66 protein-coding genes and 1 riboswitch (2 of these 67 only partly in view) are annotated in these 54,543 nt (G+C 47.6%); of the genes, 25 read left to right on the forward strand and 41 right to left on the reverse strand.

What is annotated here, in order from left to right:
- A protein-coding gene (locus CWM47_RS15655; RefSeq protein ID WP_100989085.1) for a hypothetical protein crosses the window boundary here: on the forward strand, positions 1-408 show its end. It extends 510 nt beyond the left edge of the window; only the last 408 of its 918 coding nucleotides appear in the window; its start codon lies off the left edge, out of view; the stop codon is at positions 406-408.
- An 11-nt stretch (positions 409-419) separates the two neighbouring features.
- Complete coding sequence (locus CWM47_RS15660; RefSeq protein WP_100989087.1) at positions 420-761, forward strand: hypothetical protein; 342 nt, start codon at positions 420-422, stop codon at positions 759-761.
- Positions 762-839: 78 nt separating this feature from the next.
- Here the strand turns inward: CWM47_RS15660 and carA are convergent, their stop codons facing one another.
- The 32 genes from carA to tnpA all read right to left on the reverse strand — a co-directional run bounded on the left by carA (position 840) and on the right by tnpA (position 19,996).
- Complete coding sequence (gene carA, locus CWM47_RS15665; protein ID WP_100989090.1) at positions 840-1,943, reverse strand: glutamine-hydrolyzing carbamoyl-phosphate synthase small subunit; 1,104 nt, start codon at positions 1,941-1,943, stop codon at positions 840-842.
- A gap of 164 nt (positions 1,944-2,107) precedes the next feature.
- Positions 2,108-2,719 carry a 50S ribosomal protein L17 gene (rplQ, locus tag CWM47_RS15670; protein ID WP_100989092.1) on the reverse strand — a complete coding sequence of 204 codons (612 nt, stop codon included), beginning with the start codon at positions 2,717-2,719 and terminating at the stop codon, positions 2,108-2,110.
- Positions 2,720-2,797: 78 nt separating this feature from the next.
- On the reverse strand, positions 2,798-3,787 hold the full coding sequence (locus tag CWM47_RS15675) for a DNA-directed RNA polymerase subunit alpha (protein WP_012930217.1): 990 nt from the start codon (positions 3,785-3,787) through the stop codon (positions 2,798-2,800).
- A gap of 190 nt (positions 3,788-3,977) precedes the next feature.
- Positions 3,978-4,583, reverse strand: coding sequence for a 30S ribosomal protein S4 (gene rpsD, locus CWM47_RS15680; protein ID WP_100989094.1), 606 nt, complete (start codon positions 4,581-4,583; stop codon positions 3,978-3,980).
- A gap of 78 nt (positions 4,584-4,661) precedes the next feature.
- Positions 4,662-5,057 carry a 30S ribosomal protein S11 gene (rpsK, locus tag CWM47_RS15685; protein WP_012930219.1) on the reverse strand — a complete coding sequence of 132 codons (396 nt, stop codon included), beginning with the start codon at positions 5,055-5,057 and terminating at the stop codon, positions 4,662-4,664.
- A gap of 105 nt (positions 5,058-5,162) precedes the next feature.
- On the reverse strand, positions 5,163-5,540 hold the full coding sequence (gene rpsM, locus CWM47_RS15690; protein ID WP_100989096.1) for a 30S ribosomal protein S13: 378 nt from the start codon (positions 5,538-5,540) through the stop codon (positions 5,163-5,165).
- Between the two features lie 2 nt (positions 5,541-5,542).
- Positions 5,543-5,659 carry a 50S ribosomal protein L36 gene (rpmJ, locus tag CWM47_RS15695; protein WP_046577847.1) on the reverse strand — a complete coding sequence of 39 codons (117 nt, stop codon included), beginning with the start codon at positions 5,657-5,659 and terminating at the stop codon, positions 5,543-5,545.
- Positions 5,660-5,743: 84 nt separating this feature from the next.
- Positions 5,744-5,962 carry a translation initiation factor IF-1 gene (infA, locus tag CWM47_RS15700; RefSeq protein ID WP_009284801.1) on the reverse strand — a complete coding sequence of 73 codons (219 nt, stop codon included), beginning with the start codon at positions 5,960-5,962 and terminating at the stop codon, positions 5,744-5,746.
- A 7-nt stretch (positions 5,963-5,969) separates the two neighbouring features.
- Positions 5,970-6,782, reverse strand: a complete 813-nt coding sequence (gene map / locus CWM47_RS15705) for a type I methionyl aminopeptidase (protein ID WP_100993898.1) — start codon at positions 6,780-6,782, stop codon at positions 5,970-5,972.
- A gap of 32 nt (positions 6,783-6,814) precedes the next feature.
- Complete coding sequence (gene secY / locus CWM47_RS15710; RefSeq protein WP_100989098.1) at positions 6,815-8,134, reverse strand: preprotein translocase subunit SecY; 1,320 nt, start codon at positions 8,132-8,134, stop codon at positions 6,815-6,817.
- A gap of 31 nt (positions 8,135-8,165) precedes the next feature.
- On the reverse strand, positions 8,166-8,642 hold the full coding sequence (gene rplO / locus CWM47_RS15715) for a 50S ribosomal protein L15 (protein ID WP_100989100.1): 477 nt from the start codon (positions 8,640-8,642) through the stop codon (positions 8,166-8,168).
- A 175-nt stretch (positions 8,643-8,817) separates the two neighbouring features.
- Positions 8,818-8,997: a 50S ribosomal protein L30 gene (gene rpmD, locus CWM47_RS15720; RefSeq protein ID WP_100989102.1), complete on the reverse strand. Its 180-nt coding sequence runs from the start codon at positions 8,995-8,997 to the stop codon at positions 8,818-8,820.
- An 18-nt stretch (positions 8,998-9,015) separates the two neighbouring features.
- The gene (rpsE, locus tag CWM47_RS15725) at positions 9,016-9,534 is read right to left on the reverse strand and encodes a 30S ribosomal protein S5 (protein WP_100989104.1); all 519 of its coding nucleotides are present in this window, start codon (positions 9,532-9,534) and stop codon (positions 9,016-9,018) included.
- Positions 9,535-9,537: 3 nt separating this feature from the next.
- Positions 9,538-9,891: a 50S ribosomal protein L18 gene (rplR, locus tag CWM47_RS15730; protein WP_100989106.1), complete on the reverse strand. Its 354-nt coding sequence runs from the start codon at positions 9,889-9,891 to the stop codon at positions 9,538-9,540.
- A gap of 108 nt (positions 9,892-9,999) precedes the next feature.
- A complete protein-coding gene (gene rplF, locus CWM47_RS15735; protein ID WP_100989108.1) occupies positions 10,000-10,557 on the reverse strand; it encodes a 50S ribosomal protein L6 in 558 nt (185 codons plus the stop codon).
- A gap of 13 nt (positions 10,558-10,570) precedes the next feature.
- Complete coding sequence (gene rpsH / locus CWM47_RS15740; protein ID WP_100989110.1) at positions 10,571-10,969, reverse strand: 30S ribosomal protein S8; 399 nt, start codon at positions 10,967-10,969, stop codon at positions 10,571-10,573.
- Positions 10,970-11,059: 90 nt separating this feature from the next.
- Entirely contained in the window at positions 11,060-11,329 is a 270-nt protein-coding gene (gene rpsN, locus CWM47_RS15745; RefSeq protein WP_100989112.1) for a 30S ribosomal protein S14, read from the reverse strand.
- A gap of 23 nt (positions 11,330-11,352) precedes the next feature.
- Positions 11,353-11,907, reverse strand: coding sequence for a 50S ribosomal protein L5 (gene rplE / locus CWM47_RS15750; protein ID WP_100989114.1), 555 nt, complete (start codon positions 11,905-11,907; stop codon positions 11,353-11,355).
- Between the two features lie 20 nt (positions 11,908-11,927).
- Positions 11,928-12,299, reverse strand: coding sequence for a 50S ribosomal protein L24 (gene rplX / locus CWM47_RS15755; RefSeq protein WP_100989116.1), 372 nt, complete (start codon positions 12,297-12,299; stop codon positions 11,928-11,930).
- Between the two features lie 3 nt (positions 12,300-12,302).
- Positions 12,303-12,671 (reverse strand): 50S ribosomal protein L14, encoded by a 369-nt coding sequence (gene rplN, locus CWM47_RS15760; RefSeq protein ID WP_100989118.1) that lies wholly within the window; start codon positions 12,669-12,671, stop codon positions 12,303-12,305.
- A gap of 3 nt (positions 12,672-12,674) precedes the next feature.
- Complete coding sequence (gene rpsQ, locus CWM47_RS15765; RefSeq protein ID WP_100989120.1) at positions 12,675-13,040, reverse strand: 30S ribosomal protein S17; 366 nt, start codon at positions 13,038-13,040, stop codon at positions 12,675-12,677.
- 12 nt (positions 13,041-13,052) lie between these two features.
- A complete protein-coding gene (rpmC, locus tag CWM47_RS15770; RefSeq protein WP_100989122.1) occupies positions 13,053-13,247 on the reverse strand; it encodes a 50S ribosomal protein L29 in 195 nt (64 codons plus the stop codon).
- A 21-nt stretch (positions 13,248-13,268) separates the two neighbouring features.
- On the reverse strand, positions 13,269-13,700 hold the full coding sequence (rplP, locus tag CWM47_RS15775) for a 50S ribosomal protein L16 (protein WP_012930235.1): 432 nt from the start codon (positions 13,698-13,700) through the stop codon (positions 13,269-13,271).
- An 88-nt stretch (positions 13,701-13,788) separates the two neighbouring features.
- Positions 13,789-14,700, reverse strand: a complete 912-nt coding sequence (rpsC, locus tag CWM47_RS15780) for a 30S ribosomal protein S3 (protein ID WP_100989125.1) — start codon at positions 14,698-14,700, stop codon at positions 13,789-13,791.
- 6 nt (positions 14,701-14,706) lie between these two features.
- The gene (rplV, locus tag CWM47_RS15785; RefSeq protein ID WP_100989127.1) at positions 14,707-15,099 is read right to left on the reverse strand and encodes a 50S ribosomal protein L22; all 393 of its coding nucleotides are present in this window, start codon (positions 15,097-15,099) and stop codon (positions 14,707-14,709) included.
- A 71-nt stretch (positions 15,100-15,170) separates the two neighbouring features.
- Entirely contained in the window at positions 15,171-15,449 is a 279-nt protein-coding gene (gene rpsS / locus CWM47_RS15790; RefSeq protein WP_012930238.1) for a 30S ribosomal protein S19, read from the reverse strand.
- Between the two features lie 9 nt (positions 15,450-15,458).
- Positions 15,459-16,283, reverse strand: a complete 825-nt coding sequence (gene rplB, locus CWM47_RS15795) for a 50S ribosomal protein L2 (RefSeq protein ID WP_100989128.1) — start codon at positions 16,281-16,283, stop codon at positions 15,459-15,461.
- Positions 16,284-16,313: 30 nt separating this feature from the next.
- Positions 16,314-16,601, reverse strand: a complete 288-nt coding sequence (gene rplW / locus CWM47_RS15800) for a 50S ribosomal protein L23 (protein WP_100989130.1) — start codon at positions 16,599-16,601, stop codon at positions 16,314-16,316.
- Between the two features lie 2 nt (positions 16,602-16,603).
- Entirely contained in the window at positions 16,604-17,233 is a 630-nt protein-coding gene (rplD, locus tag CWM47_RS15805) for a 50S ribosomal protein L4 (RefSeq protein ID WP_100989131.1), read from the reverse strand.
- Positions 17,234-17,236: 3 nt separating this feature from the next.
- Complete coding sequence (rplC, locus tag CWM47_RS15810) at positions 17,237-17,857, reverse strand: 50S ribosomal protein L3 (RefSeq protein ID WP_100993899.1); 621 nt, start codon at positions 17,855-17,857, stop codon at positions 17,237-17,239.
- Between the two features lie 337 nt (positions 17,858-18,194).
- Positions 18,195-19,238, reverse strand: a complete 1,044-nt coding sequence (locus CWM47_RS15815) for a dienelactone hydrolase family protein (RefSeq protein WP_100989133.1) — start codon at positions 19,236-19,238, stop codon at positions 18,195-18,197.
- Between the two features lie 296 nt (positions 19,239-19,534).
- Positions 19,535-19,996, reverse strand: coding sequence for an IS200/IS605 family transposase (gene tnpA, locus CWM47_RS15820; RefSeq protein WP_100989135.1), 462 nt, complete (start codon positions 19,994-19,996; stop codon positions 19,535-19,537).
- Positions 19,997-20,211: 215 nt separating this feature from the next.
- On the opposite strand from tnpA, the gene CWM47_RS15825 reads away from it, so the two are divergent.
- A complete protein-coding gene (locus CWM47_RS15825; RefSeq protein WP_100993900.1) occupies positions 20,212-21,156 on the forward strand; it encodes a sugar phosphate isomerase/epimerase family protein in 945 nt (314 codons plus the stop codon).
- Here the strand turns inward: CWM47_RS15825 and CWM47_RS15830 are convergent.
- The gene (locus tag CWM47_RS15830; protein WP_100989137.1) at positions 21,153-21,923 is read right to left on the reverse strand and encodes an SDR family oxidoreductase; all 771 of its coding nucleotides are present in this window, start codon (positions 21,921-21,923) and stop codon (positions 21,153-21,155) included. The genes CWM47_RS15825 and CWM47_RS15830 overlap by 4 nt on opposite strands.
- A 49-nt stretch (positions 21,924-21,972) precedes the next feature.
- Here CWM47_RS15830 and CWM47_RS15835 point away from each other — a divergent pair, with 49 nt between their 5' ends.
- The 8 genes from CWM47_RS15835 (at position 21,973) to CWM47_RS15870 (ending at position 32,139) form a co-directional block, all read left to right on the forward strand.
- Entirely contained in the window at positions 21,973-23,316 is a 1,344-nt protein-coding gene (locus tag CWM47_RS15835) for a M16 family metallopeptidase (RefSeq protein WP_100989139.1), read from the forward strand.
- A 63-nt stretch (positions 23,317-23,379) separates the two neighbouring features.
- A complete protein-coding gene (locus CWM47_RS15840) occupies positions 23,380-24,756 on the forward strand; it encodes a M16 family metallopeptidase (protein WP_100989141.1) in 1,377 nt (458 codons plus the stop codon).
- 92 nt (positions 24,757-24,848) lie between these two features.
- Positions 24,849-25,127: riboswitch (cobalamin riboswitch) on the forward strand.
- 90 nt (positions 25,128-25,217) lie between these two features.
- Positions 25,218-27,161, forward strand: a complete 1,944-nt coding sequence (locus CWM47_RS15845) for a TonB-dependent receptor plug domain-containing protein (RefSeq protein WP_240625918.1) — start codon at positions 25,218-25,220, stop codon at positions 27,159-27,161.
- 3 nt (positions 27,162-27,164) lie between these two features.
- The gene (locus CWM47_RS15850) at positions 27,165-28,214 is read left to right on the forward strand and encodes a YncE family protein (RefSeq protein WP_100989143.1); all 1,050 of its coding nucleotides are present in this window, start codon (positions 27,165-27,167) and stop codon (positions 28,212-28,214) included.
- The gene (locus CWM47_RS15855) at positions 28,211-28,939 is read left to right on the forward strand and encodes a Dph6-related ATP pyrophosphatase (RefSeq protein WP_100989145.1); all 729 of its coding nucleotides are present in this window, start codon (positions 28,211-28,213) and stop codon (positions 28,937-28,939) included. The genes CWM47_RS15850 and CWM47_RS15855 overlap by 4 nt, the downstream gene beginning before the upstream one ends.
- Positions 28,940-29,185: 246 nt before the next feature.
- A complete protein-coding gene (locus tag CWM47_RS15860) occupies positions 29,186-29,716 on the forward strand; it encodes a gluconate 2-dehydrogenase subunit 3 family protein (RefSeq protein WP_100989147.1) in 531 nt (176 codons plus the stop codon).
- Positions 29,717-29,809: 93 nt separating this feature from the next.
- On the forward strand, positions 29,810-31,522 hold the full coding sequence (locus CWM47_RS15865) for a GMC oxidoreductase (protein WP_100989149.1): 1,713 nt from the start codon (positions 29,810-29,812) through the stop codon (positions 31,520-31,522).
- A gap of 170 nt (positions 31,523-31,692) precedes the next feature.
- Positions 31,693-32,139 carry a hypothetical protein gene (locus CWM47_RS15870; protein WP_100989151.1) on the forward strand — a complete coding sequence of 149 codons (447 nt, stop codon included), beginning with the start codon at positions 31,693-31,695 and terminating at the stop codon, positions 32,137-32,139.
- Positions 32,140-32,424: 285 nt separating this feature from the next.
- On the opposite strand, the gene CWM47_RS15875 is transcribed toward CWM47_RS15870, so the two are convergent.
- Entirely contained in the window at positions 32,425-33,264 is an 840-nt protein-coding gene (locus tag CWM47_RS15875; protein ID WP_157815975.1) for a S41 family peptidase, read from the reverse strand.
- Positions 33,265-33,705: 441 nt separating this feature from the next.
- Positions 33,706-33,942 carry a GlsB/YeaQ/YmgE family stress response membrane protein gene (locus tag CWM47_RS15880; RefSeq protein WP_100989155.1) on the reverse strand — a complete coding sequence of 79 codons (237 nt, stop codon included), beginning with the start codon at positions 33,940-33,942 and terminating at the stop codon, positions 33,706-33,708.
- Between the two features lie 195 nt (positions 33,943-34,137).
- On the opposite strand from CWM47_RS15880, the gene CWM47_RS15885 reads away from it, so the two are divergent.
- A complete protein-coding gene (locus CWM47_RS15885; RefSeq protein WP_100989157.1) occupies positions 34,138-37,245 on the forward strand; it encodes a PVC-type heme-binding CxxCH protein in 3,108 nt (1,035 codons plus the stop codon).
- 172 nt (positions 37,246-37,417) lie between these two features.
- Positions 37,418-38,383: a hydroxypyruvate isomerase family protein gene (locus CWM47_RS15890; RefSeq protein WP_100989159.1), complete on the forward strand. Its 966-nt coding sequence runs from the start codon at positions 37,418-37,420 to the stop codon at positions 38,381-38,383.
- Positions 38,384-38,513: 130 nt separating this feature from the next.
- Here CWM47_RS15890 and CWM47_RS15895 read toward each other — a convergent pair whose 3' ends face one another.
- Both CWM47_RS15895 and pnuC read right to left on the reverse strand, forming a co-directional pair.
- Positions 38,514-38,816 carry an isoamylase early set domain-containing protein gene (locus CWM47_RS15895; protein WP_100989160.1) on the reverse strand — a complete coding sequence of 101 codons (303 nt, stop codon included), beginning with the start codon at positions 38,814-38,816 and terminating at the stop codon, positions 38,514-38,516.
- 273 nt (positions 38,817-39,089) lie between these two features.
- Entirely contained in the window at positions 39,090-39,758 is a 669-nt protein-coding gene (gene pnuC, locus CWM47_RS15900) for a nicotinamide riboside transporter PnuC (protein WP_100989162.1), read from the reverse strand.
- A 74-nt stretch (positions 39,759-39,832) separates the two neighbouring features.
- Between pnuC and CWM47_RS15905 the strand changes: the two genes are divergently transcribed.
- The 6 genes from CWM47_RS15905 to CWM47_RS15930 all read left to right on the forward strand — a co-directional run bounded on the left by CWM47_RS15905 (position 39,833) and on the right by CWM47_RS15930 (position 45,312).
- Positions 39,833-41,026 (forward strand): Gfo/Idh/MocA family protein, encoded by a 1,194-nt coding sequence (locus tag CWM47_RS15905; protein WP_100989164.1) that lies wholly within the window; start codon positions 39,833-39,835, stop codon positions 41,024-41,026.
- 67 nt (positions 41,027-41,093) lie between these two features.
- Positions 41,094-41,876 carry an SDR family NAD(P)-dependent oxidoreductase gene (locus tag CWM47_RS15910; RefSeq protein ID WP_100989166.1) on the forward strand — a complete coding sequence of 261 codons (783 nt, stop codon included), beginning with the start codon at positions 41,094-41,096 and terminating at the stop codon, positions 41,874-41,876.
- Positions 41,873-42,754 (forward strand): ROK family protein, encoded by an 882-nt coding sequence (locus tag CWM47_RS15915; RefSeq protein ID WP_100989168.1) that lies wholly within the window; start codon positions 41,873-41,875, stop codon positions 42,752-42,754. The genes CWM47_RS15910 and CWM47_RS15915 overlap by 4 nt, the downstream gene beginning before the upstream one ends.
- A 178-nt stretch (positions 42,755-42,932) precedes the next feature.
- Positions 42,933-43,733, forward strand: coding sequence for a sugar isomerase domain-containing protein (locus CWM47_RS15920; protein WP_100993902.1), 801 nt, complete (start codon positions 42,933-42,935; stop codon positions 43,731-43,733).
- A gap of 6 nt (positions 43,734-43,739) precedes the next feature.
- On the forward strand, positions 43,740-44,243 hold the full coding sequence (locus CWM47_RS15925; protein WP_100989170.1) for a GNAT family N-acetyltransferase: 504 nt from the start codon (positions 43,740-43,742) through the stop codon (positions 44,241-44,243).
- 40 nt (positions 44,244-44,283) lie between these two features.
- Positions 44,284-45,312 (forward strand): methionine synthase, encoded by a 1,029-nt coding sequence (locus CWM47_RS15930; protein ID WP_100989171.1) that lies wholly within the window; start codon positions 44,284-44,286, stop codon positions 45,310-45,312.
- Positions 45,313-45,427: 115 nt separating this feature from the next.
- Here CWM47_RS15930 and CWM47_RS15935 read toward each other — a convergent pair whose 3' ends face one another.
- The gene (locus tag CWM47_RS15935; protein ID WP_100989173.1) at positions 45,428-46,009 is read right to left on the reverse strand and encodes an acyl-CoA thioesterase; all 582 of its coding nucleotides are present in this window, start codon (positions 46,007-46,009) and stop codon (positions 45,428-45,430) included.
- Between the two features lie 239 nt (positions 46,010-46,248).
- Positions 46,249-46,575, reverse strand: a complete 327-nt coding sequence (locus tag CWM47_RS15940) for a HesB/IscA family protein (RefSeq protein ID WP_100993903.1) — start codon at positions 46,573-46,575, stop codon at positions 46,249-46,251.
- Positions 46,576-46,733: 158 nt separating this feature from the next.
- Here CWM47_RS15940 and mce point away from each other — a divergent pair, with 158 nt between their 5' ends.
- From mce to CWM47_RS15965, 5 genes are all read left to right on the forward strand, one after another.
- Complete coding sequence (mce, locus tag CWM47_RS15945; RefSeq protein ID WP_100989175.1) at positions 46,734-47,141, forward strand: methylmalonyl-CoA epimerase; 408 nt, start codon at positions 46,734-46,736, stop codon at positions 47,139-47,141.
- Between the two features lie 13 nt (positions 47,142-47,154).
- Complete coding sequence (locus CWM47_RS15950) at positions 47,155-48,804, forward strand: M1 family metallopeptidase (RefSeq protein ID WP_100989176.1); 1,650 nt, start codon at positions 47,155-47,157, stop codon at positions 48,802-48,804.
- A 99-nt stretch (positions 48,805-48,903) separates the two neighbouring features.
- Positions 48,904-50,013, forward strand: a complete 1,110-nt coding sequence (locus tag CWM47_RS15955) for an AAA family ATPase (protein ID WP_100989178.1) — start codon at positions 48,904-48,906, stop codon at positions 50,011-50,013.
- On the forward strand, positions 50,010-50,594 hold the full coding sequence (locus CWM47_RS15960; protein WP_100989180.1) for a hypothetical protein: 585 nt from the start codon (positions 50,010-50,012) through the stop codon (positions 50,592-50,594). Before CWM47_RS15955 ends, CWM47_RS15960 begins: the two co-directional genes overlap by 4 nt.
- 172 nt (positions 50,595-50,766) lie before the next feature.
- The gene (locus CWM47_RS15965) at positions 50,767-52,143 is read left to right on the forward strand and encodes a cystathionine beta-synthase (RefSeq protein ID WP_100989182.1); all 1,377 of its coding nucleotides are present in this window, start codon (positions 50,767-50,769) and stop codon (positions 52,141-52,143) included.
- 33 nt (positions 52,144-52,176) lie between these two features.
- Here the strand turns inward: CWM47_RS15965 and rsgA are convergent, their stop codons facing one another.
- A complete protein-coding gene (rsgA, locus tag CWM47_RS15970; RefSeq protein ID WP_100989184.1) occupies positions 52,177-53,106 on the reverse strand; it encodes a ribosome small subunit-dependent GTPase A in 930 nt (309 codons plus the stop codon).
- A gap of 60 nt (positions 53,107-53,166) precedes the next feature.
- Positions 53,167-54,417, reverse strand: a complete 1,251-nt coding sequence (locus tag CWM47_RS15975; RefSeq protein WP_100989186.1) for a 3-deoxy-D-manno-octulosonic acid transferase — start codon at positions 54,415-54,417, stop codon at positions 53,167-53,169.
- A gap of 62 nt (positions 54,418-54,479) precedes the next feature.
- Here CWM47_RS15975 and CWM47_RS15980 point away from each other — a divergent pair, with 62 nt between their 5' ends.
- A protein-coding gene (locus tag CWM47_RS15980) for a phosphoribosylpyrophosphate synthetase (protein ID WP_100989188.1) crosses the window boundary here: on the forward strand, positions 54,480-54,543 show its beginning. 245 nt of this gene lie beyond the right edge of the window; only the first 64 of its 309 coding nucleotides appear in the window; it begins with the start codon at positions 54,480-54,482; the stop codon falls past the right edge of the window.

Genomic DNA, 54,543 nt, shown 5'->3' on the forward strand with positions numbered 1-54,543 from the left:
CAAACGAAAGCCATCAAGCAATTTGTTCAACAGGGCGACTCCCTGGTGGGAGCGCTCCTTGGTAGCGCAGAATCCCTGTTGCAAAATCAAGCGACTATATTTATCCAGAACGCTCGCCAAGACGACAGTGTCAACGTGGACAACTTATTCCGCTCAATTAGGTCAGATGCCCCTTATGAGCGTTATCAGCTAGCAGTAAGCAGCTTCGAGCGAATCAACAAAATCAACCAACTTATAGAATTAAATCAGCAGGCTATTCAGGCATTACAACAAATTCGGCTAGCGCATAAGGAATTGAAAGACAAGCTACTGGTCAAGCAAAAGCTACTTGACATTGGGAAAGAACTGGGCAGTCTTTATGAATCAGTAAATGATTTGCAAGCTACTTACAGGGAAATAGACAAATAAACCGCGTCCTTATGAAAACTGCTCTTATTTCGCTGTTTCAGACCATTAACGATGCAAAGCGCCAGCTCATCGACGAACGAAATAAAACCCATAGCGATGCTGAATTAGCAAGAATTAGTCAGGCAATAACGCTCCTGGATCAATTGGCCAGCGATATACTGATTTTAGATCTGGTAGCACAGGCAGACGAGATAGACGTTCAGGCTCAAGCTATAAGAGACCTGACTGTAAAAATTAATGAGACAACCGCTAACCTTGTTCATATTGCCGCCATTCTCGATAACATAACCAACAAACTTGACGGGCTTTTGAAAGCAGCTTCCATTCTAAGCGGAGTTGGTCTTATTGGGTAGTCCTCATTTCCCCTAACGTAAATAAGCCGCGTTCGTCTTGGGACGAACGCGGCTTATTTACGTTAGGGGAAATGAGGACTACTCTTTCATCATCCCAACAAACTGATCGAATAAGTAATGGGAATCGTGCGGCCCCGGTGATGATTCCGGGTGATACTGCACCGAGAAGGCTGGTTTATCCGTCCGACGGATACCCTCAATGGTTTTATCATTAAGGTTGATATGTGTTAGTTCAACGTTGGCGTGGTCCATTATCTCGTCCGCACTCACCGCGAAACCGTGGTTTTGCGAGGTAACTTCACAATGGCCCGTAATCAGGTTTTTAACCGGATGGTTCAAGCCACGGTGGCCATTGTGCATTTTATACGTTGAGATACCACTAGCCAGCGATAAGATTTGGTGACCAAGGCAAATACCAAATAAGGGTTTGTCTGTATCTAATGCCTGCTTGACCGTTTCAACTGCGTAGGGCATCGCTGCCGGGTCGCCGGGACCATTGGCAATAAAATAGCCATTTGGTTTCCAGGCCGCTAGTTCAGCATGAGCCGTCCGTGCCGGGAAGACCTTGCAGAATACACCCCGTTCGTTAAAGTTGCTCAGAATGCTTCGTTTAACGCCTAAATCAAGCACAGCTACACGTAGAGCAGACTCAGGATCACCTTGTTCATAAGCCTCTTTTGTGCATACTTCCGACGATAGCTCCAGACCGTCCATATCGGGTACTTTATTCAACTCAGCAAGCAATACGGCCGGGTCTAGGATCTCGGACGAAATAATGCAGTTCATCACGCCTTTTGAGCGGATATACCGCACGAGTTGGCGGGTATCTACTCCATGAATACCAACAATACCAGCTTTCTCGAAATAATCCTGTAAGGAACCATCGGCTGTATAGCGGGAGTGAATATTGGAGAAGAAATTGCAGACCATCGCCCGAATTTTTACCCCACCCGATTCCTGTTCGGCATTATTCAGGATGCCATAGTTGCCAATGTGCGACGTGGTATTGATAATTACCTGGCCATAATAAGAGGGGTCGGTGTATATCTCCTGATAGCCAGTCATTCCCGTGTTGAAGCAAATTTCACCACCGGCTGTACCAATTTTACCGAGCGCTAGTCCTCGATATACAGTCCCATCTTGTAAAACCAGCAGGGCTTCAGGCTGTTGCGTATGTTTCATGTATGCGTTTTGGCTTGAAAGACTAAAAAAAAGGGCTAACCGTTGAACGGTTAACCCATTTCTATATGATGTGTGTGTGCGTCACTCAGTTTTTCTTCTTTACCACTTCCGTTTGTTCTACAAAAGTAGCAAGCAAACGTTGTTCAACAATAAAAAACTTGGACTTACGCTTTTGGCGTATCAGAATCTTCATCAGCAACTGGTGCATCAGCGGCAGGTGTTTCTTCAGTTGACGTAACTTCAGCTACAGGAGCAGCAGGAGCTTCATCTTCAACAACTTCAGCAGATGGCTCTTCAACTGATGCAACGGCAACAGGAGCCGTTTCGGTCGTTGCTTTTGCGCCTGCTCCACGACGGCTACGACGAGTTTTCGTAGTGTTGGCAGCCGCTTTTTCAGAGGCAGCCGCCAGAAGAAGTTCGTTGAAATCAACTAGTTCGATTAGGCAGGTATCCGCGTTATCGCCTAACCGGTTACCCAATTTAATAATCCGTGTGTAACCGCCCGGACGGCTGGCAATTTTGTCTGCCACGACGCCGAACAATTCTTTCATCGTATCCTTGTCATTCAAGGCCCGGAATACTTCACGACGATTTACGAACGTGTCATCTTTAGCCCGTGTCAGGATTGGCTCCACAAATTTGCGAAGTTCTTTTGCTTTAGCAACCGTAGTTTCAATACGCTTGTGCAGGATGAGCGACGACGCCATGTTCTGCAACATCGCTTCGCGGTGCGAATGTGTCCGACTTAGGTGGTTATTCTTTTTACCGTGTCTCATTATCTTGTGAGGTTTACAGTTTATGGTTTACAGTCTACGGTTAGCCTTCGAACCATACACCACAAACCGTAAACCGACTTAATCTTCGTCTAGTCTGTATTTGGCAACGTCCATACCGAACGTCAGGTTCTTCTCAGCAACGAGTTGCTCAAGCTCCGTCAATGACTTCTTACCAAAGTTGCGGAACTTCATCATATCGGAAATTTCCAATCGAACCAGATCGCCCAACGTCCGAACGTCAGCCGACTTGAGGCAGTTGTAGGCACGTACCGACAGATCAAGATCCGCCAGTGATGTTTTCAGAAGTTTCCGCATGTGCAGTACTTCTTCATCAACTACATTTTCCTCTTCTGGTTTCGCCGTTTCGAACGTCATCGTCTGATCTGAGAACAGCATAAAGTGCTGAATCAGAATATAAGCAGCGCCTTTCAACGCTTCTTCAGGATGAATCGATCCATCTGTTTCGATGTCTAACAGTAACCGCTCATAGTCAGTTTTCTGCTCAACCCGAGTATTCTCAACACTATATTTCACATTCTTGATAGGTGTGTAAATAGCATCGATAGGGATGTGACCGAAAGGCAATTCGTTAACCCGTGGTTCATCGGAAGGAACGTAGCCCCTACCTTTTTCCACAAAAATTTCCATTTCCAAATCCCGTGTATCATCGATGTGGCAGATTTCCAACTCTGGATTCAGCACTTCGAACGATGGAGAGAATTTGGATATATCACCGGCCTTAAGAACCGATTGTTTCTTGATATTGACGGTGATCTTGTTGTCGACCATGTCATTGATCTTCTTGAAGCGAACCATTTTCAGGTTCAGAATGATCTCTGTCACGTCTTCAACGACGCCCTCGATAGATGAAAACTCGTGCAACACGCCCGGAAATTTCACGCTTGTGATAGCGTATCCTTCCAGAGATGACAGCAAAATACGCCGTAGCGCATTGCCGATTGTTACACCGTATCCTTTTTCAAGGGGTTTGAATTCAAACACCCCGTGAAAGTCGTCAGCTTTCTCCACTACGACTTTGTCGGGCATTTGGAACGCTAAAATTGACATACGTTTCGTATTTTAAAGCAGTTCTCTGCCTTGGCGTGAAGACTGAAATAGTGTTTACGGTTTTCAAGCCTTCGATTTGTGGTACTTCTGCGGGTTAATGACCAGCCTCTTACCGAGAACCAATCGCCCTTTAACCGTAAACTATAGAAAGGCGGCAGAAGCCAGTGAAGGTATCTGCCGACCCAATGAATTATTTCGAATATAATTCGACGATTGCCTGCTCTTTGAAGTTTTCAGGAATCTGATCGCGTTCTGGGTAGCTAATAAACTTACCTACCAGTTCCTGACCATCCCACTCAACCCAGTTATACCGTTTGGTATTACGGGCCGATAAACTTGAAGCGACAGCTTCCAGCGATTTTGATTTTTCACGAACACCGATCAATTGACCTGGCTTCAGCGAGTACGAAGGGATGTTTACTACTTCGCCATCAACGATGATGTGTTTGTGAGATACCAACTGACGGGCAGCCCGGCGAGAAGAAGCAATACCCAGACGATAAACAGTGTTATCTAAACGGGCTTCGCATAATTTGAGCAGATTTTCGCCGGTGATTCCTTCCCGAACTTGTGCCCGGTGGAACAAGGCGCGGAACTGACGTTCCAGAATACCGTAAGTATATTTTACTTTCTGCTTTTCCAGCAATTGGAGTGCATATTCGGACTGTTTCCGTTTGCGACCCCGACCGTGCATACCCGGTCCGTAATTTTTTTTCTGAAGCGCTTTGCTCGGGCCCATAATGGGTTCACCGAACTTGCGCGAAATCTTGGCTTTAGGCCCTATGTAACGTGCCATTCTTCAATGAATGAATAATTGTGAAACATTGAACAGACACAACCAAATGTCGCCTGTCCCTATTCATGCCATCCGTAATTATACGCGACGACGTTTTGGCGGCCGACAACCATTGTGCGGCAACGGGGTAATATCACGAATCGTAGTAACTTCGATACCTGAGTTCTGAATGGTACGGATAGCCGATTCACGACCTGATCCTGGACCTTTCACAAATACCTCTGCTTTCCGCATACCCAGATCGTGGGCAACGGCTGCACAGTTAGAAGCGGCTGTCTGAGCAGCATATGGCGTGTTTTTCTTTGAGCCACGAAAGCCCATTTTACCTGCCGATGCCCAGGAAATAACCTGGCCGTTCATGTTGGTGATCGAAATGATGATGTTGTTGAACGTAGCCCGGATGTGTACCTGACCAACTGGTTCAACAATTACCACCCGCTTTTTCGCTTTGTCTTTGCGTTTTGCTTGAGCCATTGTTTGTAGGTAATCGTCAATGTGTCACAGGTTTCATTACTTGCCAGTCAAAAACTAGTTTCGAACAGCTACAAATGGTCCTTATGACGATGAGCGACCGATTAATTATTTCGTTACTTTCTTCTTGTTAGCAACAGTCTTCCGCTTACCTTTTCGGGTACGGGAGTTGTTTTTCGTATGCTGACCACGAACCGGCAGACCTTTCCGGTGACGAAGACCCCGGTAGCAACCGATGTCCATTAACCGTTTGATGCTCAACTGCACCTCTGAGCGCAACTGACCTTCAACTTTGTATTCGTTCGTGATCGCGTTACGAACAGCACTCGCTTCTTCATCAGACCATTCACTGGCTTTCTTATCAACACTGATACCAGCATCGGTAAGGATTTTCTTAGCCCGGCTACGACCGATGCCGAAAATGTATGTCAGCGCAATTTCGCCACGCTTTTTGTCTGGAATGTCAACACCTGCAATACGTGCCATACTTAGCCTTGTCTTTGTTTATAACGGGGATTCTTTTTGTTGATCACGTACAGTTTTCCCTTCCGACGGATCACGACGCAGTCTTCACTACGCTTCTTGATTGACGCTTTAACTTTCATGATTTTAAAAGTTTTCGGTTTTCGGTTTTCGGTTTTTTGCATCCGGTTGTTACAGCCGAAAATCAAAAACCGAAAACTGTATCCCTATTTGTACCGATACACAATTCGCGCCTTGCTCAAATCGTAAGGCGACATTTCCAATTTTACGCGATCACCTGGCAAAATTTTGATGTAATTCATCCGCATTTTGCCGGAGATGTGAGCGATTACCTCATGCTTGTTAGCGAGTTCAACCCGGAACATTGCATTTGATAATGCCTCTAAAATCACACCGTCCTGTTCTATAGAATTCTGCTTTGCCATGTTCGCTTTAAGCCGCTGTCAGTTCCTGTGTTTCAACCATCAGGCTTGTGTTTGCGGTAACTGCTTCAATGTATTCAAAGGTTGTCAGAATTTCGGGCTTCCCTTTGCGCACGGCCACTGTATGTTCAAAGTGAGCCGAGGGCTTGCGGTCAACTGTCCGAATCGTCCAGCCATCACGCTCCTGAACAACGCCTTTCTTACCGAAATTGATCATTGGCTCAATGGCCAAGATCATTCCTTCCCGTAGCTTGGGACCTTGTCCGCGTTTACCATAATTTGGTACTTCAGGCGCTTCGTGCAGATCCTGACCCACGCCATGACCAACTAACTCCCGAACTACTGAATACCCAAACTTCTCTGCATATGTTTGAACGGCATACCCAATATCACCAACCCTATTACCTTCAACTGCTTTTTCAACACCAAGATATAGGGATTCTTTAGTTCGGCTTAACAGCCGACGAACGGCTGGAGTAACTTCACCAATTGGGTATGTATAGGCGCTATCACTATGATAGCCATTCAACTTTACACCACAGTCTATTGAGATAATATCTCCATCGCGAAGTTCATAGCGGCTTGGAAAGCCATGCACAACTACATCGTTAACAGAGATACAAAGAGATGCCGGAAACTTATTATATCCTAAGAAGGATGGAATACCTCCATTATCTTTAATAAACGTTTCTGCAACCTTATCAAGTTCCTTTGTGGCTATGCCGGGACGGATAAGCTTTGCCACTTCGGCGTGCGCCTTTCCAAGCACCTGTGCACTGATTTTTATAAGGGCGATTTCTTCATCACTCCTGTAAAAAATCATTTTATCCTTTTTATCGGAACTACTCATGTCAATTAAGCGGCTACTGTCTCGCTATTCGCACGTCCCTGTACCCGACCTGATTTCATCAGACCTTCATACCGACGCATTAATAGATAGCTTTCAACTTGCTGGAGTGTGTCAAGCACAACACCGACCATAATCAACAGAGATGTACCACCAAAGAACTGTGCGAAACCACTCGTCATACCCAGCAGGTTGGCCATAGCAGGTAAAATTGCTACAATCGCCAGCATGGCTGCACCTGGTAATGTGATGCGGTCTAGAACAGTGCCAATGTACTCTGAGGTCTGAATACCCGGTTTAACGCCCGGAATAAATCCGCCACTACGTTTCATGTCATCAGCAATCTGAACAGGGTTGACAGAAATAGCTGTGTAAAAGAACGTAAAGATGATAATCAACAGAGAGAACAATAGGTTGTACTGCCAGGTCGTATAGCTTTGGAAAGCATTTTGCACACTAGCTGCAAAATCACTTTTCTCAGCAAACAAACCTGCAACGTACGTTGGAATGAACATCAAAGCCTGAGCGAAAATGATCGGCATAACACCGGCTGCGTTCAGCTTCAGAGGAAGATATTGACGTTGTCCACCAACTACTTTGTTGCCAATAACCTGTTTTGCATATTGAATAGGTATACGCCGAACCGCTTGTGTCAGTACAACAGCACCCATAATAACAAAGAACAGGCCAACCAATTCCAGTACAAAAATCAAACTTCCGCCAGTGCCACGTGACAGGGCTTCTCCGTAGATAGCACCCGGTAGCCGTGACACGATCCCAATCATAATGATCATTGATATGCCATTACCAATTCCTTTATCTGTAATCCGCTCACCGAGCCACATACAAAATATGGTGCCTGCTGTTAAGATAAATAGGGAAGAAATGGTAAATAGACCACGGTCAATTAATAAAGCTTCCTGTGGAATTGTTGTCCGAACATAGGTAATGGCTTGTACAGCCGTTACACCAATCGTAAGCACCCGAGTAATCTGATTTAGTCTCTTACGTCCAGATTCACCTTCCTTCTGCATTTTCTGGAAGTAAGGTAGAGCCAGCGTAAGCAACTGGATAGCAATCGACGCCGAGATATAAGGCATGATTCCCAGCGCAAAGATTGAGGCTTTGCTAAACGCTCCACCTAAAAAGGTGTCCAGCAAACCAAGTAATCCCTGAGGATTAAGGTTTAGTTTGTTGGGATCAACGCCGGGTAGTACAATAGCCGAGCCAAGACGAAACGCTGTTATAAACAACAACGTGTTCAGGATTCGACCCCGCAACTCGTCAATTGCAAAAATATTCTTAAACGTGGTGATGAGTCGATTCATAAAAGTATGTCGGCCGTTACGGTGCTTACAACTAGTTAGCTGCTTCCTCTTTTACATGTTTGGCAGGCACAATGGCCTTACCGCCTGCTTTTTCGATAGCTTCTTTGGCACTACTCGAGAAAGCGTGGGCATGAATTTCAACTGCTGCTGTCAATTCACCCCGGCTAAGTACTTTAACAAGATCTTTCTTGCTGACCAGACCATGCTGGAGCATAAAATCCATATCGACTATTGTCGCTTTGGTTTCATCAATCAAAGCCTGAATTGAGTCCAAGTTGAGAGGTTTGTACTCGACGCGGTTGATATTCTTAAAGCCAAATTTCGGCACACGACGTTGAAGTGGCATCTGTCCACCTTCGAAGTGTATTTTACGACTATAACCTGAGCGTGACTGCGCTCCTTTGTGACCACGCGTAGACGTTCCGCCCATGCCTGATCCCTGTCCGCGTCCGACTCGCTTGCGCTCTCTGACGGAACCTTTTGCCGGTCTAAGGTTGCTTAAATTCATTTTGATAATTAAAAAAAGGAAAATAAATGAACAGAGATCAGTACTAATGATGATCTGGTCCAATTACTCTGCCACTTTGGTCAACACTTATTACTAAAAAGATGATTCTTTTGGCCTTTCGAGACCTTCATGAAGAGGCACGATGGCCTGAAAACCAAAAGAATCGCAAAGATACTTAAATTTCTTCAACCTTCACCAAGTGCTGCACCTTATTGATTGCACCTTTCAAAGCGTCGTTATATTCTAACTCGACACTCCGGTTGATTTTGCCCAAGCCTAGCGACTTGATTGCATTTTTCTGGTTTAGCGGTCGTTTAATGGTGCTGCTGACCTGCGTGATGCGTACTCGTGCCATGTCTGTTGCTCCTTTATATTAACCGTTAAATACTTTTGCCAAACTAATCTGACGCTGGAAAGCTACTTGGTGCGGTAAACGCATCTTAAGTAGCGCAACGAGCGTAGCTTTTACCACGTTGTGAGGATTCGAAGAACCCTTCGACTTTGCAAGGATGTCATGAATGCCAGCCGATTCAAGAACGGCCCGCATAGCACCACCAGCAATTACACCTGTACCAGGAGCAGCTGGTTTCAGCAGGACGAAGCCACCACTGAATTTGCCTTCCATTTCGTGAGGAACCGTCCGCTTCAGAAGGGGAATCTGTACCAGATTCTTCTTTGCGTCTTCCACTCCTTTGGCAATGGCGTCCGTTACTTCATTGGCCTTGCCTAATCCGTAGCCAACGACACCGTTACCGTCGCCAACGACGACAATAGCCGAGAAGCTGAACCGGCGACCACCTTTTACCACCTTCGCTACGCGGTTGATGGCTACAACCTTTTCTTTCAGGTCGGCTTCGTTAAATTTTGTCGGTCTTGCTGAATTGATGTTCATCGCTTAGAACTTAAGGCCTCCCTCGCGGGCTGCATCGGCCAATGCTTTTACTTTACCGTGATATAAGTAGCCGTTGCGGTCGAATACAGCCGTGCTGATATTCTGAGCAACTGCTTTTTCAGCCAATCGCAGGCCTACTTTCTTCGCCGTTTCGACGTTGTTGCCTTCGGCTTCGCTTTTCAACTCAACCGATGATGCGGCTGCAAGTGTGCGGCCAGCAATATCGTCAATGAGCTGCGCGTAGATCGCTTTATTAGAGCGGAAAACTGACAAACGGGGGCGTTCAGCCGTACCCGATACTTTCGCCCGGATGCCAAACTTGATCCGCTGTCTTCTTTCGTGTTTATTCGTTGCCATGTTATTTGATTCCGACCAAATAGGCGTTTAAATAGTTTGATGTCTGTAGTTCGACATTTGAGGTCCGACGTTTTCAAGCGGCTGACCTCAAATGTCGAACGGCAAACCTTATTTTTTAGACGAAGATTTACCAGCTTTCCGGCGAACTTGCTCGCCAATGAAGCGGATACCTTTGCCTTTGTACGGCTCAACTTTACGGAGCGAACGGATTTTAGCCGCAACATCACCTAAAAGTTGTTTATCCGAACCTTCCAGATAAACTTTTGGGTTCTGGCCTTTTTCCGTTACCGCTGTTACCTTGATTTCGGTTGGAACTGCTAAAAACACATTGTGTGAGTAGCCAAGTTGCAATTCGAGAATGTTGTTAACAACCGATGCTTTGTAACCAACCCCGATAACTTCGAGATCAAGTTTAAAGCCTTCGCTTACTCCCGTTACCATATTGTTCACCAGCGAACGATACAAGCCGTGAAGGGCTTTATGACGCTTTTGCTCAGTTGGGCGGGATACTTGAATATGACCGTCTTCAATGGCTACCGAAATGTCCGGGTCAACCGATTGGGTCAAGGTGCCTTTAGGCCCTTTTACCGTGACGACATTTTGGTCGTCGACAGACAACGTTACGTTGCTGGGCAGGGCGATGGGTTTCTTACCTATGCGTGACATCGTTCAGTTCGGATTAATATACGTAACACAATACTTCTCCACCGACGTTCAGCGTCTTCGCTTCTTTGTCTGTCATCACACCTTTAGAGGTAGAGATGATCGCGACACCTAAACCATTCAGAATGCGTGGCAGGTTATCGGCTCCCCGATACTGACGCAGACCTGGACGGCTGATGCGTTGTAGATCAACGATAGCATTCTGCTTCGTCGTCGGATTGTACTTCAGCGCAATCTTGATTGAGCCTTGTGGGGTGCTATCATCGAACTTGTAGTTCTGGATATACCCTTTTTCGTACAAAACCTTGGTAATTTCTTTTTTTATGTTCGAAGCAGGGATCTCCACAACCCGGTGCTTAGCCCGGATGGCGTTTCTAACGCGGGTCAGAAAGTCTGCTATTGGATCTGTATTCATTCTTAGTGTTGCGTTACTTGCAAACCTCTCTTTTTGAGAAAGTTCGCAAAATTACGGAAACTGAACTACAAATAGAAATGGAATCTGGAATTACCAGCTTGCTTTAGTTACACCTGGAATTTTACCTGCTGATGCCATCTCCCGGAATGTTACCCGTGAAATACCAAACTTACGCATGTAGCCCCGAGGACGACCCGTTAATTTGCAGCGATTGTGCAAACGAACAGCGGACGAATTCTTAGGCAGTTTATCCAGACCGATGTAATCGCCGGCAGCTTTTAAAGCAGCCCGCTTTACAGCGTACTTAGCCACCAGTGCCTCGCGTTTCCGTTCCCGTGCTTTTATTGATTCTTTTGCCATTGTCTTAACCTTTTTGTCGGTTGTTATTTATCACTTTTAGCAAACGGCATTCCCATGGCTTTCAGCAACTCGTAACTCTCGTTATCGGTGTTGGCGGTGGTCACAAATGTGATGTCCATCCCCGAAATACGGGCTACTTTATCAATGCTGATTTCAGGGAAGATAATCTGTTCCTGCACACCGAATGTATAGTTTCCGCGGCCGTCGAACCCTTTATCGCTAATGCCTTTGAAGTCACGAACACGTGGCAGCGATACGGCTGTCAACCGGTCCAAGAATTCATACATCTTCACACCACGTAACGTAACTTTCGCACCAATGGGCATCTTTTCCCGTAGTTTGAAGTTCGAGACAGCCTTCTTCGACATAGTCGGAACAGCTTTCTGACCCGTGATGGTCGTCAATTCTTCGACGCCCACGTCTACCAACTTTTTATCGGCGACAGCGGCTCCAATACCTTTGTTGATGACGATTTTGCTCAGACGCGGTACTTGCATAACCGACTTATACTGAAACTTGTCCCTCAACTGGGGTACGATTTCGCTTAGATATTTTTCTTTCAGTCTTGGCGTTGCCATTTTCTTAGACCTGCTTAAGGTTATTTACGACCCGCGTCGGCGGACCGATCAGGGATAAAGTTGCCCGTCTTCTTGGAGAAGCGCTGTAGCTTTCCCTTTTCGTTTACTTTACGACCCGTGCGGGTAGGTTCGCTGGTGGCGGGATCAACTAACTTCAGATTACTGATGTGGATTGATCCTTCCGTTTTTACCAGACTCCCCTGCGGGTTAGAAGCCGTTGGCTTCATGTGCTTGGTAATCATAGCAACGCCCTCAACGCGAGCACGATCTTTCTCTATGATTACTTCTGTCACTACACCGCGCTGACCTTTCGAGTTACCACCAATCACGACGACGGTATCGCCCGATTTGATGTGGAATTTGTGTTTCGGTAGCGTTATTTTCTTCTCCATTGCTTACAATACCTCTGGGGCTAACGATACGATTTTCATAAACTGCTTCTCACGCAATTCACGAGCCACAGGCCCGAAAATCCGGGTGCCGCGAGGCTCATCGTTGTTGTTGAGCAATACGGCAGCGTTGTCTTCAAAGCGGATGTATGATCCATCTTTACGACGTACTTCCTTCTTTGTCCGAACAACAACTGCTTTTGAAACCGTCCCTTTTTTCATACTGCTGGACGACAGAGCCTGTTTCACCGTCACGACAATCTTGTCACCGACTGATGCATACCGCTTACCTGTACCGCCCAGAACGCGGATAACCAGCACTTCTTTCGCGCCACTGTTATCGGCTACTCCTAATCTTGATTCTTGCTGTAACATGGCTTACTTCGCTTTTTCGATGATTTCGACTAAACGCCAACGCTTATTTTTGCTCATTGGGCGGGTTTCCATAACACGAACCGTGTCTCCGATACCACACTCATTTTTCTCGTCATGAACAGTCAGTTTTTTCGTCTTGTTCATGAACTTGCCATACATCGGGTGTTTCACTTTACGATCAATCGCTACAGTGATGGTCTTTTGCATCTTATTGCTGGTAACCCGTCCGATACGCTCTTTCCGAGCGTTGCGCTCCGAAGCCGTTGCTGTTTCGCCCGTTGCTGGAGCGACTGCCTTCGGCTGTTCTGTTGCTGCTGCCGCCGGAGCTTGTTCTTCTACCTGCGGTGCTGGTGCTTGTTGCTCTTCCATTGTCGTGTCTTATTAGGCTTGCCGCGATTTTACCGTCAGTTCCGTGTTCAGGCGAGTGATCCGTTTCCGGCTCTCGCGGATGCGCATTGGGTTCTCAACTGGAGATACCGCATGAGCGAACCTAAGTTTCAACAGTCGGTCCTGTTCGGCACCAATTTCGGTGCGTAACTCGTCAGCCGACAATCCTTTTAAATCTTCTTTTTTCATCTTGTTCGTCGCTTAGGGGTACTAGTCTTCGACTTGCTCCTGATAATCACGCCGGACAACAAACTTCGTCCGAACTGGCAATTTCTGAGCAGCCAGGCGCAGGGCTTCCATTCCCGTTGCCAGATCAACGCCCGTTGTTTCGAACATAATCGTGCCGGGCTTCACTACGGCTACCCAATACTCTGGGGCACCTTTACCTTTACCCATCCGAACTTCGGCTGGCTTCTTGGTAATTGGCTTATCGGGAAAAATGCGAATCCAAACCTGGCCTTCGCGTTTCATTGCCCGTGTTACTGAGATACGAGCGGCTTCAATCTGGCGGGCGGTAATCCGACCTGGTTCCAGCGATTTGATGCCGAATGTACCGAAGGCAATTTCGTGGCCGCGCGATGCGATACCAGGAATTCTACCTTTATGTTGCTTACGGAATTTAGTTCTTTTTGGCTGTAACATAGCTCTAAAAGTTAGCGTCGATAGTGGTTAGTTGGTAATCTTCAGTGTTGTGAACTGACGACCGCTGACTGACGACTGACGACTGAATTTATCGTCTTGGTCCGCCACCACGGTTGCCACCTTGACCACCACCACCACGGTTACCACCTGGGCCACCTGCATTGCCGCCCCGATTACCACCCGGGCCACCTGCATTACCACCAGCACCACCGCCACGGTTATTACCGCCACGGTCTCCGCCACGACCACGACCACCACGGTCGTTGCCATCACGATCACCACGAGGTCCACGACGATCGCCACGATCATTTGACGAAGCAGAACGCTCACCAGCTTGTGCCTGGCTCATCATTGCTGCTGGCGACAGATCACGCTTGCCATACACTTCACCTTTGAAAATCCACACCTTGATGCCGATTTTACCATAAACGGTTTGAGCTTCAGACAAGGCATAGTCAATATCGGCACGCAGTGTGTGAAGGGGTACACGACCTTCTTTGTACTGCTCAGAGCGGGCAATTTCAGCACCACCCAAACGACCTGATACTTTCACCTTGATACCTTGAGCACCTACCCGAATCGCGGATTGGATAGCTTGCTTCATGGCACGACGGAACGAAATACGAGCCTGTAACTGCTGAGCGATAGCTTCGCCAACCAGTTTGGCATCAATTTCAGGACGTTTGATTTCGAAGATATTGATCTGGACATCTTTGCCCGTGATCTTCTTCAACTCTTCTTTGATCTTATCAACTTCACCACCGCCTTTACCGATAACAATACCCGGACGAGCCGTGTGAATAGTCAACGTTACGCGCTTCAGAGTACGTTCAATAACGACCCGCGCAATGGCGCCTTTTGGAATACGAGCTGAAATATATTTCCGGATTTTTTCGTCTTCAACGAGTTTTTCCGCAAACTCTTTGCCGCCGTACCAGCTTGACTCCCAGCCCCGAACAATACCAAGTCGCAGGCCAATTGGATTTATTTTTTGTCCCATTTCTGTCTATTGTTCGTTTTCAGGGGTAGAAACTTCAGCCTGATCCAATACAGTGCTAGCTGCGCTGTCTACCACGAGTGTGATGTGGTTTGACCGTTTGCGAATCCGGTGACCACGACCTTGTGGTGCTGGACGAAGACGCTTAAGCATCGGGCCGCCATCAACAAAGACCGTTTTCACATACAAATCTGCATCTTCGATGCGCTCATTTTCGTTTTTTTGCTGCCAGTTGGCAACGGCCGACAAAAGCACTTTTTGCAATACGTCGGCACCAGCTTGTGGCTGATATTTTAAGAGACCTAACGCCCGGCTAACGCGCTGACCACGAATGAGGTCGGCGATTAACCGCATCTTGCGGGGCGACGTGGGCACATCTTTAAGTTTTGCTACTGCTTCCATTTGTTTGGTTTTTGGTTTTCGATAGTCGATTTATTGTTAATTAGAACCTTAAATCGTATACCGTAAACTACTTATCGTTTGCCCTTGTCTTTCTTAGCGGTGTGTCCCCGGAAGTTGCGCGTTGGCGAGAATTCGCCTAGCTTGTGACCTACCATGTTCTCCGTTACATAAACCGGGATGAACTTGTTGCCGTTATGCACAGCGAAGGTGTGGCCTACAAAATCCGGCGAAATCATCGAACGACGCGACCAGGTTTTGATGACCGATTTCTTGCCCGAATCATTCTGAGCCTGAACTTTGTTGTCCAGACGGAAATCAATATAGGGGCCTTTTTTGAGTGAACGTGCCATTGTTATCTGTTACTTTTTGCGTCGGCTAATAATCATGCTTTCAGATGCCTTGTTCTTGTTACGGGTCTTCTGACCTTTGGCGAACTGGCCATTGCGTGAACGTGGGTGACCACCGGATGCCCGGCCTTCACCACCACCCATTGGGTGATCAACTGGGTTCATAACAACGGCACGAACTCGTGGACGACGGCCTAACCAACGGTTACGACCAGCTTTGCCCATGACAACGTTCATATGGTCGGGGTTCGATACAGAACCTACCGTTGCCATACCCGCGCTCAAAACTCGACGTGTTTCACCCGAAGGCAAACGCAGGATAGCGTATTTATCTTCACGACCTACCAACTGGGCGTATGTGCCAGCCGAACGGGCCATAGCACCACCTTTACCCGGTGTCAACTCGATGTTGTGAACGATAGTACCAATTGGCATCAGAGCCAGTGGAAGTGCGTTGCCAACGTCAGGAGTTGATCCTTCGCCCGACCGGATGGTCTGACCTACGGTGATACCTTGCGGTGCAATGATGTAGCGTTTTTCGCCGTCCGCATATTGCACTAAAGCAATACGTGCTGTACGGTTTGGATCGTATTCTACAGTCAAAACTTCGGCAGGTTGGCCGACTTTATCGCGCTTGAAGTCAATAATACGGTATTGCCGTTTGTGACCTCCTCCAATGTAGCGCATAGTGCGGTGACCTTCGTTGTTACGGCCACCGGTTCTCTTAATGGGCTCCAGCAGACTTTTTTCTGGCTTGGAGGCTGTTATTTCCGCAAAGTCGGGTGCCACGCGAAAACGTGTACTCGGCGTTATTGGTCTTAGTTTTTTAACTCCCATGACTGATTAATTGGTAGAGCAATGCTCGGTTTACAGGTCAGCGTAAATATCAATTACCTCGCCCTCTGCAACCGTTACGATTGCTTTCTTAGTAGTTGGGGTCTTGCCCGTCACAACCCGTCCGTTGATGTTTTTGCTACGCTTTTTGCCTAGCGAACGCATCGTGTGAACGGCTTCTACGTTGACGCCGTACATTTTCTCGATGGCTTTGCCAATTTCGAGTTTATTCGCTCTTAGTTCAACCTCAAAAGCATACTTCCCTTGCTTGTTAAGGCCCGTCATCTTTTCAGTGACGATTGGTCGTTTTAGTACGCTCATGGTTATTTGTCGAACAACGTTTGAATGGTTGACAGTGCTTCTTCGCTAATAAGCAGTTGGTCGGCGTTCATCAGATCGTAGGTGTTAACCTGCGAAGCTGTGGTCACTTTCGTTTTCTGCACGTTCCGGCTCGACAAAACAACGTTTGTATTTACGTCTGGCAGAATAAGCAGGGTTTTTTTACCCGTTACATTCAAGTCGCTTAGGAACTGGATGTAATCTTTCGTGCGGGGAGCTGCCAGCGTGATGCTGTCGATAACGGAAATCTTTTCAGCCTTCGCTTTTACGGCATAAGCCGACTGGCGGGCAAGCGATTTCACTTTTTTATTCAATTTGAAGCTGTAATCACGGGGACGGGGACCGAAGATGGTACCACCACCAATAAATACCGGCGATTTGGCGCTACCTGCGCGGGCACCACCTGTACCTTTTTGCTTCTTCAATTTACGTGTCGAGTGAGCATTTTCTGCACGCTCTTTCACTTTGTGCGTTCCTTGCCGTTGGTTGGCTAAGTATTGTTTCACGTCGAGGTAAATCGCGTGTTGGTTCGGCTCAATACCGAAGACCTCTTCCGGAAGCGTGACCTTTTTGCCTGTGTCCTCGCCTTTGCTGTTATATACGATTACTTCCATGACCTACTTCTCGATAATAACGTATGAATTTTTGGCTCCAGGAATCGAACCGCTAACAACGAGCAGATTTTGCTCAGGCAGAACACGCAAAACGCGCAGGTTTTGAACCTTCACACGGTTGCCGCCCATCCGGCCGGCCATCCGAAGACCTTTGAACACACGCGATGGGAATGAACACGCACCGATCGAACCTGGGTGACGACCCCGGTTATGCTGACCGTGTGTTTGACCACCAACCCCAGCGAATCCATGACGTTTCACAACGCCTTGGAAACCACGACCTTTTGCTGTGCCAACAACGTCAACGAAGTCAGTCTCTGCAAATACGTCGGCTACCGTAAGTGTTGCACCTAAAGCAAGCTCCTGCTCGAATTCTTTGAATTCAACCAGTTTGCGCTTAGGTGTGGTGCCCGCTTTTTTGAAGTGGCCCAACTCCGGCTTGTTGCTGTGCTTTTCTTTCTTATCGCCATAACCCAGTTGCACAGCCGTGTAGCCATCTTTCTCGATGCTACGGACTTGAGTTACGACACAGGGACCCGTCTCAATCACTGTACATGCCAGAGCCTGCCCGTCCGCATTGTACACGCTGGTCATCCCGATTTTCTTGCCAATTAAACCAGACATTTGTGTTTGTTTAAAGTAAGCAGGTAAAAAATAGGTATTCATTTTCCCGTTCGGACCTTCCGAATCGGGGCGCAAAGGTAGGTAAATATTCGAACGAATCCTATATCTACTTAACAATCAGGCCCCGAAACGACATAAAAAAAGGTCGGGCGCACAGCACCTGACCTCAAATGGCAGACAAGTCGATGCAATGCAACGGTTGTTTGCCGAAAAAGTCAGATGTGGTTTCTACTAAATCATATAGATGTTAGCGGACCTTCACCCTCGTATGTCGTTAGACTCGATGTTCTGAGTTTGGGAGTGCAAAAGTATTAAATAGTTTGGAGAAATAGAAAATTTATTTTAAAGAAGTTTTTTGCAGCCACTCCATCCAGTCTTTAGCCACTGCATCCCCATTATATTCTTTGGCAATTACGGTACCTGTTGAGTCTCGTTTGAGTTTAAAAAACTGATGGTCGTGGTCGTAGTAGGGTTTTAATGTTAGATTTTTCTTTCCCGCAGCGATAAACTCCAGTGGCAACATATCCAGGCTTGGTGCCATTTCTTCATCAGCCGTTCCGTAAGCTATATATAAAGGGATATTGATCTTAAGTAAATTAGGTAGTGTAGGTTGGGAAAACGAATACCAGGCCCGGTAGGTATCGCCATACATTTTATCTATAGCTTCCGGATAGGTATGAATATCTTGCCAAACCGAATAAAGTTGCTCAATTTCTTTTTGACCTTCTTCTGGATTCATTTCCTTTTTCGTGACCCGCTCACGCATTTGCTGAATCAATACCTCGAACCGACGTCCCTGCTTTCCTGAGAAGAGTATAGTATGTGTCACAGATTTATTGTGGTTTCCAACTAAATCAGCGCCAACCGTAAATCCCTCAGAGCCTCCACAGAATACCACCTTCCGGCTATCGATCCAAGTTTGCTTGACAAGATAATTTATGACTTTGTCGCATTGATCAACGTAGCGTTCGCGGTAGTTATTTGCAAGGTACTTTTTGCTGATAAATTTTTCTGGCGGGTTCGGCTGCGTTAAGGCCTTTTGATAGTCATCCAGAAATTGCTGAGTAGCTATCAGCTGAACACCTGGTTTCTGTATAATCACAAAGTGGTAATCCTTTTTATAATCCCTGAAATGGAAGGGGGCAAGAAGAAAGTACCGGGCACTATCCAATACAATGAACGGCATTGGCTGCGAGCCCTGCCGGAATATAAACAACGGCTTTTTGACTTGTAGGTCCTCCTTTGTCCCGAAAATAATAAAGGTTGTGGTGTCTTTGCCATCTGGTAGATGAAAAACCTGACAGAGGTCTTCGAGACGGGTAGTTTGAGCAATTGTTTTTGAAACAATGCAAACGAGTACAAGCAGTAGTAGCTTTTTCATGGTACCTGATTTGATGTCGGGCAAATCAGGCGGCTTTTAACAAGAATGAAAAGCTTTTTAACATCTGTTGGGAATTTTTAACAGCTTGGCTTAGCCACTAGTCCGGTCGCTATGTGACCAGTAATTATCACGGCCATCATTGTTCCTGCAACCATTTCGTCGCTAAGGCGACTAAGATATCCAAATTTAAGGGCCAATATTCATATGTAAACTTGACTTTCGGTCGCGTTAGCGACTTTATGTTTGTAGCAAAAAATAGATCCAAGCACACTATTCGTCGCGTAGCGACGGAACTTCTATTCTATTGGTTTGAAGAGGTACCGATCATCATAAGGTACGTCAAATTTTTGCAAAAAGGCGAGATATTCTTCTTCAAATGTTCGTTTTTGGTGATGCTCTTCCTGATTTAAGATATACTTGACGACCGAGTCAATTTGTGAATGACTGTATGAAAAGGCACCATACCCTGTTTGCCACTCAAAATGTCCCTTAACTAACCGCTTGTTATTAATCCATTTTGACGAATCACCTTTCAGGTCTTGCATAAGCTCAGAAATAGCCTGTTTCGGATTGATACCTATAAAGGCATGAATGTGATCTGGCATTCCGTTAATGGCGAGTAGCTTATGGCCTTGATTCTGAATAATGCCAGTCATATAGCGATATAAATCTTCTTTCCACGATTGTTGGATGAGAGCATAACGGTGTTTAACGGCAAAGACAGTGTGTAAATAGATTTGGGTGTATGTGTTTGGCATGTGCGTTAGACGGTCAAACGCTGGTTCGGTCGCTATACGACCAGTAATTATCAAGGCTGTGTTTTTCTACAAACATTTCGTCACTAACGCGACTTTGGGCGAATTGACTATTGATATGAAGGAATTTGATAATTGCCACATATCGACAAACAGTAGGTTTGCGCCTTTTTCTCATTTACTGTATTATCGCAAAACGCCTGAATCCCGTTCCATTCATGTCTCAATCTGTAACTCGTCGTCAAACGCTGGCGGCTCTGACTGCCTCTGTAGGGGCAACACTCTCGACTAATTCGCTGCAAGCGATGCCTGTGCCAACTGCTCAGTCTTCTTTCACGATTTGCCTGAACATGAGTACGATTCGGGGGCACAAGCTGGGTTTTGTTAAAGAGCTGGAAGCAGCCTCAAAAGCTGGTTTTCGCTCGGTCGAAATCTGGATTGAGACGTTACAGACCTATTTGAAAAATGGGGGAACGACGGCTGAAGCCCGTAAAGTGCTGGCCGATACTGGTATAAAGATCGAAAATGCCATTGGGTTTGCTCCCTGGATTATTGACGATGAAGCCGCCCGTGCAAAGGGACTTGCTCAACTCAAGAGCGAAATGGAAATGCTGGCCGAGGTGGGTTGCAAGCGTGTAGCGACTCCGCCAATTGGTGCGCAATCGCCGGGGAGCCCCAAAGTTGATTTATACAAAGCCGCTGAACGTTATCGCGCTATTCTGGAAATAGGAGATAAAACAGGCGTTGTACCACAACTGGAATTGTGGGGTTTCTCGCCAAACCTGAGCCGTTTAAGCGAAGTTATGTTTGTGGCTATCGAGAGCGGGCATCCATCGGCACGGGTATTACTGGATATTTATCACTTATATAAAGGTGGGTCAGGAAATACAATGCTTCCTTTGGTTGGGAAATCGGCTATTGAGGTTTTCCACGTCAATGACTACACCGCCAACTTTACCCGTGAAAAAATAGTCGATGCCGACCGTGTGTTTCCGGGCGATGGCGTTGCACCAATTCGCGAAACGTTGAAACTCATAAAGCGCACCGATCAGCCAATCGTGGTATCGCTAGAGGTTTTCAACAAAGACTACTACGCACAGGATGCACTGACCGTTACAAAAACAGCAATGGCGAAGATGAAAGCGATGGTAGCCGGGCTTTAGTAAGCCCAGGCCATCAGGCCGCCATCAGCCGAAATCGTTTGGCCCGTGACATAGCCCGATGCGGGCATACACAGAAAGGAGACTACCGACGCCACTTCTTCCGGCTCACCAACACGGTTCATAGGCGTTCGTTTAAGAATAGCTGCTAACTTTTCGAGGTTGGTCAGTACAGGCGTTGCCAAAGGTGTTTTAATATACCAGGGCGCAACGGCATTTACCCGAATACCGTCGGGTGCCCACTCAACCGCGAGGTTACGGGTTAGTTGGAGCATAGCCGCTTTGGTCATGCCGTAGAGTGAGCCGCTACTGGTGTGGGCTAAACCCGATACCGATGAAACCATCACAACTTTTCCGTTGGCTGATGCTTTCAGCAAGTGATAAGCCGCTTGGGTCAACTCATAAGCTGATCGTAGGTTGGTATTAAGCACATGGTCATACTCGGCCGGACTGTAGTCTGCTGTGGCTTTGCGGACGTTGGTACCCGCATTATTAACCAGAATATCCAAGCTATCCCATTGTGCTTTCACGGCCTCAATAATCTGAGCAGCGACACCCGGTTGGCTTACATCGGCCGCTAGCCCCGCTACCGTATGACCTTGTTGTCGGTACTCTGCCAGTTGTTGCTGGAGCAACGAATTGTCGCGGGCGACGATGAAGACAGAAGCACCGAGGTCCAGAAACTGCCGGACAATAGCCTCACCGATTCCTTTGGTTCCGCCCGTTACAAGGGCGTGTTGGCCGCTAAGCGACCAGAGCGATTGGTTCATGAGCTAAAGGTCATTAATTTTAGCTTTTCTCCAAACTAAAAACTAGCTCATGAACAAACGAATGGGGCTTTTAGCCGTATTGACACTCTCGGTAAGTGTTGTACTGGCCCAAAATAAGCCCAAAGCGGAGGACGTACAGACGTTCACGCTCAAGAATGGTATGAAATTCATGGTTCTCGAAGACCATTCCATTCCCAACGCTAACTTTTACTCATTCTGGAAAGTTGGCTCCCGTAACGAAGTACACGGAATAACTGGTCTGTCTCACTTTTTTGAGCACATGATGTTCAATGGTGCTAAAAAGTACGGCCCTAAACAGTTTGACCGCGTGATGGAAGCCAATGGCGGCTCAAACAATGCCTATACAACGCAAAATACGACAGTGTATACAGACTGGTTCCAAAGCGGGGCGCTGGAAACGATTTTCGGCTTGGAAGCCGACCGGATTCGTGATCTGGCCATTGACCCAAAAATGGTAGACAGTGAGCGGGGTGTGGTGCTGTCGGAGCGGAGTACGGGGCTGGAAAATAGTAATTATCGGGTTATCAGTGAACTGGTAGAGGCTACAGCTTTTGTCGAGCATCCGTATATGTTTCCGGTTATAGGCTTTGAGTCGGATATTAAAAAGTGGACGCAAGCCGATCTGGAAAAGTATTTCAAAACCTACTACTCACCGAATAACGCGGTAGCTGTGGTTGTGGGAGATGTAACGCCGGCACAGGTGAAGAAACTTGCAGAGCAATATATTGAGCCCATTCCAGCGCAAAAAATGCCCGATAGCCTGCGTACCGTTGAGCCACCCCAAAACGGCGAACGGCGCGTAACGACCTACAAAGACGTAGCAACGCCGAATATTTTGCTGGCTTATCATACACCCGCTACCCGTCACCCCGACTATTACGCGCTCGATTTGCTGAGTGGTGTTTTAAGTTCGGGTAACTCGTCGCGTCTTGTCAAATCGCTGGTGCTTGACTCGACCATCGCATCACGGGCATTTACCAATTTTGGCGAATCATTCGATCCGAGTCTACTCTCAATTTATGCCATTGCCGCCAGTGGTGTTTCGGCTGAACAGTTAGAACGTTCGGTGCTGCATCAAATCGATAAGGTAGTTAATGACGGAATTACGGATGTAGAACTGCAGAAATTGAAGAACCAGAAGCTGATGGAGTTTTATCGGACTATGGAGTCGATCAACGGGAAAGCAAACTCGCTGGGTACGTATGAACTGTTCTTTGGGGATTACAAAAAGCTCTACGAAGCGCCATCTCTGTATGAGAAGGTAACGAAAGAAGATGTTCAACGCGTAGCCAAAACGTATCTGACAAGCCGCAATCGAACGGTTGGTTACCTGTTGCCGGAGCCCAAAGCGAATCCCGTTAAAAACAATTGATACGAAACAATTCAAACCTATAAGGTTTCAAAAACCATGTAGGTTTCGCCATAAAATCACTCAATGAAATACATATTCACTCTCTTTATTACCCTCATTGTAACGGGCGCGTCGCTGGCGCAAACGTTCAAGGTGCCGCCCTACCAAAAGTTCAAGCTGAAGAATGGCATGACGGTTTATTTGATGGAGCAGCATGAGGTGCCGCTAATCAATATCTCCGCCGTATTTGATGCCGGGGCCGTTCAGGATGGAAACCGCTACGGTCTGGCCAGTATGACTGCCGAAGCACTGCTGTTTGGCAGTTCGAAATATACGAAAGCACAACTGGAAGAAAAGACCGAATACGTGGGCGCGAGCGTAGATACCTACGCGGGAAAAGAAGTTGCCAAACTGACCGCATCGTTTGCGGTAAAAGATCAGGACTTGCTGTTCGATATTATTCAGGATGTGATCACGAAGCCAACCTTCGATCAGGCTGAATTCGATAAATACAAGCAACGTCAGTTGCTTCAGCTAACGCAACAAAAGGAGAGTCCACGGGGTGTCATGTCCTCGTACTTTAATCGGTTCGTATTCGAAAATCATCCCTATGCCAATCCATTAATGGGTACGCCGAATTCCGTATCAGCGATTTCAGCAGCCGATGCCCGACAGTTCTATCAAAAGAACTTCACCACCGACCGGGCGGCTATTGCTATTGTAGGTGATTTCAGTACACCGGCTATGAAAAAGCGCATTACGGATTTGTTTGGTAACTGGAAAACAGCGGCCGCAACTTCGCCAGTCCTGGCAGAACCCACCGTTGCGTTCGATAAAAGCCGCGTGTTGCTGGTAAATAAAGACGACGCTCGTGAAACAACCTTCATGATTGGCGGGAAAGGAATTACCAGAAATAACCCTGATTACATTCCGGTTATTGTCGTAAACACGATTCTGGGTGGCCGTTTTACATCCTGGCTCAACGATGCATTACGCGTTAATTCAGGGCTGACCTATGGCGCCAGCAGTCAATTTGGCACGCTTCGGAAAAGCGGCACGTTTGCCATTTCGACGTTCACTAAAGTCAGCACGACCACGCAGGCTATCGACATGGCCTTGCAGGTTCTCGACAGTTTGCACCGGACAGGAATCGACGAAAAAACCCTTTCATCGGCCAAAAACTATGTGAAAGCTGATTTTCCGCCCAGATACGAGTCGGCTAGTGAACTGGCGAACTTATTAACGGATATGTTTAGTCTTGGCTTTGACGAGTCATTCATTAATGATTTTCAGAAGAATGTGGATGGCCTGACGGTGGCCAAGACCCGCCAGATTATTGACCAATATTTTCCAAAAGACAAACTTCAGTTTGTACTGGTCGGTAAGGCTGAAACCATTCGGGATAAGGTGAAAAAGTACGGAACCATCACTGAGAAAGAAATAAAGGCCGAGGGGTTTTAAACCCCGGTTAATACAATAGCACAGCGCGTATAGAGGAAGTTACTTTGTAGATTTCTTTATACACGCTGTGCTGTCCTGTTAAAATTCATCTACCTTTGCCTTAAGTTTTCGGTGCCTGATGCTGCTTCATGGTAGCTTTCAAGGCTTAAAAGGGAAGTTGGTGTAAAACCAATGCTGTCCCCGCAACTGTAAGTCTTAAGGAATGGGTAATTGATAATGTAGAATGAATAATGGTGTCAAATCCATATTCCATTTTTCAGTGTCCATTCCAAAATCGGTTCAATCTACGTAACCACTGCGCTGAGTATCAGTGTGGGAAGGTCCGAACCGATGAGACGAGCCAGGAGACCTGCCGAAGACCATCCGTTGTTCTGGCGTTCGGAGGAAACGCCCCAATCGCGTGCTAATGGGCCCTCATACTGGCGGCCCGTTGTTTAAAGGCACTCTTTTTGTACAATATATTGAAACAGATCACCCTTCATTGGTGGATTATTGGCCTGTTGTTCGGCTGGTTAGCTGGGCATAGCAGTTTCGCGCAAACCGATTCATTGGCGCAGTCGGCGTCTGTTGTTTCGTTGTCGGCAATAACGGTACGGGCTATTGCGCCCGAACGGTTCCTGGCGGGGCAGAAACTTCAGCGTATCGACTCGACAACGCTGCTCCAGTTTCGTTTTGGGTCGCTAACAGATTTACTGTCGTTCAATACCCCATTGGCATTCAAAAATTACGGCCCCGGTCAGTTGGCAACGGTTGCCTTTCGGGGAACCTCCGCGAATCATACCGCCGTACTTTGGAATGGCATCAACATCAACCAGCCTAATCTTGGCCTGACTGATTTTTCAACGCTGCCCGTTGCTGGTTTCGACCGACTGTCGGTTCAGTATGGCTCATCGGCGAGTGTGGTTGGGTCTGACGCTGTGGGTGGGAGTGTTCTGCTAGGGAGTAGTCCTGTTTGGCAACCGGGCATTCGGGTGACGCTGGGGCAGCAGTTTGCCAGCTTTCAAAATAACCAGACGCAGCTCGGTGTCCGGTATAGTACGGCTTTGGGGGCCAACTGGAAGCTATCGGGTAAGACGTTCGCCTATCGAAATCAGTTCAATAATGCCTACCTGTCTACCGAACGTCGGAATTACTTTTTGGAACAGTCGACAACGGCGCAGCGGGGAGTGGTTCAGGATTTGTATTTCCTGCACAAAAGTGGTCGGCAGTTGTCGGTCAATGTGTGGCTGACCGACAACGACCTCATCTTATCTCCCAAAGATACTATCGCCCGCGAACGTACCCGGACGCAATCTGCCCGCTTTCTCACGACTTACGAAACCAATCATTTGACCCTTCGCCTGGGCTGGATTCATGACATTCTTGATTACGCCAAGGGTAATTTTGATCTGCCAAGTCATACAGAAACAGACCGCTTTATCAGCCGCGCCGAACGGGAATTTGCGCTCACGCCCATTAAAGCTAATCTATCGGTAAACCTGCGCATTGGGGGCGAATGGTCGCACTACCGTACTCGAACGGACGGCTATGTCCGTCCATTAATCGAAGAAGACCGGGGTGATTTATATGCACTACTTCGACTTCAGACCGCCCGATGGCTGGTGTCTGCAACTATTCGGCAGGCATTCGTAACGCATTTCAATCCACCGCTCACCCCTTCGTTAGGTGCCGAATACCGGCTGGTGAAGCATACTATGTTTGAACTAACTGCCAAAGGAGCCATAAGCCGGAGTTATCGCGTGCCAACGCTCAATGAACGTTATTGGGCTGATTTGGGCAACCCGAACCTGTTGCCCGAACGTGGTTTCAATCTGGAAGCCGGACTTGCTTCAACGCTTGTTCTCAACGAAAACCTACGCTTAACATCTGAAGCAACGGTCTACCGAAATCGGGTTGACAATTGGACGTACTGGAATCCGGCCACAAACTATCATGTCGAAAATTTGCAGCTAGTTCTCGCTCGTGGAGGAGAACTGACCGCATCGCTGGCATACGTCAATAAAATCTGGCGGGCTGGTTTTCGAGCAGGGTACGCCCTGACACGCTCATCGCAGGAGCGGGCGTATGATACCTATTCGCAGGATGTCGTAGGCAAGCAACTGGTCTACGTTCCCATCCACACCGAAACACTCAATGCCTATTTGCAGCGTGGTCAAACGCGCCTGACTATACAAACGCAGGCCAGTTCGCGCCGGTACATCACCTTCGACAATAGTCAGTTTTTTAAGGGCGTTGCACTAACGAATCTACTTCTGGAAACAACAACTAAACTCGGCCCGGTCCCCATTCGGCTACAGGGTCAAATCAATAATGTATTCGATGCCTTATCGTTCAGTGTGAAGCGGAATGCTTTGCCGGGACGAAACTGGGCGCTCAATGTTCTTATCAATTTTTCGTCTAACTAAATCATGAAGTACCAATCAACGAAAAGAATTGCGCTTGGCTTGCTGGCCCTTAGCGTTTGGAATTGTAAAACAACTGATCCCGATCCGATTCCTTATGAATCAGGCGTATTTATATTGAATGCTGGCAATTTTAGTGATAACAACGGAACAATTTCGTTTCTGTCGCGTACTGGCAATACGGTTGCAACGAATATTCTGCAGGCCGCCAATCCATCCTTACTCCCAAGCGGGGGGGTACAGGGCTATACCGAAGTGAATGGTAAAGGGCTGATTCTAGTCGATAACACGGCTGCAAGTCAGGATAAAGTAGAGATTGTTGAATCTGGTACATTTAAGTCACGTGCTACGTTGAAATCGCCGGATATCGAGAACCCACGTCAGGTGATTTCGGCCGGGCCTAATAAAGCCTACATAAGTTGCTGGGATGTTTCAGGTTCTGGCGGGGCATTCTATAAAGACCCCGGTTATATTGCGGTTGTTGATCTGAACACAAGTACAGTGGTAAAAAAAATACCGGCGGTGAAAGGTGTAGAGAAAATGGTTATTGCCGGAACTGAAGCATTTGTTGGAAGCAACACCTACAGTGGCGATAAAACGCTCCTAATCATTGACCTGAATACCGACACCGAAAAACAACGTATTGCTTTTGGGTCAACTCCTGAACCATTGGCCCTGGATGCAACAGGTAAATTATGGATTCAGACGGGTAATGATCTAGTTCAGCTTGATCCTCAAACCCGACTGATTGCCAAACGATTGACCTTCGCCAGTGCACCCGGGTCGGTTACCTTTAGTACAGATAAACGTTCGTTCATTTATACGTTAAACGGTAAAACATACCGGTTGCCTGTAGACGCCAATTCTGCTTTGGGTAGCCAGATTTTGGCTCGCTCATTTAGCTCGCTTGGCATCGATCCGCAAACCAAACGAATTTACGGCAGCGTTATTCCTTCTTATAAACAGGCGGGTTATGTGCTTCGATACGAGGAAAGTGGGGCGCTAATTGACTCTGTTAAGGCAGAAATTGCCCCATCGGGCTTTTACTTCCGATGAGCCGTCAACCGGCTATTATGAACTGGAGCGGGGGCAAAGATTCGGCTCTCGCTCTGTATCATAGTTTTCGTTCAGAGCGTTGGCACATACAAACGTTGCTGACCAGCGTTAACGAAGAGTATGGTCGGGTGAGTATGCACGGCGTCCGAACGGAGTTGATGACGGCTCAGGCTGAACGGTTGGGCATTCCATTGCAGCTATTACGTTTTTCGGGCAATGTGTCGATGGAGGTATATGACGCTCAGATGCAGAGGAGGCTTCAGGAGCTTTCCCGGAAAGGAATTACCCATTCCATCTTTGGCGATATTTTTCTGGAAGACCTGCGCCTGTATCGGGAAACACAGTTGCAACGGGTAAATCTCAGGGGCGAATTTCCGCTCTGGCAGCGAAACACCACCGAACTGGTTCATGAATTTTTGGATTTGGGCTTCAAAGCGGTGCTTGTCTGCGTCAATGAAAAGCACTTAAACGCTGATTTCCTGGGTCGCGAACTTGATCTGGACTTATTGAAAGATCTGCCCCGAACAGTCGACCCTTGTGGCGAAAATGGTGAGTATCATTCCTTTGTCTACGATGGCCCCATCTTTTCCAGTCCTGTTTCGTTTACAAAAGGAGAATCTGTTCGTCGAATATATACTACATCTGGCAGCACCGACTGCCACGCCGATCAACCCGATACCCGTTGGGATACTGGGTTCTGGTACCAGGATTTGATTCTTCAGTAATTATGTACAACGGACGGGGTCGCCCGCTCGGTGGTAATCCGTTCGTTGTACATCAACCGGGTATCTCGCAACTCGAATCCCAAAAAATAGTACATAAAGGCGTGCCACGGCTTCAATCGTAGCACGCCTTTATGCTTTCGTACTAAACTCAATTGAAATCTTGGATATGAACCTGTATATTTTCATCCAATTTGAGGATATTTCACTAACTCGGGTCTTCTAACAACAAACAGTATTCATCACTTTATGAAACGTAGAGAAGCCATACAAAAAGCGGCCCTTATGATGGGGGGAATTCTGTCGGCTCCCACGCTGGCGGGCGCTATGGGACGTGTGACGAACACAGGCCCAAGCGTGCTGGTCTCACCCGACCAGGAAGCCCTGCTTGCCGAAGTCGCCGATGTTATCATCCCGACCACTTCGACGCCGGGTGCTAAAGCAGCTGGTGCCGAAAAGTTCATTGTACGCGTCATGCGCGACTGCTATCCCAAAGCCGATCAGGATAAATTTTATGCGGGGTTAGCCAAGCTGGATGCCGACAGTAAAACCAAATTCAGCAAAGGCTTCGCTGCGCTGGACACGGCTCAGAAAAACGAAATGGTTAAACAGACCATGACGGCAGACAAGCCTTTTTTCATGCGCATGAAAGAGCTAACGACCACCGGGTATTTCACCTCAGAAATCGGCGCGACAAAAGCCCTCGAATACCTGCCTGTACCGGGACAATTTAATGGATGTATGCCGCTCAAACCCGGTCAGAAGACGTGGGCTCTTTAAAACTTAATAATGTACGATGACTAATCTAAAACGAATAATGATTCTTGTAAGCCATTATCAATTTTCCATTAGTCATTATCCAGTCAAAAACTCATGAACCTCAATATAGATTCTATAAAGGACCAGACATACGATGCCATTGTCATCGGGTCGGGAATATCGGGCGGTTGGGCGTCAAAAGAACTGACCGAAAAGGGTCTTCGCGTGTTGATGCTCGAAAAAGGGCACCAGCTTGAACACGTGAAAGATTACGAGTATGCCATGAAAGACCCTTGGCAAACCCAATACAATGGTCGGCTCACGGAGGAGCAAAAGGCGTCGCACCCCAAACTGGCGCGGGATTATCCGTATAACGAGATGACCCAGAATTACTGGATGAAAGACACCGATTCGCTTTATAAAGAAGAGAAGCGTTTCGACTGGTATCGGCCAAATATCGTGGGTGGTAAATCCATTATGTGGGGTCGGCAAACATATCGTCTGAGTGATATTGATTTCGGCGCGAACGAAAAAGACGGTATTGCGGTCGACTGGCCCATTCGGTATAAAGATGTTGCACCCTGGTATTCGTATGTCGAAAAGTTCGTGGGTATCTCGGGCGAAAAGCTGAACCTGCCTCAACTGCCCGACAGCGAGTTTCTGCCACCCATGGAAATGTATTGTGTGGAAAAAGAGGTGCGCAAACGGATCGAGAAAAACTTCCCCGGCCGGACCATGACCATTGGGCGGGTAGCTAACCTGTCGAAGGCGGGTCAGGCGCAACTGGGTGTTGGTCGCGCTCCGTGTCAGTATCGTAACAAATGCTCGCTGGGTTGCCCATACGGGGCTTACTTCAGCACGCAGTCGTGTACCTTACCGCCAGCCGCCAAAACAGGTCGGTTGACGCTTCGTCCCGATTCGGTCGTTACCGAGATTCTGTACGACGAGAATAAGAAAAAGGCCACTGGCGTGCGTATCGTTGATGCCGTGACCATGCAGAGCAAAGAATATAACGCCAGCATTGTTTTCGTATGCGGCAGTACGCTTGGCTCAACGTCGGTTCTGTTGAACTCCAAATCGGCTCGCTTCCCGAACGGGATGGGGAACGATTCCGGCGAACTTGGCCACAACCTGATGGATCACCACTTCCGCATTGGTGCCTCGGGCGATTGGGAAGGCGATCTGGATAAATACTACATTGGTCGGCGGGCCAACGGTATTTACGTACCACGTTACCGCAACATAGGCAACGACAAGCGTGATTACATTCGTGGATTCGGCTACCAGGGTGGAGGCAGTCGGCAGGGCTGGCAGCGTAACATTGCCGAAATGAGCTTCGGGGCCGATTACAAAGAAGAACTCACCAAGCCCGGCCCCTGGACAATGGGATTGGGTGGTTTTGGCGAAACGTTGCCCTACCACGAAAACCGCATGTACCTCGACAAAAACGACAAAGACAAATGGGGTATGCCGCTCGTTGTGTTCGACGCTGAGTTGAAGGAGAACGAGAAGAAAATGCGGGTAGATATGATGAACGACGCTAAAGAAATGCTGGAATCGGCAGGCGTCAAAAACGTCAGATCCTACGACCGGGGTTCTTATCTGGGTATGGCCATTCATGAAATGGGTACGGCTCGCATGGGCCGCGACCCCAAAACATCGGTTGTGAATGCCAATAACCAGCTTCATGGGGTCAAAAACGTATTCGTAACCGATGGTGCTTGCATGACCTCGGCGTCCTGCGTTAACCCATCGCTGACCTACATGGCGCTAACAGCAAGAGCCGCTGATTTTGCCGTGAAGGAAATGAAGCGGAAGAGTATTTAATGAATAGATACACGTATCCCCCGTCGTGCCAGAAACCGGTTACGGCGGGGGATATTTGTCAAATGAGAGGGATATTTTTTGCCGTAAATTGATACTTGGTTGATACAATGCCACTTATATAACAGAAGGTTTTCTCTTTTACAGCTTTACTTTTCTAAACTAGTTATGCAATGAAATACTCAATGTGTACCCTTCTCGTTTTGGTGGGCTTGATCAACTCGACTACTTTATTGGCTCAGGTTAAGGTCACTACCGAGATCAATGGGGATGCCGCTACTGGCAAACAATTTATTCAGGCCAAAGCGATTGGTGGGTCTGGCAACTACAGTTACGCTTGGGGGCTAACCACGCCAGGTGCCGTTCCGCCAAATAATGCGTCAGAAGTTTTGCTGGTACCAGCTCAAGAAGCTGAATACATCGTCTTTGTCCGGGACAAGGAGACGGGCGCCAGTGCTTATTCGACGGTAGTAGTGAAAGCACTGGCTGTGAACGAAAAGCACCTGATTAGAATGCCTGGTGAAGATTATAAAGTGATTTTCCATTATTCGGATTCGGCAATAGGAGCGCTTCCGGCTCAACGAAGGAATAAGTGGTTTCGCTACGACACTAGAGATTAGCTGATACTATAAATCATTAGCAGGTTAACATAAAGCCAGTAGCTTTTGCAAAAGTTGGTACTGCTACAAACTGGCTCGTTGAAGAGGAAGTTTTAACTAATGATTGGGTCTTTACATTTATATAATCCAGTCCAGACCAGTACTATAACTGCATTTACGTAAAATGATTATTACGGAGACAAGTCAATCTATATCCTCAATTGAAAATTCGAAAATTTATACTATTTGACCAAATGCAATTTCGGGTGGGTTATTCCATATAAAATAGCAGTAGACTAATTATCTTTATTGAAGTAGCCAGCTTGTGGCTTCTGCGATAACCTTTTCAGCAACCACTACTTCATCGACCTGAATGGAGGAGCCGTAACCTTGTTTAGATCGGTTGGCCATCGTAGACTGAGTCAAATTTAAAAGTGCACCATCACTCAGCCTGTTGGTTGCATTAGCGGTTGATAAACCACACGTGGCCTTGCCAAAACTGCGGGTGTTTGGCCGTCCTTTGAAGGCAATCGCTACGGCCTCACCCGAACTGGCAGTAGCTCGATCGGTCAATACAGCCACTTTAAAATTTGCTTTTCGAACGGTGTAAGCCGATTCCACTTTCGTAAGTTCAGCTTGGTTCAATAAGGCGCTGCCTTTTTGATAGGACCAAGCCGACGCATTTCCATCGGGATCCAGGAAATAACCACATACACCCTCCCCTAACAGGGGCCCTACACCCGCCAGCATAGGCCACATGTTACCCCCTAAATTGCCTCTCAGATCAACAATCCAGCCTACAATTGAGCCACTATCGGCGGCTTTGATAGCATCTTGGATCGATTGAGCGAACTTAGTGGCATCGATACCACCTCCGTTAAAAGTGCTCACCTTAACATAGCCGATCCCTTCGTGTATTGTTCCGGTTATGATAGTAGCATCTGTACAGGCTGCTGTTGAGTTACCGTAAATTACGGTTCCAGTACTCGTATAGTACATGCTGTGATTGTCACCAAGTAGCGTTAACCCAAGCTGAATAGCAGGATAGGTATCCGCAATAGTCTGTGCTCCTTGGGCCTGGGCATCTACTTTCGCTTTAAACACCGTCCAGTCAATCGTTTTTCGATTGATTGAATTGGTCTTCATTAAACCCACTACTTCGTCTAAATATCCCTGTGCTACTACCGAGGTTACCGCAGGTTCTTTCTCTTTATTGCAACTATTTAAAGTTATAAAGCTGAGTAGGCAAAGGGATAGGATCTTTAGAGAAACTGACGATTTGAACTTAGTCATCGATTGGCAAGTGAATTGGGGACAAAATTAGTGAGTAGCTAAATTATAACTATAGTTAGATAAAATGTGGTTGAACTCAACAAATTTTTATCCTACAGGTGTGATTGCATAATGAGATTTATCAATCATACACCAACCTCATCCTCAATTCAAAGTCTCAAATAAATATGAGAGTCCCTTAGATCATAGGGCCTTCTCCCAATAGCTGAAAGCAAATAAAACCTCTGCCATTCCACCAGGTGTGGCACAGCAGAGGTTGACAAAATTATTAGTTATAAGCTGATTACTGTGTTGTTAAAACAGCCGCCCCAGGAAAATCAGTACGATGGCTCCGCCTACGGAAATTAATAAGTTCATGAATAAGCCATCGTTGTCTGGGTCGTTGCCGAGCCGCTTGGCGATGAAACCGCCGACAAGGCCACCCACAATACCCAAAATGATATTGACTAAAGCCGAATTGTGACTGTCCATGAGTCGGCTGGCGATGTAACCGGCAATACCACCCAGGATAATAGAATATAAAAAGCCCATTTGTGTAAGAATTAGGTGAATGTTCAGTGTAACTACACAATCCCACACAAAATGTTTTGGTATAGAATATACTTAGAGGCAATGGCTTGAAAAATCTGAGTATCAATGGGTATAAATGAGCAGCCCTGTCATTTTAACGGGTAGTGTTCAGCTTTACACATTAACAGCTACTTCTATCTTTAGTAGACTACTTCTATGAATCGATTATTAACAGCGAAACGCTCCGCCTTTTCACGACGGATGGTCGCATTATCAGCCGCTGGATTACTTGTTGGTGGCGTATTTGTTGGGGCATATCAGAATCGAAACCTCAATGCTGCTTCGGGGCGTTACCTGACAAACCTGTTCGCTCAATTGAGCGACGATGATAAGCATGATCCTAAATATGCCGTTGGTAGCCTGAATGTAGCACCGGGACTGGAAGCAACTCTGTTTGCCGCCGAACCCATGCTGAAGAATCCAACCAATATTGATGTGGATGCTCGTGGGCGGGTTTGGGTATGCGAAGCGTACAATTACCGCCCAGCCATAAATGGCAATCCAACCAGCAAAGAGGGCGACCGCATCATGATTCTGGAAGATACCAATGGCGATGGCAAGGCCGATGTCTCGAAGGTGTTTTATCAGGGTGCCGATATTGAGTCACCGCTGGGTATTTGGGTGCAGGGTAATAAAGTGATCGTGTCCGATAGTCCGAACGTTTGGGTATTTACCGACGAAAACGGCGACGATAAAGCGGACAAAAAAGAACTGCTCTTTACGGGTATTGGTGGCGAACAGCACGACCACGGCATGCACACCTTTGTGTTCGGGCCGGATGGTAAATGGTATTTCAACTTCGGCAACGAAGGAGGCCAGCTTCTCGACAAAGACAACAATGCAGTTGTCGATATCGCTACCGGAAAAACCATCAACAAGCAGAATTTCAAGATGGGCATGGTGTTTCGCTGCGACCCCGATGGGAAGAACGTGGAGGTACTTGGCCAGAATTTCCGTAATAACTATGAAGTCGCCGTTGACTCCTATGGTACGCTGTGGCAGTCGGACAACGACGACGATGGCAACAAAGGTGTTCGGATCAACTACGTCATGGAATATGGCAACTACGGCTATACCGACGAAATGACCGGCGCGGGCTGGCAGGCTAACCGGGAGAATATCGAACCCGAAATCCCCAGACGCCATTGGCACCTCAACGACCCTGGTGTTGTTCCGAACCTTATTCAAACCGGAGCAGGCTCGCCAACGGGTATGATCGTGTATGAAGGAACGCTTCTGCCCGAAGTATTTCGGAATCAGATGATTCACTGCGATGCCGGTCCCAATGTAGTGCGGTCGTATCCTGTGCAAAAGGACGGCGCGGGTTATAAAGCTGAAATCGTAAATGTGCTGGAAGGCACCCGCGATCAGTGGTTCCGGCCTGCCGATGTGTGTGTGGCACCCGATGGCTCACTCATTATTGCCGATTGGTATGACCCCGGCGTGGGTGGACACCAGGCGGGCGATCAGAGCCGGGGGCGCGTGTATCGGGTGGCACCACCCAATTCGCCCTACACCATGCCAAAAGTTGATCTGACAACCACCGACGGGGCCATTCTGGCACTGCAAAGCCCGAATATGTCCATTCGGTATGCTGCCTGGCAGAAGTTGCGGAGCATGGACAAAAAGGCCGAAAAAGCACTGGCTAAACTGTATAAAACGTCAACTAACCCCCGGATGCAGGCCCGCGCTCTATGGCTATTGAGCAAGCTCGATAAAGGACCGAAATACATTGAAACGGCGCTGAAAAGTGATAACCCAGATTTACGGATTACGGCACTTCGGGCGGCACGCGAACTCAAAACAAATATCATTCCCTACGCAAAACAGCTTGTTAATGATGCAGACGCTCAGGTTCGCCGGGAGGTTGCCATTGCTCTTCGGGGGAATACTTCACCTGATGCTCCTGCATTATGGGCGCAACTGGCGAGTCAGTACGATGGCAAAGATCGCTGGTATCTGGAAGCCCTGGGCATAGGTGCCGATGGCAATTGGGATACATACTATGCTGCCTGGGTGAGGCAAATGAACAACGATCCGCTGGCCAATGTAGGCGGTCGTGACATTGTATGGCGTGCTCGTACCAAAGAGTCTGTTCCCATGCTGGCGAAGCTGGCGGGCGACCCGGCCGTAGATGTCAATCAGCGTTTACGTTATTTCCGGGCGTTTGATTTCAATCCCGGTGCTACCGAAAAATCAAATGCGTTGCTCGGTATTTTACAGGCAAATAGTAACACGACTGAGGTTACCAAACTGGCGCTACGGCACCTCGACCCTGAATTCGTAAAGAACTCACCTGTGGCAACGAGTGCGCTGACCAAACTCATGAACGACGTGTACGGCACCCCCGAATACGTTGAACTGGTAACTCGTTTTGAGCCGGTATCCGAAAATGCCCACCTGAAACAACTGGCCGTTCAGAAGTCGATGGACGGTATGGGGCGCGATGCCGTTCGGCAGTTGCTCAAGCAAAAGGGCGGCCCGATGGTTTGGGAGGTAATTAATGGAAATGACCCCGAAGCGGCCACAAATATGCTGGTGGCACTGCGCCGGGTGGGGAATAAAGAGTCGATGGACATTCTGAAAACGGTGGCCCTTGACGACAAACGGTCATCCGCCCTGCGACGGGAAGCGACCCGTTCCTTAGGGGGTAGTATGGAAGGGGCAGACATGGTCGTGGCTCTACTCAAATCCGGTGACATAAAAGGCGATTATAAAAAGTCGGCCGTACAGGGCGTTAGCAACGACTGGCGCAAAAACATTCGGATTCAGGCGGCTAGCTTCCTGGATGGCGGCCAAAGTGCGGAGGGTAAAAAACTACCCGGCATGAATGAATTGCTGGCTATGAATGGCGATGCAGCCCGTGGCGTCTCCGTGTTCAAGAATAATTGCAACATCTGCCATCAGGTAAATGGTGAGGGTATGGACTTCGGTCCAAAGCTGTCGGAAATTGGCTCTAAATTGCCCAAAGAAGGTCAGTATCTGGCTATTCTGCACCCCGACGCGGGTATTAGTTTCGGCTATGAAGGATGGGAGGTGAAGTTCAAAGACGGCAGTGCCATGACGGGCATCATATCCAGCAAAACCGAAACCGACCTGCAGATGAAGTTTCCGGGTGGGGTGGTGCAGAATTTCAAAACGTCTGATGTTGTGTCGATGAAACAACTGGATGCATCCATGATGCCCTCAGGTTTGCAGGAATCCATGAGCACACAGAATTTGGTTGATTTAGTGGAATATTTAGCAAGTTTAAAAAAGAAATAGAACCGGGATTTTTACAAGATTCAAAGGATTAAACAGGATTAGACAGGATTATCCAATAGAGCTCTTCGAGCTATTTAAACAGGAGAAGGTCATTTTACCTATTGGATAATCCTGTCTAATCCTGTCTAATCCTTAAAATCTCGAAAAAATCCCGGTCCAGATACACTACCTTATGCAACGACGTAATTTTGTAAAATCAACATTTGGCGCGGCCGGCCTAGGCGCGGCCGGCTTAGGTCTGGCAGGTACCGCTGTAACGAGTGAATCAGTAGCCGGTAACTGGCACTCACAACCGAACTTGCTGGCTAAAAATACCTTCAAGCTGAAATATGCCCCTCACTTCGGCATGTTCGAAAACAGTGCGGGCAGCGACCTGATCGATCAACTCAAATTCATGGCCGACCTTGGTTTTACGGCCATCGAAGACAACGGCATGATGGGCCGGGACCCGGCACTTCAAACCAAAATTGGGGAAGAAATGGCTCGTCTTGGTATGAAAATGGGTGTTTTTGTACTCGATAAAGGCGGTAATGGGCAGAATACACTGGCCGCTGGAAAAACCGAATTTGTTGATATTTTTCTGGCTGGATGCCGAAAAGCCGTCGAGACAGCAAAGCGAATCAATGGCAAACTGACAACGGTTGTTCCCGGCGATTTTGAGCGTAATCTGCCAATTGGTATTCAAACCGGGCATGTTATAGACGCCCTTCGCCGGGGTGCCGATATTCTGGCTCCGGCCGGAGTGGTTATGGTGCTGGAACCCTTGAGCGACACGCCTAACCTATTTTTACGAACATCGGATCAAACGTATGAAATTTGCCGGGCGGTCAACAGTCCATCCTGTAAAATTCTGTTTGATATCTACCACATGCAGAAAAACGAAGGGCACATTATTCCCCACATTAACTGGTGCTGGAACGAAATTGGCTACTTTCAAATTGGCGACAACCCAGGCCGTAATGAACCCACAACGGGTGAAATCAATTACAAAAATGTGTTCAAGTACATTTACCAGAAACAAAAAGCCGAGAATAAGGAGTTTATTTTCGGTATGGAACACGGGAAGTCGATGAAGGGCAAAGAAGGCGAAGTCGCCCTTATTAAAGCTTATGTAGAATCCGATAGCTTTAGCGTGTAGCGTGTAGTACCGACCGTCTCGGTCGGGCGTAAATAAATTGTATCACACCCGACCGAGACGGTCGGTATTACAAAAAAGGGGAATCAGGCTGTTTAGCTTGATTCCCCTTTTTCGTTTCTAATTTCTTTTGTTAGAGAACAACAACCGAGTTCTCGTCGTATGAAACACCGCTCGGAACATATTTGTCGGCGGCTGAGTCATTCGTCCATGTTGTACCATCCAAAACGTAGCGGTATTGGTATTCGCCACCAACTGGCAATTCAACCGTCGTTTTGTAAGAACCATCTTTCTGCTTTTTCAGGGCCTGGGCATCCCAGCCATTGAATTCACCGGCCAGAGCGACCGTCTTAGCACCGTTGACGGCTTCGGCCGACAACTCAAACGTTACTTTTGCAAGGGGCTTGCTTTTGAGGAATTGTTTGGCAACTGCCATATAGGTTAACTATTTTGTTTTCAGTGCAAAGTTATAATGCAAAATCGGTAATATAATAGTTATCAATAGGTTAAGGTTAAATATTCTTTATATAATACTAATTAATATATTTTGTTTTATAATTACTTGTCTAAAAAACGTACTATTTTAGAATAGCACTTTAGTTGATCTATCAATTTTTAGTAAATACTATAACCAGCCAAAAGCTACGTTATGCGCGTTCTTGACACGCTTTGCCAGCTGTATGGAATTTGTTGGAAAATTAGATGGTCGTCACGCCGACTGCGCCGAATACGCTCTGTACTCACGAGTCCAGTGCCATGCTCCCTGAAAGGCAATCAGGCAAAAAACAGCGTATTCGACACCGACCAGTTTTACACCTTTCGTAAAATACATATAGGTGCTGATGATGTCGACAAGCAGCCACACCCACCAGCATTCCAGCTTTTTCTGAATCATCATGAATGTACCAATAATACTCATGACCGTTGTAAACGAATCGAGATAGGGGAATGCGCTTGGCTGGCTGAATAAGACCGGAAACCAGACGTGCAGGTTCTGTGCGAAGGTGCCCAAAACACCCATAGCGACCACCCCGCCAAGCAACACTAGAACCAGGGGTTTACCCAGAAGCCGGGTAATACGAAGCTCATTGCGGCTGTCGGCTTCCAGGGCTTTGGGGTGTGTCCAGCGCCACCAGCCTTGCAGGTTCGTGATAAAGAAGAAAACCTGCAAAAACATATCGGGGTAGAGCTGAATCTGGAAGAACAAAAAGAAGAAAAGCAGCACACTGGCGGCTCCGATGGGCCAGCTCCATACGTTGGCTTTGGCGGCTAGCCAGGTGGCTACCGCACCTGATAAGGCCCCGAAAAATTCGAGGTAACTCATGGGGTAATCCCATACCGTAAAGAAAATCGTGTGGATGTCGAAAAAATCGGCCATGGATAAAAAAAAACGGCGGGGGTTCTCTACTTTAACTGCACGAAAGTACGGATTAACCCTTTACCTAAACCTTTATGCAACGTATTGCTATGCTTGGGGGCGGCTTCATTGGCCGCTTCTATGCCGAATCCATCCACGGTCAGCGCAGCCGCGACAAAGTGGTTGCCATTTATGCTCGTCGGGAGGAAACCGCCCAGAAATTTGCGACCGACTACGGCTGTGATTTTGCTTCAACCAACATGGAAGAAGTAATCGCCCACCCCAACGTGGACATGGTTTGTATTGCCCTTCCTAATAACATCCACGAAATGGCGGTTAACCTCTGCGCCAAACACAAAAAATCGGTGGTATGTACAAAACCGCTGGGCCGTAATGCCGACGAAGCCCTGCGCATGATGCAGACGGTTGAAGAAGCAGGCATTTTTGCGGGTTATCTGGAAGACTTATGCTACACACCAAAATTCCTCAAATCGCTGGAAAGTGTTAAAAGTGGCGCACTGGGTCGCATTCTCTGGGCGAAATCGCGCGAAACGCACCCCGGCCCGCACTCCGACTGGTTTTGGGATAAAGAGCAGGCCGGGGGGGGATGTATGCTCGATCTGGGTTGCCATTGTGTCGAAATTTCCCGGAACTTCATTGGGAAAGATGTGAAGCCCATAGAGGTCATGTGCTGGGCCGCTACGCAGGTGAAACCGATTGATGCTGAAGACCACGCTATTGCCCTGGTAAAATACGAAAATGGGGCTATCGGGCAGTTCGAAGTAAGCTGGACGTTCCGGGGCGGCATGGACCTTCGCGATGAGGTCATGGGAACGGAAGGTACCATCTGGATCAACAATTTCCTTCGAACGGGCTTTGAGATGTTCACCACGGGTACAGGTGCCGATTACGTGGCGGAAAAAGCCGAATCCAATACTGGCTGGCTATTTCCCGTTGGCGATGAAGTCAATGATCTGGGATACAATCACATGTTTACAGACATGTTCAAATCGCAGGAGGAAGGCCGCGAACCCGCCGAAACCTTCTATGATGGATATGTCGTGAATGCCGTTCTCGATGCCGCCTATAAATCAGCCGAAACGAAACAGTGGGAAAAAGTAAACCTGCCGGTCTGGCGCGGACAGGAGGGTCTCAAACCCGAATCGACGCTGGTCGAGTACGACGCCGATCACTATCTCATCAAGCAGGAAATGACCCACGATGGCCGGAACAAGGTGATTTTGAAAGAAAAAGCCAGTGGAAAAATCATTGAACGGGATTTGGTTTAGATGAACGTATAAAAGGAAGAGTGGGTACTAAGTGTTCATACTCCTTTTAGTCCTTATTACTACACATATGTGGTTAGAATCTAAAAAAATCGTTGTCATTGGCGGCACAACGGGTATGGGCTTGTCGGCGGCACTGGCGTTCGTTCGTGAAGGGGCGCAGGTTGTCGTGGTCGGGCGAAACCCCGAAAGTTGTGCCGTAGCCGAAAAACAACTCGATGGCAATGGGCTGGCCATGTCGGGCGATGCCGCCGATCCGCAAACGGCTCCTGAGGCCATTGCGCTGTGTCAGCAGATTTTTGGCGGTTTCGATGGGTTGTTTCATGTCGCGGGTGGGAGCGGTCGACGGTTCGGTGATGGCCCTCTGCACGATATTACGCTCGATGGCTGGAATTATACGGTTAACCTCAACCTAACCTCATTGATGTTGTCGAACCAGGCTGCCGTTCGGGTATTCCGGGCGCAGGGTGGAGGGGGCGTTATCCTGAACATGGGTTCTGTGCTCGGGTCCAGTCCGTCGCCCGCCTATTTTGCTACACATGCCTACGCGGCCATGAAATCGGCTGTAATTGGGTTTACCAAGTCGGTGGCGGCCTACTATGCCAACGATAACATACGTGTCAATGTGCTGGCACCGGCCCTTGTCGAAACCCCAATGGCGCAACGTGCCACAAAAGATGAAACAATCATAGCGTTCACCAAAACCAAGCAACCGCTCGATGGGGGTCGTATTGGCCTTCCTTCTGATTTGGATGGTGCTGCCGTCTATTTTATGTCCGATTATTCGGCCTTCACCACCGGCCAGGTGCTCACGGTAGATGGCGGCTGGAGCGTAAGCGAAGGACAGATATGACCACCGCAATTGGCATTGACCTTGGGGGCACCTGGATTAAAGGGGTGCTCATGGATATTGAAACCGGCGAACTAGTTAAGCAGCTTTATCACCCTACGCTTGGCGACAAAGACTGGAAGCAGGCTGTGGCTGAATCCGTTGCCGATCTGCGTAACGAATCAGCAGGGGCGGTGCGTGCCATTGGGCTGTCGGCCCCTGGTTTGCCGGGTCCAACGAATGAATCCATCGCTTTTATGCCCGGTCGGTTGAGCGGACTTGAAGGGTTTCATTGGGGAAATTTTCTGAACGATACCGTTTACGTTGTCAACGACGCCCATGCGGCTCTGCTGGCCGAAAGTCGCTTTGGCGTTGCCAAAGGTCAGAAGAATGTCGTGATGCTAACGCTTGGTACGGGCGTTGGTGGCGGGATTCTGATAGACGGAAAGTTGTATCAGGGTAACTTTCAGAAAGCAGGCCATATGGGCCATGTAACTGTAGATGCCGATGGCGACCGCGATATTACGGGTATGCCAGGGAGTCTGGAAGATGCCATTGGCAATGCCACCATTGAGAAACGATCACTGGGTCGGTTTACGTCGACCTACGAATTGCTCGAAGCCTATAAAAAAGGTGACTATTTTGCGCAGTGGGTCTGGCTGTCGTCGGTTCGGAAGCTAGCCATAGGGATTAGTTCTTTTGTGAATTTATTCTCGCCGGATTTAGTCGTGCTAGGTGGGGGTATAACCCAGGCCGAAGATGATTTACTATTGCCACTTGCCGAGTTCATGAACCTCTACGAATGGCGTCCCGGTGGGATGGAAACACCCATTAAAATCGCTCAATTTGGCGATATGGCTGGCGCTATTGGAGCCGCAAGTTTCGCGATACAGTGTTCTTGACAAGACCCACCCAATTTTAAGTGGTGCGATCGGCCTGGCGCGGGTATTCACCCGTGCCTATTAATGTTGCCAGTATTTACTGGCGTTTTTGAGTAGATAGTTTGCGCCAGTAAATACTGGCGATATTAACAGGCACGGGTAAATACCCGCGCCAGGCCGATTGCCAGATTCCATCAATATGATAAGTCAATACATCCAAAAGTGCCGTCAGATTCTCGATACGGTAGACGCACAAAAAACACAAATTGAAGAAGCCGCCCGGTGGTTTGCCGATACGATTCTGGCCGGCCGCATGGTGCATGTGTTCGGGTCAGGGCACAGCCGGATCATGGTCGAAGAAATGTGGCCACGCTATGGCTCCTTTCCCGGCTTCAACCCCATTGTTGAACTGTCGCTAACATTCCATAATCTCGTGGTAGGGGCCAATGGGCAACGTCAGGCCATGTTTTTGGAGAACGTACCCGGATTTGCCGACCGTATCCTCCGAAATTATGACCTGTCAAATCAGGATGCTGCGCTCGTAATTTCCTCATCGGGATGTAATGTCGTGCCCATCGAAATGGCCGAGTTGTTTCAACGGCGGGGTGTAAAAGTAGTAGCGTTGATTACAAAAGACCACGCAGAACAAAGCACCAGCAAACGGAGCGATGGCAAAAAGCTGAGCGACTTTGCCGATTTGATTCTGGACACGGGTGCGCCCGTTGGCGACGCTATGCTAACGGTCCCAAATCTGGATACGCCCGTTGCACCCGGCAGCACAGTTGGCGGAGCTGTCATCGTAAACTGTATTAAAGCCGAAGTTGCTCGTTTACTTACCGAAGCAGGTCATCCCCCCAAAGTGCTTAGCGCGGGTGTTGTGGTGGGTGCCGAGCGGGCGGTCGACTTGTTTGAGGCTGCCTATGACGAACACGCACATCGATTGGCTAAATTGTATGCGAATGTGGGCATACCCAGCTATGTAAGCCAGACAAACCGCTAATCTGCCATGATTGAAACGCCCCGCCTGACGTTGATGCCGCTCACACTTGACCAGCTTCGTCTCCACATCGCTAATAAGTATGAGCTAGAGCAAACATTAGGCTTACAAAAGGGGAGTCGACAGGCATGGGAGCCTGTATTGAGCATCATTGTGCATTTCACGATTCCTCGCTTGCAGAACCCCAAACTCGATCCAATGTATCACACGATGTGGCTGGCCGTTGATCGGGAGAAAAAACAGTTTGTGGCCGAAGCAAAGTTTAAAGGTGAACCTGATGAAACCGGAGCCATCGAAATAGGCTATGGAACGTATCCGGGGTTTCAGCGGAAAGGGTATATGACTGAAATGGTTGGCGGGATGCTGAATTGGGCACGTCAGCAACCGGGTGTCCAGCGTGTAGTGGCCGACACAACTGCCGAAAATGTAGCCTCACAAAAAGTGCTGGAAAAAAATGACTTCCGTTTGTTCGACCAAATCGAAGACATGCTCTGGTGGGAGATTAGTATATAAAAACCCGGCCCTTCTTTTCGAAACATTAACCCATACGATTTTGCAGCCCGTTCCTATAAAAACCACTGTTGTCGGCTCAATGCCGTTTCCCGGCTGGCTCGAATTTTCCAGCCAGAACCTTTCGCAATTCGGCCCGGCCGATATCAATGAAATGATTGAAGATGCCGTTGTGGCATCCGTTCACGATCAGGTTTCAGCGGGTCTGGACGTTATTACCGATGGCGAACAAACCCGTTTCGACTTTAATCTGTCTTTCTACGGCTATATCAACGGTATTCAGAACAACGAAACCGAACTCCGGCGATTTGGGCCACCTGCCCACGATCAGCGGGGTAAACACAACATCGTGGAGCCGTTGACAGCTCCCAGGGGCCTGGGCGTTGTGGAAGAATATCTTCGCCTAAAACGGCTCGCTCCCGAAGGGCAAGGGCTTAAGGTTTCTATTCCCGGACCTTATACACTCAGCGGCCGCTTGTTGCCGGGGAGTTTGTATAAAGATCGCTGGGAGGTGACCGAAGCCCTTTTGCCATTGGTCAATAAAGAAATTGCCGATCTGGTTGCGTTGGGTGTACCCGAAATTTGCGTTGACGAACCGTCGATGTCGTGTTATGCATACCGCGAAGACACCAAACGGTTTGTGGACATTTTTAACCGGACAGTAGCACCGGGCGTAGGCAAAACGCGCCTGTCCATGCACCTCTGTTTCGGGAATTACAAAGGCCGGTCGGTGGGTAAAAAATCCATTGCCCCCATGTTTCCCGATTTTCTGGACATGACCGTCGATGAGCTTCACTCTGAAATGACGATCCTGAATTTCTCGGAAGTGAACCTGTTAGCGCGTTTTGCCGAAAAGTTCGACGTGGCGGTGGGCGTCATCGATGTAAAGAGCTATTACATCGAAACCCCCGAAGACGTAGCCGAACGCATTCGTAAGTGTCTGCCTTACGTTCCTGCCGAAAAACTGGCCGTTGCCCCCGACTGTGGCTTAAGCCAAACCGCCCGCTGGGCTGCGAAACAAAAATTAGCCAACATGGTGGCAGGAGCGAAAATTGTACGAGGTAATCTCTGAACCGGGATTTTTACAAGATTCAAAAGGATTAAAAAGATTGATACAAGAGGCAGAACTATTTTAACTGAACTTTAATGAGGAAGACTAGCAGTATAGCCTTGTGCATTAATCTTGTCTAATCCTTTAAATCTTGTAAAAAATCCCGGTTCAGACTCGCTGTCAGCTCACACCGTTCCTTCTCCAGTTTATCGATATTCTCGGTGAGCAGCATCCGCGTTTTGGCGTTGTCGAAATGTTCACCGTAGGAAGCCCGAAGCTCTTTACGTTTCATAGCCTCCAGAAATCGACGCACATCGTCGGGCGTTTCGAGTAGGAGGGGAGGTACTTCGGTCGGCTGGTCAGCATCATCTTTCGCTACCATCGTGAAGTAGGACGTGTTTGTATGCTTTACGCTTCCCGTTTTTACATTCTCGGCAATAACTTTGATCCCTACAACCAGCGATGTCCGGCCCACGTAATTAACCGAGGCCATAAACGAGACTAACTCGCCCACATCGACTGGTTGCCTAAAATTGACCCCATCGACGGATACGGTCACGCAATACTGGCCAGCATGTTTAGCCGAGCACGCATAAGCAACTTTATCCATCAACGACAATAAAATGCCGCCATGCACCCGGCCACCAAAATTAGCATAAGACGGAATCATTAATTCGGTAAGCGTAGTGCGCGAATGGCTAACGGGTTTGGCGTTCATCAGTGACCGGGATTTTTACAAGATTTAAAGGATTGAACAAGATTATCGCTAGAAAATAGAATGCTGTAAATATGCCCTGATCTTGTGAGCTGCAAAAATAAATAAGCCAACCTATACAAGGCTGGCTTATTTATGAAACTAAAAAATCTTTGTAAGAAAAATGAGTTTCTATAAAATCAAGAGAGCTACATTTTTTGCAGCAATCAAGAAAATCCTTTAAATCTTGTTAAAATCCCGGTTTAGACGGCAAAGCTTTCTCCACAACCGCAGGTGCGGGTGGCATTCGGGTTTTTGAATTGGAATCCTTTGCCGTTCAGACCGTCAGAGAAATCAAGTTCAGTACCGGCCAGATACAGTAAGCTTTTGCGATCTACCAGAATCTTAATGCCTTTATCTTCAACCAAATGGTCTGTTGGCTGTTGGGTTGCGTCGAATTGAAGATCATACATCAAACCTGAGCATCCACCACCTTCGACCGCTACGCGGATGGCCGTATTTTCGGAAAGACCGTCTTTCAAACGGAGTTCAACAATCTTATTTTTGGCGATATCTGAAACCGTAACCATAGTTGTAATCGAATCAATGTTGAGGCATATCAATGCTTTCTCTATAACTTTCGGCCAAACGGAAAAGTTCTTATCGAACGTACCCGACAGCTTCCAACTGTCGGCATACCGATATTTCATAAACGCCGACAGCTGGAAGCTGTCGGGTACAACCAATCATGCTCACCAACATTGAACACATCGGTATTGCCGTCCGCGACATTTCGGCGTCGAATGACTTATTTGCCAAACTACTGAATGTTCAGCCTTACAAAGCCGAAACTGTGGCGTCGGAGGGAGTAACAACGTCGTTCTTTAGAGTAAATCAAACCAAGATTGAACTACTCGAAGCCACCAACCCAGATAGTCCCATTGCTAAGTTTCTGGAGAAAAAAGGGGAGGGAGTTCATCACATTGCCTTTGAAGTAGATGATATACTTAGTGAAATGGATCGCCTGAAAGCTGAAGGGTTTACTGTACTGAATGAAGTTCCGAAACGGGGAGCTGACAATAAATTAGTGTGTTTTCTCCATCCAAAGGGCACAAACGGCGTTTTGGTGGAATTATGCCAGGAGATAAAGGAGTAAGGAGTAACGACGAATGAAGGAACAGAAAAAAGGATTTTTAGTAAGCTTACTGGTCTTGCTAACCGCCAGCGCTCAGGCGCAGTTGCCGGGTTATGCCGCCCGATACACCCAGCCCGGTGTTGATGTCCAGAACTACGCTTTTTCGATCAAATTGAGTGATTCTACGAATCAAATTCAGGGGGAAACGGGTATTCGGTTCACTCGTGCTGATGACCGGCAAACGGTTTGGTTTGACTTGATCAGCCCCCGCGACTCCTCACAAACAGGTATGCGTGTGCGTGCAGTAAGCCTGCCTGATGGTAAGGCGGTGCCATTTAGCCAGCGCAATGACCGCGTATTTATCAACCTGCCTGCCGCCCCCAACCAGCCTACGGAGGTGGTAATTCGGTATGATGGAACGCCTGCAAAGGGGCTTATTATTAGCCAGAATAAGTTCGGTGAACGGACATTCTTTGGCGATAACTGGCCTAATAACGCTCGAAATTATTTGCCCGTTATTGACCATCCATCCGACAAGGCAACCTGTTCCTTTGCGGTCAATGCCCCCGCCACATACCGCATCATTGCCAATGGTAAGTTTTTAAATGAAAGCAGTTTGCCGAATGGGCGCAAGTTGACACGCTGGCAGGAGAACACGCCAATTCCGACGAAAGTAATGGTAATTGGTGCTGCTAAGTTTGCGGTTGAAGAAGTCGGTTCGGTAGGCGGGGTGCCGGTGCAAAGCTGGCTTTATCCCAATGATAGTCAAAAGGGCTTCATTGATTACCGGCCAGCGAAAGAGATTCTGCAATATTTTATCAGTAAAATCGGGCCGTATTCATACGAAAAACTAGCCAATGTAGAGTCGACCACAATTTTTGGTGGAATGGAAAATGCCAGTTGCATTTTTTACAACGAGAAAATAATTGTTGGTAAAAAAGACTCCGATGTGGAGGCATTGCTGGCCCACGAAATTGCCCACCAATGGTTCGGGAACTCCGCTACCGAAGCTGACTGGTCGCAGTTGTGGCTGAGCGAGGGCTTTGCCACCTATTTCTCTGCCCTCTATCTCGAACATGCCTATGGTAAAGACACGCTCAATGCTGTATTGAACCAGAACAAAGGCCAGATTTTTCGGTATGCGGCATTGAAACCTAAAGGAACCATCGTTGACTCGACGGCGAGCAATCTGATGGACTTGCTCAACCCAAACTCGTATCAGAAAGGCGGCTGGGTGCTCCATATGCTCCGCCACGAACTCGGCGACGATACGTTCTGGAAAGGCATCCGGGCCTACTATGAGAAATTCCGGAATGCCAACGCCCAGTCCAGCGATTTGCAGGCCGTCATGGAAAGTGTTTCCGGCAAGAAATTGGGGCAGTTTTTTCAGCAATGGCTCCATCAGCCCGGCTACCCCGAAATTGTCTGGGGAACAAGCTACGATGCGGCCAAAAAAGCATTGGTGATCGACGTTCGGCAGGCGCAACGAACGGGCGCGTTTTTTGCAATACCGCTCACGTTCAGCATACGGGGTGCCAACGGTCGTGAAATCAGCCGCACCGCCCGCCTGACCATGACCGAACAGACCCAAACTTTCACGGTACCTTTAGCCAACAAACCTATTTCGATTCTGATCGACCCCGACAATACGGTGTTGATGCGGGCTGTCGAAATGGGTAAGTAATGTTTACTTTACGTACCAAACAGCTTCTAGCTGTTTGTGGGTAGCTGGTTATCAATTCACACAAACAGCTAGAAGCTGTTTGGTACAACAATACAAACTATGCTCAAGCGCGTTTCTATCCAGAATTTCAAGAGCCTGAAAGACGTCACGCTCGACCTTCAGAAAGTTAATTTGTTAATCGGCCCGAACAACTCGGGCAAGACGAATTTTTTGAAGGCGCTGGAGTCATTTTCAATGGGTGGCCTAGGGTCTAACAATATAGAAATTCTAAAATCAATCAGCTATAAGCATAGACCTGTAGATATTAATTATGAATTTGATTATATACCTACTGCCGAAGGTTATATGATTAGAAACAATATGAACAATGGTATTAGTCTCTATCATTGTGTTCAGAAATCAATAGTTCAAGATAAACAATGGGCTACCAATGTTGATAGCATCTTTGATGATTGGTTTGAAAATGAGCATGGAGATAAAATAAATGATACTAGCCCAAGCCATGACAGAAGAGAATTTTCTGAATTTATAAGTACCAAAATTTTTAAGCCGGATCCATCGAAACTTCTTCAACAAGTTAAATTTTCCGCAGACCAGTCAGATTTATTAGCGGACTGCTCTAATCTAATATCTTTCTACTTTTACACAGATGCCAATTTTAAGCGCAACTCAAAAAGTATTCAAGATGATCTTTCTAAGTGTATACCTGAGATTGCTTATTTTACACTACCTCCTGTAAAAGTTGGGAATGATAGTATGCTTGGGTTGCGCTTTTTTGATGAAGAAGAGAATGGCTATTGGGCTGAAGAAGTGTCCGAAGGAGTACTATATTTTCTATCCTTACTTTGCATTATCCATCAACCTAACCCACCTAAACTCCTCCTTCTTGAAGAGCCTGAAAAGGGTATTCACCCACGGAGAATATATGAAGTAATACAATTTATTTTGGGCTTGGCTGATGATAAAGACATACAAGTTATCATGACTACACATAGTCCTATTGTGCTGGATATGTTCAAGGATATGACCGAAAGCGTTTTTATCTTTGATAAAGATGATGAAGGGGCTACTCGTGTCAAAAACTTACAGCGTGATGTAATTGAGCCGGATGAAGAAGAAAGTAAGCGATTAGGTATTGAGCCACCACATTACACAAATTCATTAGGTAGCTCCTGGACGGTTGGATTTTTAGGAGGGGTTCCCAAATGAGCAAGACGTTTACGTTTGGATTCTTAGGTGAAGATGTAGCCCAAAAGAATTTTCTGGTCCATTATCTAGAAAGCCAGTATAAAGGGGTTTTTTCGGAAGTAACAGAATTTGGTTGGCGTGTAAAAGCGAATACCAAAGATGAGGTTGACGCTAACTTACAAGCTGCTTTGTTATTTAAGATACGCTTCGGTTTAGATGTATTGTTTATTGGACGCGATACTGATTCTTCTGAAAAAAAATCTGTAGAAAGTTGTCGCGAGAAAATAGCTAACCCGTTTAAAGGACAGTCAGGTGTAATTTTTATGATTCCTATTCAATGCATTGAGCATTGGCTTTGGTATCTAAAATGGAAGCGTGACAATTCTGGAAGCACTAAAAATGAGCCTTTGGAGTCGTTTAAGCGCACTCAGGCCAAGAACGTAGTCTATGGCGAGAAAGCAAAAGCTGAAACCAGGATGCATCTCGCCAATAGCCTCTTAGCTGATCTTGATGTCACTTGGTTGGAGTCACGTTCAGAAAGTTTTCGACACTTCCACAGGCAGGTAACCGATTTTCTTACCCAATACGCTAAGGGACAATAATCCCCATTAAAATAACCGCAACGCCACGACCTCACGATCGTGGCGTTTTTGCTTTTCAAAAGTGGCTGTGCTTGTCAGAAGGGTCGTAGCCCCACATGGAGATTGTTCAAACGAACTACATCCTTCCAGCGTTTACATCTAAACCATTTGGCTACAATAACTCTTAACGAACATGAACTACTACAACTCCATCATCGACACCATTGGCAATACGCCCCTGGTGAAACTCAATAAAGTCACGAAAGGAATTCGGGGGACGATTCTGGCAAAAGTCGAGTATTTCAACCCCGGCAACTCCGTGAAAGACAGGATTGCCGTTCGTATGATCGAAGATGCCGAAGCACGGGGTGTTCTCAAGCCGGGCGGTACGATCATTGAAGGAACCAGTGGTAATACGGGGATGGGTCTGGCGCTGGCAGCTATTGGCAAAGGCTACAAGTGCATTTTCACAATGGCCGACAAACAGTCGCAGGAGAAGATAGATATTCTGCGGGCGGTAGGGGCTGAAGTGGTCGTTTGCCCAACGAACGTAGCCCCCGACGACCCCCGTTCGTATTACTCAGTCGCAAAGAAACTCAACCGCGATATTCCCAATTCGCTTTACCCAAATCAATACGATAACCCCGCCAATACAGCCGCGCATTACGAAACAACCGGCCCCGAAATCTGGCGAGATACCGATGGGAAAATTACGCACTTTGCCGCTGGTGTGGGCACTGGCGGCACCATTTGCGGTACCTCGAAATTTTTGAAGGAGCAGAAGCCTGATCTTATTTCAATTGGTCTGGATACTTACGGCTCTGTATTCAAGAAGTACAAAGAAACCGGCCAGTTCGACGAAGGAGAAATTTATCCGTATTTGACAGAAGGGATAGGTGAAGATATTTTACCGCAAAATGTCGATTTCAGTCTGATCGACTTCTTCGAGAAGGTGACCGATAAAGATGCGGCCATTATGGCTCGTCGGCTATCTCGCGAAGAAGGTCTGTTTGTTGGTTGGTCGTGTGGTACTGCCGTGCATGGTGCGCTGGAATGGGCAAAAGAACACCTCACCGACGATGATGTGATGGTGATTCTATTACCAGATCATGGCACGCGTTATCTCGCCAAAATTTACAACGATACCTGGATGAAAGACCACGGTTTTCTGGAAGATCGGGCCTTTAAAACGGCTCGTGACATCATTAGCCACAAAACTGGCCAGTCACAATTAACGACAATTGGTGTAGACGTTTCGGTGAGCCAGGCTATTCAGGTGTTGAATCGCTATGGTATTTCGCAGATTCCGGTGACGGACGAAAATGGTCATATTGTCGGTAGCCTTACCGACTCTACGGTGCTTAATCGGCTCATAGAAGACCCCGCCGTGAAAGATCATCCCGTAAGTGAGGTAATGGATAAAGCATTCAAATTTGTCGGTCTGGACAATACCATCGATGCACTATCATCTTTGATCGACCGCGACAATAAAGCCCTGTTAGTGCGTGACGAAAAGGAACAGGTACACATCATTACCCAGGCCGATTTATTGGCGGCAATGACGAATTGATGTAGTGTAGCGCGGGTTTCCACCCGCGCTACACTACCGCCTGTTATCCCCGCCTTCTATCATGCTCAGGTAGCTCATGTAACGGCTTTCGGCAATGGTTCCTTCGGCAACGGCCTCTTTTATGGCGCAGCCGGGTTCGTTGATGTGTAGGCAATTATTGAAACGGCATTCGTTCATGCGGTCGCGCATTTCGGGGAAGTAGTGACCTATCTCGGTCTTCGAGGTGTCCATCAAGCCAAGTTCTTTGATGCCTGGCGTGTCGATAATATAGGTATTGGGGGCCAGTTCGAACATTTCGGCAAAGGTCGTTGTATGCACACCCTTATTGGCAAAAGATGATACCTCGTTGGTTCGTAGGTTCAAATCTGGCGCAATGGCGTTCACGAGTGATGACTTGCCCACGCCGGAGTGCCCGGCCAGCAGCGTTACTTTTTGATTGAGCAAATCCCGGAAAGCCTCAACGCCAACGCCTTCAGTAGCCGATGTTGCCAGGCAGTTGTAGCCGATGCGTTCATACAACTCGATGATTTCCTGCTGGAACGCCAGCCCCTCTTCGTTCAGAATATCAAGCTTGTTAAAAACAATCGTCGTGGGAATCCGGAATGATTCAGCCGACACCAGAAATCGGTCAATAAACCCGGCCGACGTGCGGGGCATGGCCAGCGTAGCCAATAAGACCGCCTGGTCAAGGTTAGCTGCCAGCATATGTCCGTGCGCCGTTTTATGAACCGACTGCCGAATGATGTAATTATCGCGGGGCGAAATAGCAGTAATGATGGCCGTGTTCTCAACTTTATCTTCCACGTCAAATTCCACCCGGTCGCCAACGGCAATCGGATTCGTGACTTTCAGACCCTGAAGTTTGAATTTGCCCTTCAATCGCGCCTGAAAAATATGTCCGTCTTTGTTACGAATTTCGTACCAGGAGCCGGTTGACCGTAAGACTAAGCCGTGTTGTGCCAATGAGTGAAAGAGTGAAAGAGTGAAAGAGCGTACAAGTGGTTGGCGTTGTCTTACGCTCTTTCACTCTTTCACTCTTTCGCTCATTAATTTCTGTACAATTTCCATAACCTTCGCCGTTGCGCCAATGTTCCGCTGCACATACTGACGGCTGATTTGGGCAGCGTTTTCAGGGTTTTTATACTGTTTGGCAAACGCTTCGGTTAATTCGTTTACGTTGCTGATTGGGAAAGCTGCGCCTTCCTGCACCAAATCAATGGCCTCTTGATATTTGTCGTATTCAGGACCGAAAAACAGCGGCATCCCAAACGTAGCGGCTTCCAGAATGTTATGCAGCCCTTGTTTAAACGCCCCACCAATGTAGGCAAACTCGCCATATTGATAGAGTGATGAGAGCATTCCTACATTGTCGATGATAAGTACCCCGGCAACCGCAACATCTGTTTCCGAAGCCAGTGAGAAACGAACGGATGGCTTTAATAATTGACTCCGCCAGCGCTCAATTTCGTCGTCGTGAATTTCGTGAGGGGCAATAATCGCTTTCAATGGTGCGGCAAAGGTATTTAGAAAGGGAATCAAAACGGCCATATCATCTTGCCAAGCGCTGCCAATTACAATGACCGGGCTGTTATTTTTGAAGGCCTCGGCCAACGGGATGGCCTTTTTAGTATTGACTACCTGCGACACCCGGTCGAAGCGGGTATCGCCTGCAAGGGTCACGTTAGTAAGATCAATGCTCGCAAGTAAAGCCACAGATTCCTGATTCTGCACCAGAATATGATCGAAGAAATGGAGCAGGTTGCGGTAAAACTGCCCCCAGGGCTTAAAGAAAAGCTGATTTGGACGGAAGATCGCCGAGAACGAAATAACCGGCACATGAGCCGTTTTTAGTTGATGGAGATAATTGTACCAGAATTCGTACTTAATGAAAAAAGCTATTTGAGGTTTTACCAACTGAATAAACTGTTGGGCATTGGCGGGGGTATCGGCGGGTAGATAGATCACATAATCGGCACCATCATAGTCTTTACGGACTTCATAGCCGGATGGTGAGAAAAACGTTAGCAGAATTTTATAGTCAGCATACTGAGTCCGAAAGGCTTCCATAACCGGGCGGCCTTGCTCAAACTCACCTAGTGAGGCTGCGTGAAACCAGGCTACAGGGCTGGTATTTCCGGCAAGCTGTTGCTGTAATATGGTTGCCCAGTCACGCCGACCGTCAACCCATTGCCGGGCTTTAGGGTTAAAAGGGGCTACCAGCGTCAATAACGTTTGGTAGGCAAAAATACCCGTGTTGTAGAATCCTGAAAACAAGCGAAGGTAAGGTTGGTTATAGTTAGCAAAGCTACGAACTCATTTAATAAACCACCTTCCTCATGAATACATACGACACACTTAGCGAAGCACTCGATGGCCTGCGTAAACAGGGCTTTACGCAGG

Origin of the sequence: Spirosoma pollinicola (assembly GCF_002831565.1) — a bacterium.
Classification (GTDB): domain Bacteria; phylum Bacteroidota; class Bacteroidia; order Cytophagales; family Spirosomataceae; genus Spirosoma; species Spirosoma pollinicola.

What these genes read in the sequence shown, in the direction of transcription:
- rplV (WP_100989127.1), bottom strand. Translation starts at nt 15,099, where the DNA reads ATGGAAGCAGTAGCAAAACTTAAAGATGTGCCCACGTCGCCCCGCAAG.
- rplC (WP_100993899.1), bottom strand. Translation starts at nt 17,857, where the DNA reads ATGTCTGGTTTAATTGGCAAGAAAATCGGGATGACCAGCGTGTACAAT.
- infA (WP_009284801.1), bottom strand. Translation starts at nt 5,962, where the DNA reads ATGGCAAAGCAGAATTCTATAGAACAGGACGGTGTGATTTTAGAGGCA.
- CWM47_RS15835 (WP_100989139.1), top strand. Translation starts at nt 21,973, where the DNA reads ATGAACAAACGAATGGGGCTTTTAGCCGTATTGACACTCTCGGTAAGT.
- rpsK (WP_012930219.1), bottom strand. Translation starts at nt 5,057, where the DNA reads ATGGCTCAAGCAAAACGCAAAGACAAAGCGAAAAAGCGGGTGGTAATT.
- rpsN (WP_100989112.1), bottom strand. Translation starts at nt 11,329, where the DNA reads ATGGCAAAAGAATCAATAAAAGCACGGGAACGGAAACGCGAGGCACTG.
- CWM47_RS15915 (WP_100989168.1), top strand. Translation starts at nt 41,873, where the DNA reads ATGACCACCGCAATTGGCATTGACCTTGGGGGCACCTGGATTAAAGGG.
- CWM47_RS15955 (WP_100989178.1), top strand. Translation starts at nt 48,904, where the DNA reads ATGCTCAAGCGCGTTTCTATCCAGAATTTCAAGAGCCTGAAAGACGTC.
- CWM47_RS15920 (WP_100993902.1), top strand. Translation starts at nt 42,933, where the DNA reads ATGATAAGTCAATACATCCAAAAGTGCCGTCAGATTCTCGATACGGTA.
- carA (WP_100989090.1), bottom strand. Translation starts at nt 1,943, where the DNA reads ATGAAACATACGCAACAGCCTGAAGCCCTGCTGGTTTTACAAGATGGG.
- CWM47_RS15895 (WP_100989160.1), bottom strand. Translation starts at nt 38,816, where the DNA reads ATGGCAGTTGCCAAACAATTCCTCAAAAGCAAGCCCCTTGCAAAAGTA.
- rplF (WP_100989108.1), bottom strand. Translation starts at nt 10,557, where the DNA reads ATGTCACGCATAGGTAAGAAACCCATCGCCCTGCCCAGCAACGTAACG.
- map (WP_100993898.1), bottom strand. Translation starts at nt 6,782, where the DNA reads ATGATTTTTTACAGGAGTGATGAAGAAATCGCCCTTATAAAAATCAGT.
- CWM47_RS15675 (WP_012930217.1), bottom strand. Translation starts at nt 3,787, where the DNA reads ATGTCAATTTTAGCGTTCCAAATGCCCGACAAAGTCGTAGTGGAGAAA.
- secY (WP_100989098.1), bottom strand. Translation starts at nt 8,134, where the DNA reads ATGAATCGACTCATCACCACGTTTAAGAATATTTTTGCAATTGACGAG.
- CWM47_RS15960 (WP_100989180.1), top strand. Translation starts at nt 50,010, where the DNA reads ATGAGCAAGACGTTTACGTTTGGATTCTTAGGTGAAGATGTAGCCCAA.
- rplW (WP_100989130.1), bottom strand. Translation starts at nt 16,601, where the DNA reads ATGAGCGTACTAAAACGACCAATCGTCACTGAAAAGATGACGGGCCTT.
- rplB (WP_100989128.1), bottom strand. Translation starts at nt 16,283, where the DNA reads ATGGGAGTTAAAAAACTAAGACCAATAACGCCGAGTACACGTTTTCGC.
- CWM47_RS15865 (WP_100989149.1), top strand. Translation starts at nt 29,810, where the DNA reads ATGAACCTCAATATAGATTCTATAAAGGACCAGACATACGATGCCATT.
- CWM47_RS15925 (WP_100989170.1), top strand. Translation starts at nt 43,740, where the DNA reads ATGATTGAAACGCCCCGCCTGACGTTGATGCCGCTCACACTTGACCAG.
- rpmC (WP_100989122.1), bottom strand. Translation starts at nt 13,247, where the DNA reads ATGAAAAAAGAAGATTTAAAAGGATTGTCGGCTGACGAGTTACGCACC.
- rplX (WP_100989116.1), bottom strand. Translation starts at nt 12,299, where the DNA reads ATGGAGAAGAAAATAACGCTACCGAAACACAAATTCCACATCAAATCG.
- CWM47_RS15890 (WP_100989159.1), top strand. Translation starts at nt 37,418, where the DNA reads ATGCAACGACGTAATTTTGTAAAATCAACATTTGGCGCGGCCGGCCTA.
- CWM47_RS15875 (WP_157815975.1), bottom strand. Translation starts at nt 33,264, where the DNA reads ATGAAGACCAATTCAATCAATCGAAAAACGATTGACTGGACGGTGTTT.
- rplE (WP_100989114.1), bottom strand. Translation starts at nt 11,907, where the DNA reads ATGGCAACGCCAAGACTGAAAGAAAAATATCTAAGCGAAATCGTACCC.
- rplN (WP_100989118.1), bottom strand. Translation starts at nt 12,671, where the DNA reads ATGTTACAGCAAGAATCAAGATTAGGAGTAGCCGATAACAGTGGCGCG.
- rpsM (WP_100989096.1), bottom strand. Translation starts at nt 5,540, where the DNA reads ATGGCACGTATTGCAGGTGTTGACATTCCAGACAAAAAGCGTGGCGAA.
- rpsQ (WP_100989120.1), bottom strand. Translation starts at nt 13,040, where the DNA reads ATGGAAGAGCAACAAGCACCAGCACCGCAGGTAGAAGAACAAGCTCCG.
- tnpA (WP_100989135.1), bottom strand. Translation starts at nt 19,996, where the DNA reads ATGCCAAACACATACACCCAAATCTATTTACACACTGTCTTTGCCGTT.
- rplP (WP_012930235.1), bottom strand. Translation starts at nt 13,700, where the DNA reads ATGTTACAGCCAAAAAGAACTAAATTCCGTAAGCAACATAAAGGTAGA.
- CWM47_RS15825 (WP_100993900.1), top strand. Translation starts at nt 20,212, where the DNA reads ATGTCTCAATCTGTAACTCGTCGTCAAACGCTGGCGGCTCTGACTGCC.
- CWM47_RS15855 (WP_100989145.1), top strand. Translation starts at nt 28,211, where the DNA reads ATGAGCCGTCAACCGGCTATTATGAACTGGAGCGGGGGCAAAGATTCG.
- rpmD (WP_100989102.1), bottom strand. Translation starts at nt 8,997, where the DNA reads ATGGCACGAGTACGCATCACGCAGGTCAGCAGCACCATTAAACGACCG.
- rplD (WP_100989131.1), bottom strand. Translation starts at nt 17,233, where the DNA reads ATGGAAGTAATCGTATATAACAGCAAAGGCGAGGACACAGGCAAAAAG.
- CWM47_RS15815 (WP_100989133.1), bottom strand. Translation starts at nt 19,238, where the DNA reads ATGAAAAAGCTACTACTGCTTGTACTCGTTTGCATTGTTTCAAAAACA.
- CWM47_RS15950 (WP_100989176.1), top strand. Translation starts at nt 47,155, where the DNA reads ATGAAGGAACAGAAAAAAGGATTTTTAGTAAGCTTACTGGTCTTGCTA.
- rpsC (WP_100989125.1), bottom strand. Translation starts at nt 14,700, where the DNA reads ATGGGACAAAAAATAAATCCAATTGGCCTGCGACTTGGTATTGTTCGG.
- rpsE (WP_100989104.1), bottom strand. Translation starts at nt 9,534, where the DNA reads ATGAACATCAATTCAGCAAGACCGACAAAATTTAACGAAGCCGACCTG.
- CWM47_RS15860 (WP_100989147.1), top strand. Translation starts at nt 29,186, where the DNA reads ATGAAACGTAGAGAAGCCATACAAAAAGCGGCCCTTATGATGGGGGGA.
- rplQ (WP_100989092.1), bottom strand. Translation starts at nt 2,719, where the DNA reads ATGAGACACGGTAAAAAGAATAACCACCTAAGTCGGACACATTCGCAC.
- CWM47_RS15885 (WP_100989157.1), top strand. Translation starts at nt 34,138, where the DNA reads ATGAATCGATTATTAACAGCGAAACGCTCCGCCTTTTCACGACGGATG.
- rpmJ (WP_046577847.1), bottom strand. Translation starts at nt 5,659, where the DNA reads ATGAAAGTTAAAGCGTCAATCAAGAAGCGTAGTGAAGACTGCGTCGTG.
- CWM47_RS15660 (WP_100989087.1), top strand. Translation starts at nt 420, where the DNA reads ATGAAAACTGCTCTTATTTCGCTGTTTCAGACCATTAACGATGCAAAG.
- rpsH (WP_100989110.1), bottom strand. Translation starts at nt 10,969, where the DNA reads ATGAATACAGATCCAATAGCAGACTTTCTGACCCGCGTTAGAAACGCC.
- CWM47_RS15840 (WP_100989141.1), top strand. Translation starts at nt 23,380, where the DNA reads ATGAAATACATATTCACTCTCTTTATTACCCTCATTGTAACGGGCGCG.
- rplR (WP_100989106.1), bottom strand. Translation starts at nt 9,891, where the DNA reads ATGGCAACGAATAAACACGAAAGAAGACAGCGGATCAAGTTTGGCATC.
- CWM47_RS15870 (WP_100989151.1), top strand. Translation starts at nt 31,693, where the DNA reads ATGAAATACTCAATGTGTACCCTTCTCGTTTTGGTGGGCTTGATCAAC.
- CWM47_RS15935 (WP_100989173.1), bottom strand. Translation starts at nt 46,009, where the DNA reads ATGAACGCCAAACCCGTTAGCCATTCGCGCACTACGCTTACCGAATTA.
- rpsD (WP_100989094.1), bottom strand. Translation starts at nt 4,583, where the DNA reads ATGGCACGTTACATAGGGCCTAAAGCCAAGATTTCGCGCAAGTTCGGT.
- CWM47_RS15910 (WP_100989166.1), top strand. Translation starts at nt 41,094, where the DNA reads ATGTGGTTAGAATCTAAAAAAATCGTTGTCATTGGCGGCACAACGGGT.
- CWM47_RS15940 (WP_100993903.1), bottom strand. Translation starts at nt 46,575, where the DNA reads ATGGTTACGGTTTCAGATATCGCCAAAAATAAGATTGTTGAACTCCGT.
- rpsS (WP_012930238.1), bottom strand. Translation starts at nt 15,449, where the DNA reads ATGGCACGTTCACTCAAAAAAGGCCCCTATATTGATTTCCGTCTGGAC.
- pnuC (WP_100989162.1), bottom strand. Translation starts at nt 39,758, where the DNA reads ATGGCCGATTTTTTCGACATCCACACGATTTTCTTTACGGTATGGGAT.
- CWM47_RS15905 (WP_100989164.1), top strand. Translation starts at nt 39,833, where the DNA reads ATGCAACGTATTGCTATGCTTGGGGGCGGCTTCATTGGCCGCTTCTAT.
- CWM47_RS15850 (WP_100989143.1), top strand. Translation starts at nt 27,165, where the DNA reads ATGAAGTACCAATCAACGAAAAGAATTGCGCTTGGCTTGCTGGCCCTT.
- mce (WP_100989175.1), top strand. Translation starts at nt 46,734, where the DNA reads ATGCTCACCAACATTGAACACATCGGTATTGCCGTCCGCGACATTTCG.
- CWM47_RS15830 (WP_100989137.1), bottom strand. Translation starts at nt 21,923, where the DNA reads ATGAACCAATCGCTCTGGTCGCTTAGCGGCCAACACGCCCTTGTAACG.
- CWM47_RS15965 (WP_100989182.1), top strand. Translation starts at nt 50,767, where the DNA reads ATGAACTACTACAACTCCATCATCGACACCATTGGCAATACGCCCCTG.
- CWM47_RS15880 (WP_100989155.1), bottom strand. Translation starts at nt 33,942, where the DNA reads ATGGGCTTTTTATATTCTATTATCCTGGGTGGTATTGCCGGTTACATC.
- rplO (WP_100989100.1), bottom strand. Translation starts at nt 8,642, where the DNA reads ATGAATTTAAGCAACCTTAGACCGGCAAAAGGTTCCGTCAGAGAGCGC.